Source organism: Pseudomonas sp. R15(2017) (assembly GCF_002112685.1).
GTDB lineage: Bacteria > Pseudomonadota > Gammaproteobacteria > Pseudomonadales > Pseudomonadaceae > Aquipseudomonas > Aquipseudomonas glycinae.
Genome location: NZ_NEII01000009.1, coordinates 168,939 through 226,609 on the forward strand (window position 1 = coordinate 168,939; position 57,671 = coordinate 226,609).

Genomic DNA, 57,671 nt, shown 5'->3' on the forward strand with positions numbered 1-57,671 from the left:
GCCTAGACGCGAATAGACGATTGATCCGATTAAAGAAACAGACCTCCCGGCCAAGGAAATGGTTTCACCGATTGACCAGAAAGCAGCCCCCACCAAATCGCAGGCACAAAAAAGGGCGACCGAAGTCGCCCTTTTTCATGATCAGACAGAACTCAGTTCTGTTTGGCCATTGCTTGACGCAGCAGTGCCGCCATAGTGGTGTCAGCTGCTTCGCCTTCCGGAGCTGCTTTCAGGCTCTGGATGGCTTCTTTCTCTTCAGCATCGTCTTTCGATTTGATCGACAGCTGAATTACGCGGCTCTTACGATCAACGCTGATGATCTTGGCTTCTACTTGCTGGCCTTCTTTCAGAACGTTGCGCGCGTCTTCAACGCGGTCACGGCTGATTTCGGAGGCTTTCAGAGTCGCTTCGATGTCGTCGGCCAGAACGATGATGGCGCCTTTGGCGTCAACTTCTTTCACGGTGCCAGTAACGATTGCGCCTTTGTCGTTAACCGAGACGTACTCGGAGAACGGATCGCTTTCCAGTTGCTTGATACCCAGGGAGATACGCTCACGCTCCGGGTCAACCGACAGGATAACGGTGTCCAGCTCGTCGCCCTTCTTGAAACGACGTACGGCTTCTTCGCCCACTTCGTTCCAGGAGATGTCGGACAGGTGAACCAGACCGTCGATGCCGCCGTCCAGACCAATGAAGATACCGAAATCGGTGATCGACTTGATGGTGCCGGAGATCTTGTCGCCCTTGTTGAACTGGCCAGAGAAGTCTTCCCATGGGTTCGACTTGCACTGCTTGATGCCCAGGGAGATACGACGACGCTCTTCGTCGATGTCCAGAACCATGACTTCCACTTCGTCGCCGACTTGTACGACTTTCGAAGGGTGGATGTTCTTGTTGGTCCAGTCCATTTCCGAAACGTGTACCAGACCTTCAACGCCTTCTTCCAGCTCAGCGAAGCAGCCGTAGTCGGTCAGGTTGGTTACACGAGCGGTAACACGAGTGCCTTCTGGGTAACGGGCTTTGATAGCAACCCATGGATCTTCGCCCAGCTGTTTCAGGCCCAGGGAAACACGGTTGCGTTCGCGATCGTATTTCAGAACCTTGACATCGATTTCGTCACCAACGTTGACGATCTCGGAAGGATGCTTGATGCGCTTCCAGGCCATGTCGGTGATGTGCAGCAGGCCGTCCACGCCACCCAGATCGACGAATGCGCCGTAATCGGTGAGGTTTTTGACGATACCTTTGACTTGCTGGCCTTCCTGCAGGGATTCCAGCAGAGCTTCACGCTCGGCGGAGTTCTCGGCTTCCAGGACGCTGCGACGGGAAACGACAACGTTGTTGCGCTTCTGGTCCAGCTTGATGACCTTGAATTCCAGCTCTTTGCCTTCCAGGTGCGTGGTGTCGCGCACTGGACGGACGTCAACCAGGGAACCTGGCAGGAACGCACGGATGCCGTTAACGTCGACAGTGAAGCCGCCTTTAACCTTACCGTTGATAACGCCCTTGACCACTTCCTCGGCTGCGAAGGCTGCTTCCAGAACGATCCAGCATTCAGCGCGCTTGGCTTTTTCACGGGACAGCTTGGTTTCACCGAAACCGTCTTCAACCGAGTCCAGCGCAACGTGAACTTCGTCACCGACGTTGATGTTCAGTTCGCCAGCGTCGTTGTAGAACTGCTCCAGCGGGATCAGTGCTTCGGACTTCAGGCCAGCGTGAACGGTTACCCAGCGAGCCTGGTAATCGATATCAACGATAACACCGGTGATGATGGAGCCTGCCTGAAGGTTCAGGGTCTTTAGGCTTTCTTCAAAGAGTTCCGCAAAGCTTTCGCTCATTTTAATTCCTGTTGATTAGGGCGAAAAATACGCCCATCTCCACATCCCAGACAATGTGGGTTAGTTTCATTTAAAAGAAGCGTCACAGGACTATGACTGGTCCCCTGCGGCCTTCTTGGTCACCCGGCGATATCGCGAATGGCGATCTCACTCATGATGCGTTCAAGCACCTGATCGATGGACAACTCCGTGGAATCCAGCTGTATCGCGTCGGCCGCCGGCTTGAGCGGGGCCACCGCTCGCTGGGTGTCACGCTCGTCGCGCGCACGGATCTCATCTAGCAGACTCGACAGACTAACACCCTCGACTTTGCCCTTCAACTGCAAATATCGGCGGCGTGCCCGCTCCTCGGCACTGGCGGTCAGGAAAATCTTCAGTGGCGCATCGGGAAACACCACCGTGCCCATGTCGCGACCATCGGCCACCAGACCCGGCGCTTCCTGAAATGCACGCTGACGCTGCAGCAGCGCCTCGCGCACGGCGGGCAATGCAGCCACCTGCGAAGCGCCGGAACCGACGCTTTCAGTGCGGATGACATCGCTGACTTCGTCACCTTCCAGAATGATGCGTTGCAACTGACCGTCGGTCGCCGCGATGAACTGCACATCCAGATGAGCGGCCAGTTTCTTCAGTAACTCTTCATTGGTCAGGTCCACACCATGGTTGTGCGCCGCGAACGCCAGCAGGCGATACAACGCACCGGAGTCCAGCAGGTTCCAGCCAAGACGCTTGGCCAGAATCCCGGCTACGGTGCCTTTGCCCGAGCCGCTTGGCCCGTCGATGGTGATGACCGGTGCAATGTTGTTCACGACTGAGCCTCTTGCGCCACACGAATACCGACCTGCGCGCACAGCGCCAGGAAGTTCGGGAACGATGTCGCGACGTTGGCGCAGTCATGGATGCGGATCGGTGCCGTGGCGCGCAGCGAGGCCACGCTGAAAGCCATCGCGATACGGTGATCGCCATGACCATGCACTTCGCCGCCGCCGATCTGGCCGCCGTCGATGATGATGCCGTCCGGGGTCGGTTCACACTTGACGCCCAGCGCCAGCAAACCGTCCGCCATGACCTGGATACGGTCAGACTCCTTGACCCGCAGCTCTTCGGCGCCGGTCAGCACGGTGCGCCCTTCAGCACAGGCCGCGGCCACGAACAGCACCGGGAATTCGTCGATGGCCAGTGGCACCAGCGCTTCCGGAATCTCGATACCTTTGAGTTTAGCTGCCCGTACACGAAGATCCGCTACCGGCTCGCCACCCACTTCACGCTGGTTTTCCAGAGTGATGTCGGCGCCCATCAGACGCAGGATGTCGATCACGCCGGTACGGGTCGGGTTGATGCCGACGTGTTCGAGCACCAGCTCCGAACCTTCGGCGATCGACGCAGCCACCAGGAAAAACGCCGACGACGAGATGTCGCCCGGCACTTCGATGTGGGTCGCGGTCAGCTTGCCACCGGACTCAACCGATGCCGTGGCACCGTCAACGCTCACCGGATAGCCGAAGCCGCGCAGCATGCGCTCGGTGTGGTCACGGGTCGGTGCCGGCTCGGTGACGGTGGTCCTGCCTTCGGCGTACAGGCCCGCCAGCAGCAGGCAGGATTTAACCTGGGCGCTGGCCATCGGCATGGTGTAGGTCAGGCCTTTGAGCTTGTGACCGCCACGAATGGTCATCGGTGGACGACCGTCGGCAGCGGTTTCGATCACGGCGCCCATTTCCCGCAGCGGGTTGGCGACGCGATTCATCGGACGCTTGGACAGCGACGCATCACCGGTCAGGGTGCTGTCGAAGTCCTGCGCGGCCAGCAGGCCGGACAGCAGGCGCATCGAAGTACCGGAGTTGCCCAGATAGATCGGGCCCGGCGCAGGCTTCAGGCCGTGCAGGCCGACACCATGGATGGTCACGCGGCCGTGATGCGGGCCTTCGATGACCACGCCCATATCACGGAACGCCTGCAAGGTCGCCAGGGCGTCTTCGCCCTCGAGGAAGCCTTCGACTTCGGTGACGCCTTCAGCCAGAGAACCGAGCATGATCGAACGGTGGGAAATCGATTTGTCACCCGGTACGCGAATCCGACCGGACAGGCGGCCACCAGGTTGAGCCAGGAAAATCAGATCGTTGGAATTCATAGCGTCCACATAGGCCCTGCGGGCCAGGATTTTACTGAAATGCTCGCGGGCAACCCGGGCGCGCGTGAAGACGCCCAACAATTGGTGCCCATCCCCTGCATCGACCGCGTCGCGCAAAGCGTCGAGGTCGCTGCGAAATGTATCGAGTGTGCGCAGGACAGCCTCGCGGTTGGCGAGAAAGATGTCATGCCACATGACCGGGTCGCTTCCGGCGATTCTTGTGAAATCACGGAAACCGCCCGCAGCGTAACGGAAGATCTCAAGGTTTTCATTGCGCTTGGCCAGCGAATCGACCAGACCGAAGGCCAGCAGGTGCGGCAGATGACTGGTCGCGGCCAGCACTTCATCGTGACGCTCGACCTGCATGTGCTCGACGTCGGCGCCCAGCTCGCGCCACAAGCGATCAACCACGGCCAGGGCGGCCGGATCGGTCTGCTCCAGCGGGGTCAGAATCACTTTATGACGACGGAACAGCTCCGAATTGGAGGCTTCCACCCCGCTCTGCTCGGAGCCGGCAATCGGATGCCCAGGCACGAAACGCGCCGGCATGCCGCCGAACGCTTCGGTCGCCGCACGCACCACATTACCCTTGGCACTGCCGACATCCGTCAGGATCGCCTGCCCCAGGTCCATGCCGGCCAGACGGGCCAGGACTTTTTCCATGGCCAGGATCGGCACCGCCAACTGGATCACGTCCGCGCCCTGGCAAGCCGCCACCAGGTCGTCTTCGCAACGATCCACCACGCCCAACTCGACCGCCAGCTTGCGCGATTGCGGATCGAGATCAACCCCGACCACCTCGCGGCACACACCGCTTTCACGCAAGCCTTTGGCAAACGAACCACCGATCAACCCCAGACCGACCACCACCAGGCGCCCGATCATAGGTGCAGCAGATTGCAGCGCAGTGACATCACCCACGAGCCAGAACCTTGCGCAGCGCTTCGAGGAAGCGGCTGTTTTCCGCCGGCAGACCGATGGTCACCCGCAGATGGTTCGGCATGCCGTAGTTGGCCACCGGACGCACGATCACGCCTTCGCGCAGCAGGCCCTGGAACACCGGAGCCGCCACCTGACCAAGGTCGACGCAGATAAAGTTGCCCTTGGACGGAATCCAGCTCAGACCCAACTCGCGAAAACCCGCTTCCAGCTGTTGCATGCCGGACTCGTTGAGCTGACGGCTCTGCGCCAGATATTCCTCGTCCTTCAGCGCCGCACACGCCGCGGCCAAGGCCAGGCTGTTGACGTTGAACGGCTGGCGTACGCGGTTCAGCACGTCCGCCACCACTGGCGTGGACAAGCCGTAGCCAACACGCAGCGACGCCAGACCATAAGCCTTGGAGAAGGTGCGCGAAACCAGCAGGTTCGGATAAGCCGCGAGGAAATCCAGGCCATCCGGTAGATCGCTGCCTTCGGCGTATTCGATGTAGGCCTCGTCCAGCACCACCAGCACGTGCTCCGGCACATCCTGAAGGAACTCGTCCAGCGCTTCGGCGCCGAACCAGGTGCCGGTCGGGTTGTTCGGGTTGGCGATGAACACGACACGAGTGTTGGCGTCGATGGCGGCCAGCATCGCCGGCAGGTCATGCCCCCAATCCTTGGCCGGAACGACTTTGGCCTGCGCACCGACCGCCTGGGTCGCGATCGGGTAAACCGCGAACGCGTGCTCGCTGAACACCGCATTCAGGCCCGGCGCCAGATAGGCGCGCGCCACCAGCTCAAGAATGTCGTTGGAACCGTTGCCCAAAGTCACTTGGTTCAGCTCGACACGGCACTGCTCGGCCAGCAGGGATTTCAGGGCAAAGCCATTGCCGTCCGGATAACGGGTCAACTCATCCAGCGCTTCGCGGATTGCGACCAGCGCTTTCGGGCTGGCGCCCAGCGGGTTTTCGTTGCTCGCCAGTTTGACGATACTTGCCGGATCCAGGTCCAGCTCGCGGGCCAGTTCGTCCACGGGCTTGCCCGGCACGTATGGCGAAAGTTGCTGCACGCCCGGCTGTGCCAGAGCGAGGAAGTTGCCACTCATTGCTACCACCCCTTAAAGAACTGCTTTCGGGTAGGAACCCAGCACCTTGAGTGCTACTGCTTCCTGACTGATCTTTTCCAGTACACCTTTGATCAGCGGATCACGGTGATGACCGACGAAGTCGATGAAGAACACGTAGGTCCATTTGCCGCTGCGCGACGGACGGGTTTCGATCCGGGTCAGGTCGATCCCGTTGTCATGGAACGGTACCAGCAGCTCGTGGAGCGCGCCGGGCTTGTTGCTCATGGACACGATGATCGAAGTCTTGTCGTCGCCGGTCGGCGGCACTTCCTGGTTACCGATCATCAGGAAGCGCGTGGAGTTGTCCGGGCGATCCTCGATCTTCTCGGCCAGACGGGTCAGGCCATAGAGCCCGGCCGCCATGTCACCGGCGATCGCCGCCGAGTTCCATTCGCCCTTGACCCGCTTGGCCGCCTCGGCGTTGCTGGAAACCGCCACGCGCTCGACATTCGGATAATGGGCGTCCAGCCATTTGCGGCACTGGGCCAGCGACTGGGCGTGGGAATAGATACGGCTGATGCTGTCGGTCTTGGTGTTTTCACCGACCAGCAGGTGGTGGTGAATGCGCAGCTCGACTTCGCCGCAGATCACCATGTCGTGCTCGAGGAAGCTGTCGAGGGTGTGGTTGACCGCGCCTTCAGTGGAGTTTTCCACCGGCACCACGCCAAAATTCACCGCACCGGCTGCCACTTCACGGAACACTTCGTCGATCGCCGCCATCGGCTTGCTGATCACCGCGTGACCGAAGTGCTTCATGGCCGCCGCCTGGGTGAAGGTGCCTTCCGGACCGAGATAAGCCACTTTCAGCGGGTTCTCGAGGGCCAGACACGAAGACATGATTTCGCGGAACAAGCGCGCCATCTCTTCGTTGCCCAGCGGCCCCTTGTTGCGCTCCATCACGCGCTTGAGGACCTGCGCCTCACGCTCGGGACGGTAGAACACCGGCTGCTCGCCTTCGGCCAGACTGGCCATCTTGACCCGGGCAACTTCTTCGGCGCAGCGCGCGCGATCGCTGATCAGCTGGAGAATCTTCTCATCCAGGTTATCAATGCGAACGCGCAGCGCCTTGAGCTCCTGCTCGGACATCAGGAATGCTCCTTCTCGAATTCAGCCATGTAGCCGACCAGCGCTTCGACGGCGTCCAGACCCAGGGCGTTGTAGATCGATGCACGCATGCCGCCGACCGAACGATGACCCTTGAGGTTGAGCAGGCCACGGGCGTCGGCGCCGGCCAGGAACGCCTTGTCCAGACGCTCGTCAGCCAGACGGAACGGCACGTTCATCCACGAGCGGGCGTTGGTGCTGATCGGATTGGTATAGAAGTCGCTGTTGTCGATGAAGCCGTACAGGCGATCTTTCTTCGCCTTGTTGCGCTGCTCCATCGCGGCAACGCCGCCCTGCTCCTTCAGCCACTCGAAGACGAGACCCGAGAGGTACCAGGAATAGGTGGCCGGGGTGTTGTACATCGAACCGTTATCGGCCGAAATCTTGTAGTCAAGCATGGTCGGGCACGAACTGCGAGCACGACCGAGCAGGTCTTCACGGACGATCACCACCACCAGACCGCTCGGGCCGATGTTCTTCTGCGCGCCGGCGTAGATCAGGCCGTACTGCGACACATCGATCGGGCGCGAGAGGATATCGGAGGACATGTCGACCACCAGCGGAACGTCACCGGCCTCGGGAACCCAGTCAAACTGCAGGCCGCCGATGGTTTCGTTGGACGCATAGTGCAGATAGGCCGCACCCGGGGTCAAATTCCACTCATTCTGGCCAGGGATGGCCAGGTAGTCATAAGGCTTGGCGCTGGCAGCAACGTTGATGTTGCCGAAGCGACGCGCTTCCTCGATGGCTTTCTTCGACCAGATGCCGGTTTCGACATAGTCGGCAGTGCCGTTCTCGGGCAGCAGGTTCAGCGGAATCTCGGCGAACTGTTGGCTCGCACCGCCCTGCAGGAACAGCACTTTGTAATTGGAGGGGATGGACAGCAGGTCGCGCAGGTCTTGTTCGGCCTTCTCGGCGATGGCCACGTAGTCATCACTGCGATGGCTCATTTCCATGACCGACAGACCCTTGCCGTGCCAGTCGAGCATCTCGGACTGGGCACGCAACAGGACAGCTTCAGGCAGCGCAGCGGGACCTGCGCAGAAGTTAAAGGCTCGTTTGCTCACATCCACTCTCGCTTTGCAATCACGGTAGCGGACAGAGCAAACACTCTGCCCTGCTACGATTTGGTTAGTCTTGCGACTCTTCTTCGCCTGCGGCGTCCGCCTGCAGGTTGTCGACCGCATCGTCCGGTTCGGCGCCGATCACGCCATCTTCCAGTTCGACACCTTCTTCACCTTCAAGCGCTTCACCCTCGACTTCCGACGGCTCCTGAACCCGCTCCAGACCGACCAGGGTTTCATCCTTGGCCAGTTTGATCAGGGTCACGCCCTGGGTGTTACGACCCAGGCTGGAGACTTCGTCGACACGGGTACGCACCAGCGTGCCCTGGTCGGAAATCAGCATGATCTCCTCGCCGTCGAGCACCTGAACCGCACCGACCAGACGGCCGTTACGCTCGTTGCTGACCATGGCGATCACGCCCTGGCCGCCACGCTTGTACTCAGGGAACTCGGTGATCGCGGTGCGCTTGCCATAACCACGCTCGGAAGCGGTGAGGATCTGGCTGCCTTCTTCCGGGATCAGCATCGAAATCAGCTTCTGCCCTTCCGGCAGACGCATGCCGCGCACACCACGGGCGGTACGGCCCATGGCACGAACGTCGGATTCCTTGAAGCGGGTCACCTTGCCGCCGTCGGAGAACAGCATCACTTCACGCTCGCCATCGGTAATCGCTGCGGAGATCAACACGTCGCCTTCGTCCAGCTCCAGCGCGATCAGACCGACGCTGCGCTGACGACTGAAGGATTCCAGCGGAGTCTTCTTCACGGTGCCGTTGGCGGTGGCCATGAAGATGTAGTGACCTTCGGTGTATTCCTCGACCGGCAGCATGGTGGTGATGTATTCACCGTCATCCAGCGGCAGCAGGTTGACCAGCGGACGACCACGGGCGGCGCGGGACGCTTCCGGAATTTCGTAGGTTTTCAGCCAGTACACCTTGCCCTTGCTGGAGAACAGCAGCAGCGTAGTGTGGCTGTTGGCGACCAGCAGGTGAGCGATGTAGTCCTCATCCTTCACGCCGGTAGCCGATTTGCCTTTACCGCCACGACGCTGGGCCTGGTACGCAGCCAGCGGCTGGGTCTTGGCATAGCCACCGTGGGAGATGGTCACAACGCGCTCTTCTTCCGGGATCATGTCGCCCAGGGTCAGGTCGAGACGGGCATCGAGGATTTCGGTGCGGCGCACGTCGCCGTATTCGGCGCGGATCACTTCCAGCTCTTCGCGGATCACTTCCATCAGGCGCACGGCGCTGTTGAGGATGCGGATCAGCTCGCCGATCTGGTTGAGGATCTCTTGATACTCGGCCAGCAGCTTTTCGTGTTCCAGACCGGTCAGGCGGTGCAGACGCAGCTCCAGAATGGCTTGCGCCTGCTCTGGCGACAGGAAGTACTTGCCGTCGCGCAGACCGTATTGCGGATCGAGGTTTTCCGGACGGCACGAATCGGCACCGGCACGCTCCACCATCGCCACCACGGCAGTGGATTCCCACGGCGTGCTGACCAGCGCTTCCTTGGCTTCCGACGGGGTCGGCGAAGCCTTGATCAGGGCGATCACCGGGTCGATGTTCGACAGGGCAACGGCCTGACCTTCGAGGATGTGACCACGCTCGCGCGCCTTGCGCAGTTCGAACACGGTACGGCGGGTCACCACTTCGCGACGGTGACGGACGAAGGCTTCCAGCAGGTCCTTGAGGTTCAGGATCCGCGGACGGCCGTCGATCAGCGCAACGATGTTGATGCCGAATACCGATTGCAGCTGGGTCTGGGCATAGAGGTTGTTGAGGATCACCTCAGGCACTTCGCCGCGACGCAGTTCGATCACCACGCGCATACCGTCCTTGTCGGACTCGTCGCGCAGCTCGGTGATGCCTTCGAGTTTCTTCTCTTTTACCAGCTCGGCGATCTTCTCGATCAGACGCGCCTTGTTCAGCTGGTAAGGGAGTTCGGTGATAACGATCTGCTGACGGCCACCGACCTTGTCGATGTCTTCGATGATCGAGCGGGCGCGCATGTAAATGCGGCCACGGCCGGTGCGGTAGGCTTCGATGATGCCGGCGCGACCGTTGATGATCGCGGCAGTCGGGAAGTCCGGACCGGGAATGTATTGCATCAGCTCATCGACGGTCAGCTCGGGATTGTCGATGAGGGCCAGGCAACCGTCGATGACTTCACCGAGGTTGTGCGGCGGAATGTTGGTCGCCATGCCCACGGCGATACCGCTGGAACCGTTGACCAGCAGGTTCGGTACGCGGGTCGGCATGACCGCCGGGATCAGTTCGGTGCCGTCGTAGTTCGGCACCCAGTCCACGGTTTCCTTGTGCAGGTCCGCCAGCAGCTCGTGCGCCAGCTTGGTCATGCGCACTTCGGTGTATCGCATGGCCGCGGCGTTGTCGCCGTCCACCGAACCGAAGTTGCCCTGGCCGTCGACCAGCAGGTAACGCAGGGAGAAAGGCTGCGCCATGCGGACGATGGTGTCGTACACCGCGGTATCACCGTGCGGGTGATACTTACCGATCACGTCACCGACGACACGGGCAGATTTCTTGTACGGCTTGTTGAAGTCGTTGCCCAGCTCGCTCATCGCGAACAGCACGCGACGGTGCACGGGCTTCAAGCCATCGCGCGCATCCGGCAGTGCACGGCCGACGATCACGCTCATCGCGTAGTCGAGGTAGGACTGTTTCAGCTCGTCTTCGATATTGACCGGGAGGATTTCTTTGGCCAGTTCGCCCATGAGAAGCCTGATTCCTTTTTCTGGTGAAACTTCGCCATATCCATAGGGGACGCACGAAGCTCGTCGATGCAGGCCGAGTGCCATGCGCCGACTTACGACAAATCGACAAGTTGACCCTGGATTTGCGCAGTGAAGACAACCCCGTGGGACTGCCTCGGAAAACGCCGGATGTTATCACAAGAGCCGCCACGCACCTATCCCCCAGATGCGCATGGAGCATAGTTAGTTGACCGATGACAGGCTTAACGGGGACGAGAGAGGCTCAGAGCTTCCCTGAATGCGAATTTGAGGTCAGGTTTGGGGATGTTTATTGACAATAATGGCCTCATCGCTGGCAAGTCGAGTCGTCGCACCGCAGCTCCCACAAGATCGGCGGCGTGCACAAAACCTGTGGGAGCTGGCTTGCCAGCGATAGCGTCCGAACAGACGCCAGCGTCAATCAATGCAGGCGCTTGCGGCACATCAACTGGGCCATTTTCGCGGTGTCCGGGCGCTCGACGATGCCTTTCTCGGTGACGATTGCATCGATCAGGTCCGCCGGCGTTACGTCAAATACCGGATTGAACGCCTCGACATCCGCCCCGACACGCTTGCCGCCAACCTCCAGCAACTCGGCGCCGTCGCGCTCTTCGATAGGGATGTCATCCCCGCTGGCCAGATTCATGTCGATGGTCGAACTCGGCGCTACCACCATGAAGCGCACGCCGTGGTGCATGGCGTTGACCGCCAGTTGATAGGTGCCGATCTTGTTCGCCACGTCGCCGTTGGCGGTGATCCGGTCGGCGCCGACGATCACCCAGGTCACGCCTTTGGTCTTCATGATGTGCGCAGCGGCGGAGTCGGCGTTCAGGGTCACCGGAATGCCTTCGTTGGCCAGCTCCCACGCGGTCAGCCGCGAGCCTTGCAGCCACGGCCGGGTTTCGTCGGCGTAGACACGCTCGACCATGCCCTCGATGAACGCTGCGCGAATCACTCCGAGCGCCGTGCCAAAACCGCCAGTGGCCAGGGCGCCGGTGTTGCAGTGCGTCAGAATCGCCTGGGCATTGCCCTGATGCTTGCGGATCAGGTCGACGCCAAGTTGAGCCATGGTCAGGTTGGCTTCGCGATCACTTTCATGAATGGCGATGGCTTCGGCTTCCAGCGCCGCCAACGGATCGGCGTTTTCCTTCAAGCGATCCAGGCGGTCGTGCATGCGGTTCAACGCCCAGAACAGGTTGACCGCTGTCGGACGAGAGTCGGCCAGCAGCATGAAATCCTCTTCCAGCGCCGCGTACCAGTCGCCACCTTCGGCAATCCGGGCACGGGCCGCCAGCACGATGCCGTATGCGGCACTGATACCGATGGCTGGCGCACCGCGCACCACCATCGAGCGGATTGCCTCGGCCACGCCGGCGGCGCTGGTGTAGGCGATCCAGTTTTCCTCGAACGGCAAAACGCGCTGATCCAGCAGGTGGAGCGCGCCATCACGCCAATCGATGGCCTTTACTTTCTCCGCAGCCAACAGTCGATCGCGCATCCCTCACCCCGCACTCATGAACAAAAGCCGGCGATTATAGCGATCCCCCCGCGAAGACGCTCGGGTATACTTCGCCATCCTTTACAAAAGCACTGGAACCGACCCTCGATGCCGAAACCTGCCATTGTGCTCGACTTATTATTGCTGCCAACCTGGCTGGTACCCGTCGAACCTGCAGGCGTTGTGCTCAAGGAGCATGGCCTGGGCATCCGCGACGGGCGCATCGTGTTTATCGGCCCGCGTGCCGAAGCGCTGAAGTGTAACGCTGCCGAAGTCCGCGAACTGCCGGACGTTCTGCTCAGCCCCGGCCTGATCAACGCCCACGGCCATGCTGCCATGACCCTGTTCCGTGGCCTGGCCGACGATCTGCCGCTGATGACATGGCTGGAAAACCACATCTGGCCGGCCGAGGGCAAATGGGTCGATGAAGATTTTGTGCGTGACGGCACCGACCTGGCCATCGCCGAGCAGATAAAAGGTGGCATCACCTGTTTCTCGGACATGTACTTCTTCCCGAAGGTTGCGAGCGAGCGCGTGCACAACAGTGGAATCCGTGCGCAGATCGCGATTCCGATCCTCGATTTCCCGATTCCGGGTGCCGCCAGCGCCGATGAAGCCATTCGTCAGGGCGTCGAACTGTTCGGCGACCTGAAGCATCACGAACGCATCAAGATCACCTTCGGCCCTCATGCACCCTACACCGTGGGCGACGAGAACCTGGAAAAAATCCGCGTGATCGCCGAAGAACTTGACGCCTCGATCCACATGCACGTTCACGAAACCGCTTTCGAAGTACAGCAAGCGGTCGAACAGCGCGGCGAACGCCCGCTGGCACGTCTCGGTCGCCTCGGCCTGCTCGGCCCGCGTTTCCAGGCGGTGCACATGACCCAGATCAGCGATGACGACCTGGCGTTGCTGGTAGAAAGCAACACCAGCGTGATCCACTGCCCGGAGTCGAACCTGAAACTGGCCAGCGGCTTCTGCCCGGTGGAGCGCCTGTGGCAGGCCGGGGTCAACGTCGCGGTCGGCACCGATGGCGCCGCGAGCAACAATGACCTGGATCTGCTGGGCGAAACCCGCACCGCCGCCCTGCTGGCCAAAGCCGTCGCCGGCTCGGCCACCGCGCTGGACGCCCATCGGGCCTTGCGCATGGCCACGCTGAACGGCGCGCGTGCCTTGGGAATCGAAGCCGAGACCGGCTCGCTGGAGCTCGGCAAGGCCGCAGACATCGTCGCCTTCGACCTGTCCGGCCTGGCGCAACAACCAGTCTATGACCCGGTCTCGCAGCTTATATACGCCACCGGTCGCGACTGCGTGAAACACCTGTGGGTTGCCGGCAAGCAGTTGCTTGACGACCGGCGTCTGACCCGACTTGACGAACAACTGCTCGGCGAAACCGCCCGGGCCTGGGGCCGACGCATCAGCGGCCACACCGAATCGTAAACACCCTGGGTCAAACTCCAGGGCTACAGCCTTTTTCAAGTTTTAGAGGATTGAATCATGAGCAACGTCGACCACGCCGAAATCGCCAAATTCGAAGCCCTGGCCCATCGTTGGTGGGATCGCGAAAGCGAGTTCAAACCGCTGCACGACATCAACCCGCTGCGGGTCAACTGGATTGACGAGCGCGTCAACCTGGCCGGCAAAAAGGTCCTCGACGTCGGTTGCGGCGGCGGCATTCTCAGCGAAGCCATGGCCCAGCGCGGCGCGACCGTGACCGGCATCGACATGGGCGAAGCACCGTTGGCGGTCGCGCAACTGCATCAGCTGGAATCCGGGGTGAATGTCGAGTACCGCCAGATCACCGCCGAAGCCCTGGCTGAAGAAATGCCCGAGCAGTTCGACGTTGTCACCTGCCTGGAAATGCTCGAGCACGTGCCGGATCCGTCCTCGGTGATCCGCGCCTGTTTCCGCATGGTCAAGCCCGGCGGCCAGGTGTTCTTCTCCACCATCAACCGCAACCCGAAAGCGTACCTGTTCGCCATCGTCGGCGCCGAATACATCATGAAGCTGCTGCCGCGCGGCACCCACGACTTCAAGAAATTCATCCGTCCGTCCGAGCTGGGTGCCTGGAGCCGCATGGCCGGCCTGACCGTCAAGGACATCATCGGTCTGACCTACAACCCGCTGACCAAGCACTACAAGCTGGCAGCGGACGTTGACGTCAACTACATGATCCAGACCCTGCGCGAGGAGTAAGCCGATGGCCATCAGAGCAGTCCTTTTCGACATGGACGGCACTCTGCTCGACACCGCGCCGGACTTTATCGCCATCTGCCAGGCGATGCGCGCGGATCGTGGCTTGCCGCCGATGAACGAAAAACACATCCGCGATGAAATCTCCGGCGGCGCCAAGGCCATGGTCGCGGTGACGTTCTCGATGGATCCGGAGTCGCCGGGCTTCGAGGAGTTGCGTCTGGAGTTCCTCGAGCGCTATCTGGTGGGTTGCGCCGTGCACAGCAAGCTGTTCGACGGCATGGGCGAATTACTGGCCGACATCGAGAAAGCCAATCTGGTCTGGGGTGTAGTCACCAACAAGCCGCTGCGTTTCGCCGAGCCGATCATGCAGCAACTGGGACTGGCCGAGCGCTCTGCGCTGCTGATCTGCCCGGATCACGTGAAGAACAGCAAGCCGGATCCCGAGATGCTGATCCTTGCCTGCAAGATACTTGATCTGGATCCGTCGAGTGTTCTGTTTATCGGCGATGATCTGCGCGATATCGAATCCGGCCGTGACGCCGGCACCAGGACCGCTGCCGTGACCTATGGCTACATTCACCCCGACGACAACCCTCGTCATTGGGGCGCGGACGTGGTGGTGGATCATCCGCTGGAGTTGCGCAAGGTGCTGGATAACGCTCTGTGCAGTTGCTGAGTGGTGCTGCAAAGCGACCATCGCTGCATTCCCGCGCAAGACGCGGGAACGATCAGAAGTTAATGGATTAGAGGTTTCTTATGTTTGATTATTCCGCTCGCCCCGAATTGCTCAAGGATCGGGTCATTCTGGTCACCGGTGCCGGTCGCGGCATCGGCGCGGCTGCCGCCAAGACCTACGCCGCCCACGGTGCGACCGTGCTGCTGCTGGGCAAGACCGAAGCCAACCTGACCCAGGTCTACGACGAAATCGAAGCCGCCGGGCATCCGCAGCCGGCAGTGATCCCGTTCAACCTCGAAACCGCCCTGCCCCATCAATACGATGAGCTGGCGGCAATGATCGAGACCGAGTTCGGCCATCTTGACGGCCTGCTGCACAACGCCTCGATCATTGGCCCGCGTACGCCGATCGAGCAGTTGTCCGGTGAAAACTTCATGCGTGTCATGCAGGTCAACGTCAACGCGATGTTCATGCTCACCAGCACCCTGCTGCCGCTGCTGAAACTGTCGCAGGATGCCTCGGTGGTCTTCACCTCCAGCAGTGTCGGCCGCAAGGGCCGTGCTTACTGGGGCGCCTATGGCGTATCGAAGTTCGCTACCGAAGGTCTGATGCAAACCCTGGCCGACGAAGTCGACGGCGTGGCGCCGGTGCGCTCCAACAGCATCAACCCCGGGGGAACCCGCACCAGCATGCGTGCCCAGGCGTATCCGGGTGAAAACCCGCTGAACAATCCGACGCCGGAAGAGATCATGCCGGTCTACCTCTACCTGATGGGCCCGGACAGCACCGGTATCAATGGTCAGGCCTTCAACGCCCAGTAATGCCATACGTCGCATTTGTTGCCGTGGCGGAATACCGTCGCGGCATGCAATTGCCGCTTTGAGCGCAGCAAATTCAGTCAAATAACCACCGCCCCTTCTCCCGCTAAAATCCCAAGCCATTGATTAAGAACGGTTTTAATAAAATATGAACCGTATGGCATGACTTTCGCTCTACATTTCCTCAAAGCACGCCGAGTGAAGGCAGTCGGGCAAGGCCTGATTCGATAGCTGACTAATCGTCATCGGGCAGACTAAACTTACGCCAAATGTCCTACGGGACTGATGGATCAGTATGACGCGCAGCCCATAGCCGCTCTCACCCAGCCTGTAAGACAGACTTACTGCTTAGGGGCTCACGCCATATGAAATCACCCTCCCAGACCACTGCAATTGACTTCGACAGTGCCAAATTGCAACGCCTGGGCTTTGGTCAGCAGCCGCCTCTCCTGGCGCGACCTGTCAGCCTGGCGCAACTGCGCCAGCAAATGAGCCTGCAACTGCAAACCAGCCTTGAACCTCAACGCATCCTCGGTCTGTTTTTCCGCGAAGTTCAGCGTCTGGTGCCGCTGGACGCCTTGACCTACGTGCACAACGGCAGCGACCTGCGCCTGGAGTTCGGTGCCCGCGGCCACCACTCGGCCAGCTACCGCCTCAGCCACGAAGGCGAGCACATGGGTGAGCTGGTGTTCCGCCGCAACCAGCGCTTCAGCGAACAGGAACTGGGCAATCTCGAATCGCTGCTGTCCGCCCTGCTGTACCCGATGCGCAATGCCCTGCTCTACCGCGCCGCCACGCAAAGCGCCCTGCGTGATCCATTGACCGGTGCCGGCAACCGTATTGCCATGGAGCAGACACTGCAACGTGAAATCGAGATGTCCCGCCGGCACCTGCAACCGTTGTCGTTGCTGATGCTGGACATCGACCATTTCAAACAGGTCAACGACCTCCATGGTCACAGCGCCGGCGACGACGTGCTCAAAGCCGTGGCGGCATCGATCAAGGGCCAGTTGCGCAATGTCGATATGGTGTTCCGTTATGGCGGGGAAGAGTTTCTGATTCTGCTGTCCAACACCGGGCGTGATGCGGCCGCCATGGTCGGTGAGCGCCTGCGTCAGGCAGCCCAGGCCCAGGATTACTATGCCAATAATCGATTGATCGAACTGACCGTGAGTCTCGGCTGCTCGACCCTGTTGCCGGGCGAATCCGCCGAAAGCCTGCTGCGCCGTGCCGACAGCGCGCTGTATGTGGCCAAGCGCGAGGGTCGCAATCGCCTGACCATGGCGGGCTAGATATTCGCTGCCAACAAAAAACGGGAGCCAGGGCTCCCGTTTTTTATTGATGTCGCCGAAACTAGCTCTCGACCAGTGCCCGACGCTCACGCCCGACCATCACCCGCTCCGACAGTTCGAGCTGCATGCAGCGCTCGAGGAACAGGTACATGTAGTCATAACTCTTGCAGATCGCCTGTCGCAGCTCCGCCTGCAGGGCTTTGCTCGGGTTCATCCCGGCGAGGGTGCAGATGATCTCCAGCGCTTCCCACGGATGGGCATCGTCGTACTGGGCGTGCATCTTCAGCCACTTCATGGCCCGCTTGCGATCCTCTTCAGGAAAAGCGGCGGCATAGACACCCGTCGAACACACCAGCGCCGACCACTCCCCGGTCGCGCCTTCGATGGCGTAGTTGGTGGCCGCGATGGCCACAATCAGTGAATCCGCCGAACTGGTGTGCCAGCACCAGTGGCTCAGGGCGTGCAATTCCGGCGGCACTTGCTGCGCCTGCAGATCTTCCAGGCTCACCCCATGGGCCCGGCTCCAATGCAGCCAATAATCGGCGTGGTTGAGTTCGACGCGAATATTGCGCATCAACCAGCGCCGCGCCATGTCTTCACCCGGATGACGGGCGAATTTGGTCTTGGTGAGATTCTGCGCCATGTACAACGCGAATTGCTCAACGACGGGCCAGCCCCCGATCAGGTACTGGCGCATGGTTCTGGCGCTGAGCTTGTTATCACGCATACGCAGATAAAGTTCATGTTCGACAACCCGGCGTTTGCTCTCGCTGCAATCCTGGATCAGTTGTTGCGCCCAGGCGGGATAACTTGCAGCTTCCATGAGTGGTCCGGTTCGGTTGAATGTGTCGATCACTGTTCGGCTCCTTTTGATTTGTGATTGTAAGGATCGGCAAGAGATTTCAACGGAACGTGCCAGGCGCCTTGAATAACAACGGCTGCGGTCTGGCGGGCCGACTTTGCAAACTGTCACAGGTAAACAACTGCGGACGCTCCACTACATAACCCTGAGCGTAATCCACGCCGATTTCAAGCAATGCCTGCTCGATCTGCGCTGTTTCGACAAACTCGGCAATTGTCTGCTTACCCATGACATGCCCGATGTGATTGATCACTTCGACCATTGCACGGTTAATCGGGTCGTCCAGCATATCCTTTACGAAACTCCCGTCGATCTTCAGGAAGTCTACAGGCAAATGTTTCAGATAAGCGAATGAAGACATTCCGGCGCAAAAGTCATCCAGCGAAAAATAACATCCCAAGCCTTTGAGTTCATTAATAAATCTGATTGCGCTCCCGAGATTTGCAATGGCACTGGTTTCTGTAATTTCAAAACAAATCATTTCAGGCGGTATGCCGTAGTTATCAAACTGTTCCCGCAGAAAGTGCAAGAACGCGTCATCTCCGATAGTAATGCCTGAAAGATTAATCGCACACATTGCCAGAGGGCCTTCGCACTTATCGTTAATACATTGAGCAATAACCTTAAATACATTCTGAACAACCCATCGATCCAGCGAGGTCATCAAACCGTAACGTTCCGCCGCCGGTATGAAACTGTCCGGCAGAATCATCCGGCCCGCTTCGTCATGCAGACGCAGCAGAATTTCGATATGTCCGCGAGTGCCACCGGCAACCGAACCCAGCGGGGCGATTTCCTGGGCGTAGAGGCAGAAGCGGTTTTCTTCCAGGGCCATGTGCAGGCGTTGCACCCAGGCCATCTCGCCAAAGCGCAGGGACAATTCCGAGTCGTCGGCATGGTAGACCTGCACCCGGTTGCGACCCTTTTCCTTGGCCATGTAGCAAGCCATATCGGCGGCCCGCAACGAGGCCTCGAGAGTGGTCGGGTTCTGTGCGACGTGCACCAGACCAATGCTGACGGTGGTCAGGAATGGCCGCCCCTTCCAGACAAAATGCAGATTTTGCACGGTCTGACGCAGCCCCTCGGCGATCTTCTCCGCCGCCTCCGGTGCGCAGTTCTCCAGCAGGATGCCGAACTCGTCGCCGCCCAGCCGCGCCAGGGTGTCGCCTTCGCGCAGACCCGATTGCAGCAACGCGCAGATATGCCGCAGCAACTCATCGCCGGCCGCATGCCCGCAGGTGTCATTGACCAGTTTGAATTGATCCAGATCGAGGAACATCAGCGCATGCCGCCCGGCCTGGCGCGTCAGGTTGTGCAGCGCCTGTTCGAGCCGGTATTCGAACTCGCGACGGTTGGCCAGCCCGGTCAGTGCATCGTGGGTGGCCTGCCATGACAGATTGGCGATGTATTGCCGCTCCTGGGTCATGTCATGCAGCACCAGCACCGCCCCACTGACCTTGCCGGCATTGCGGATCGGCGCACCGACCAAGGTCACCGACACCGTGCTGCCGTCCAGTCGCTGGATCAGCTTCGAGTGTTCGCTGCCGCCGGTCAGCTGGCCACTGAGAATGTGCTCGATCAGGGTCAGCCCTTCCGTCTGGGCGTTGTCATCCAGCAAATTGAACAACGCCGCCAGCGGCAGACCGGACGCCTGCTCGGCCTTCCAGTGGGTCAACGCTTCGGCGGCCGGATTCATGTAGTCGATCGCCCCGCTCACGTCGGTGGTGATCACACCGTCGCCAATCGAATGCAGGGTGACATGCGCGCGATCTTTTTCCAGTTGCAACGCTTCGGCGAAAGCATGACGCTGCTTGAGCAGTTTGCGGGTGCGCAGCAGCGCCAGCACGATCAGGCCCAGTGCGGTGGCCAGGTTGGTAAACAGCAGCAGGCGCAGAATCATCCGCGAGCCTTCACCCAGGGCATCGCTGAACGCCTTGGCGGCCGGGGTCACGCCGTCGTTGATCGCAAAGATCCGGTCCTTCCAGCGGCGGATATCGGCCTCGGTGGCGGCATTGGCGGTGATGCGCTGATGCATCTCCTGCGCCACGCCGTCGAGCTCTACCAGATAGGCATCGCCCAGGGTCCAGCGGTCGATGGCAATTTCCAGATAACTGAAGTGACGGAAATTCAGGTACAGCCAGATCAGGCTGGAGACATCGTCCGGGTGGTTGCCGCCCTTGAGAATGCCCTCGCGTGCCGCCTGCAGGTCGGGCGGTTGCTTGTCCAGTGCCAGACGCAATTGATGACCGCCCTGAGGCACGGCAATGGCGTTCTGGTACTTGAGGTAGATCGCATCATCACGGCTGTCGGCGTACAGGTTGAGGTAATAGATGGCGTCTTTCTGGCCCTTGGACCACAGGCTCTCGCCCGCCACATAACCGCGAACGGCCGACAGGACATAAAGACTCACGCCCCCCAGCAACGCCTGAAACAACACGACGGCGATGAATGGCCAGACGATGCCCAACAACCGAGGCGTTCCGAGAGTCCGCTTTTGCTTCATGGTATTCCTTGCATGAGCACTGCCTGATCGTCCTGCGAACATCCCCCCAAGACTAGGAGGCCTTCCCGGTTCCGGCAAGCGACGGATCCGCCTCAGTTCAGGACAGAAGCCGGATAGACATATATACGGCCACACTCGCAGGCGGGACCGATTAACTGGGCACTCCAGGCATTCTCCCTTTTTGGCGGGAATGCTTTCACAAGGAGTGTGACATGACCTCGACGTCTCCAGCTTCAATCGATCCATCGGCAATTGCAGAATCGAGCGCTCGCAAGACGCTGGGTCTGGATGCCGGCCCGGATATCGAATCCCTGGTTCCCCGACCGACCGCCCGGGACCGGAAAAGGTTCAAGGCCGCGCAGCTTGCGACACCAGCCCCTGCGCCCTCCATGACCCTTGAACAGTACACGGCGAAACGCATCAATGAACGAATGATCGAAACGGTCAAATCCTTTCTGATCGGCAAGCCCTCGCTGATTCGTCATTTGAGTGGCGATATCCTGCGCCTCGCGGCCCCGGAAGCGCTGCGCGCAACACCTTCGGTTTTCCTCCAGCGAATACTCAATACCCCGGAATCACTGGATCTGACAGAACGGCTACTGAAAAAGCTCAAATGGTACGGCGCTTCCCCAGGCGAACAGACGCCGGCGTCGGTGCGTTATCAATTGATCTGCAAAGCCATCTGCCTCTATCTGCACACCCCCTCAGCTGACGAGCCGCAAGCGCTCGCCGGTTTTCACTGGCAAGACCCGGCCCACTGGGGCAAGAGCTACCAGACCTTGCGCCACGAATTCGAACAGCATTTGCTGCGCAGCGGCCGGGTTGCCAACACCAAAGAGGCGATCCTTCTGGCTCGGGTATTCCAGACCCGCCTTTCGAAAGACTTCAGCGTGCACGATGTACCACCGGAGCTTCGTTACAAGACCTCCGTGGTCTGGGTGAACTTCATGCACGGCGTACTGCTGGCCGAGGAAACCGGTCTGGATCAATCAGCGCCCTTGTCCTTCCAGCAACTGGTTGATCTGCCGCTGCAACGCAGCGCCGGCGCATCGGCCGAACAACTCGAGGCGATTGCACGACTGCGTATGGCTCCTGCCCTGGAATGGGCCGTCTGCACGGGCGCCATTGCGCAGCGAACGACAACCGCTTACGACCAGGAAGATATCAACCGCGCACTGTCGACTCTGGAAGAACACACCGAGCGCCTGAACAACGCCGTGAAGACACTGGACTTGCGTCCACCTGAGCGACTGCAGATGGCCAGGCAGGTCATGACGAACGTTTTCAGAGGCGTCACGTTCGCACGGGACGGGCGCAAATTGTTGTCGGCGGATCCGAGTCACAGCCATTCCAGGGCACCACTGGATCTGAACAAGCAGCAGGGCCAGGACTTTCTCGACGTCTATGCAGACGGTCAGCTTGATGGCAGCAAGCGATGGATCGTCTCCATGCCCGATGGTACAACGCGTTCGACCACCGCACTGAGGCTCGATGGACAGCGAGTGCTCCATGCCGAGCGGGAAAACTGGCGCGGCGGTTATGACCGGGTCGAAGACGGCGTCTACAGTTGGGCCGGCAATTTCTTGCCTGACATCAACGCCCGGTTCGAAACTGCGTTCAACGACTACCTGACAACCATCAGACAGGCTTATCAATCGCTGATTGCCAGCTTGCTGAGATCACTGCCAGCGGCAGATCGCCGGGCGCTGGCTCAAGGTGAAGTCCAGGTGCTGAGCCTGCGGCAGAAAACCGCGCCGAACGAGAAGTCGGAGCAGATCCGGGCAAGGAAGGGATTCGTTCTGAAAGTGATTTACAACACAGACATCACTTACTACGAGCTCATCCCGAGCGCGGGCGTCGTTCGTCAGCGAACCGGTTTGAGGTTTTCCACAATCGATGGCGTTCGAACAGAGTTTCCACTGCACGCCTCGATCCCGGGACAAAGCTATTCGCCCGAGCGCAATTTGAGCACTTCCCTCCTGCTCGACTGGTCCGCCCACTTCCACGGCAGAGTGCCGGCAGAGCGGGCATCGTGTCCGGGATACCTCGATATCATGGGGTTCATGCCGGCAGCGGTATCATCCGGCCCGACGGATGCCGAGGGTGAAGCCCTCCTGACGACATCCCGACTGAATGAACTGGCGGGTTATATCGCAACGAACTTTCTCTATGTAGATGAACAGCAACTGCACATACAGGCCCGCGGCATGACGTCCTTCGACGCCGCTCGGGCGAAAACCGAGAAGCGCCTGGAAACGTTCGTGTCCATCGTCAAGGGATTCGTGCCTTTCTGGGGCAGCATCGATGATCTTCTGTCGGACAGCACCTCAGGCAAAATCATGGGCGGGGTCGGACTCCTGTTTGATCTCGCATCGTTCCTTTGCCCTATCGGCAAATTCATCTCGGGCTCGGTGCGCCTGCTTCGTGCCACTGTCGGCAGCAGTCGCATGGCTATCAAAGCGAGCCTGCCGTCCTTCTCGACGCTGACTCGCAAGCTTCTGACCCATTCACTGGCAAATCTCAACCCGCTCGATGGCATTCCCACACTGCTTAAAAGTCTGGGAAGCGGTGCCGGCAGAGGACTGCTGTTCATCGGTCGGGCGAGTATCGGCGGGATCAGAAAACTCACGGGACATGCTGACCGCTACCGACTGGTTCATAACCTGCCCCAGGCCATCGATCCGGGGAACTGGAAGCCGCTGGCCAATACTGACGAGCTGGCAACGGTCAACGGCATCGATGACGTCATTGTGCGTCACACAAATGCGTTGGATCTGGAACAACTGCATCTGGTCGACCCGTTGACATCCCTGCCCTATGGCCCGCGCCTGCGCAACAACAGCCGGGATCTCATCCAGGGCAGATCCACTTTCAGGAAGCTGCCGCCCACCGAATCCCACGCTCTGGCCGAAGTCCCGGAACACGCCCACGTTCGTGAAATGCTGGAGGTCGATGGCCGAACCACACTGTTGATTGATGACATCCCCTATCGTCTGGATGGCGATCAATTGCGTCGGGCCGATCTGATTGATGATCTGTCGATGTTCAAAGCGATGCCCTGTCGGGTACGGCGCGCTGGTAACAATGTCTGCAAAACACGCTTTGTCACCGGTGATCCCGCGCCGACCCCGGGTACCGGCAGTTTCGACGAAAGCAAAGGCTGGGCCCCCTGGTTCGGAGACAGCATCTACACGCCCGCTGTTGATGGGCGAGCGAAGCTTCTCAAACACCTGAAAAGAAGAAACCAGCTCGACGCAACGATGGAGTTTCAGAAAGGGATATACGGCAGAATCAACGTAAAAACGCCCTACGGAACCCGAGGTGAATTCGACACCTTCCAGGCCGGCGCCACCATTGTTCCGGCTCTGGACGGATCGAAGCACTATATATTTACCCGGCTGGATGCCGGTGCCTTCTACGTCGCCGAACTTTCCAAGGGGCAAAACATTTCCGGCCCCCTGAAACTGCGCCAGGCCAAAACTCTGCCCGCCGATTTGCGAAAAGAACTGATGACCGTCTATACCGGCTCACTCAATGCCAACAACATGGCGAGAATCCACGGTGTGCCGGCAGTAGAGCGCGCACTGAAAACTATGGACCAGATTGCCATTCCGATTGGTGGCCACCGGTATCCACCCAATACGCTCAAGCTGCTCAAGGTCGACACCAGTCCCGGTGAGGCGGTGCTGTTCGACCACTCCACGCGGATGATTGTCAGCCAACGCCCGACCGGAACAGCGTCCTGGTCTCGCAGCAGCACCGCACCAGAGCCCCTACGCCAAAGGGCTGCGAACATATTCGACACACTGTTTGTTGAGAAAACCATCAAGGTCGAGTCAGGCGCCGACTTGCGGATCAATCAAACGATGGAAAAACTCCAGAATCTGCTCCCGCGTCGCCTGCAAACCGAGAACGCGAGAAACATCGCTTACGCCGACATCGTAACCTCGACCGGCAAGCGTGAGGTTTACGTCAGTGTCTCCGGCGCAAAGGGACACACAGGGGAACTGCCACTGTTCAAACCTCCATTCGCCCCGGACAAGGTCATCGTCGGCGATACGACTTACTTCAACATCGACTTCGGCCAGACATTTGCCAGAACTTCTTTGAACGTCTCCCCACGGGGAAAAATATTGGCTATTCCCCATTCGATCAAGGATGTACACAACTACAAACCGGAGATGACCAGTCGACCGACCTCGCTGGACAGTGAATCCAAACTGATCAGTGTGCTTCGGCAAAAGTACCCGGACAACAAAATGATCACATCGGTGGATGTGGCGACCACCATGCCACCATGCACCAGCTGTTCAGTGGTCATGAAGGAGTTCGGCCACAACGGTGGTGCGGATGCACTGAAGGTCTTGTGGAGCTGACCTACAACCGCTGCAAATGCCCATAAAGCTTGGCGTACAAACCACCATCGGCAATCAGTTGCTGATGGTCGCCATCTTCGGCCACTTGCCCGCCGTCGAACACCAGCACCCGGTCTGCCTGTTTCACCGCCGACAAGCGGTGGGCGATGATCAGCGTTGTGCGGCCATGGAGGAAGCGCGCCATGGCCTGGTGCAGGTTGTATTCGGTCGCGGCATCGAGGGCTGACGTCGCTTCGTCGAGGATCACCACTTTGGGTTCGGCGAGGATCATCCGGGCGATAGCCAGCCGTTGCCGCTGCCCCCCGGACAGACGCACGCCGGAGCGGCCGACGATGCTGTCGAGGCCGTCCGGCAAGGCGCGGATGGTGGGTTCGAGCTGGGCGATTTCCAGTGCCTGCCAGCAGGCTTCATCGCTGCGGGTACGGCCCATGGTCAGGTTGGCGCGCACGGTGTCGTTGAACAGCGCCGGATGTTGCAACACCACAGCGACGTTTTCCCGAACCGTTTCCAGGCCGATTTCCTGCTGGCTCGAGCCGCCGAAACGGATCGTCCCCGCCAGTGGCGTGTACAGGCCCAGCAGCAATTGCACGAGGGTACTTTTGCCGCCACCGCTGGCGCCGACAATCGCCACTTTTTCACCGGGGGCGATGGACAGGTTCAACTGATCCAGCACCAGTTCGTCGCCGTAACCGAAGCTCAGACCCTGCACTTGAATCCCGACCGTATCGCGGCCCTTGAACGGGTCGACGCCGCCGGGGTATTGCGGCTCGTCGGCGCGGGCCAGCAGTTCATTGATCCGCGACAGCGCACCGCCCGCCGCGTAATAGGCATATTGCAGGTTCAGCAGTTGTTCGACCGGACCGATCATGAACCACAGGTAGCTGAACACCGCGAGCATCTGGCCAATCGACAGGTCAGAGAACAACACCGTCAACATGGCCGCCGCGCGAAAGATATCGATGCCGAACTGAAACAACAGGCCGCTGGCGCGGTTCGAAGCGTCGGTCTTCCACTGCGAGTTGACCGCGTAGTTGCGCACTTCCTGAGCCCGCAGGCCAAGGCGCCCCAGGAAGAAGCCCTGACGGTTGCCGGCACGCACTTCCTGGATCGCATCGAGGGTTTCGCTCAGCGCCTGGGTGAAACGCGAGGTGCTGTCGTTCTCCAGTTTCTTCAGGTGTTTGACCCGTTTGCCCAACTGCACCGTGGCGTAAATCACCAAGGGGTTGAACAGCAGGATCAGCAGCGCCAGTTTCCAGTGCATCCACATCAGGATGCTGGCAGTGCCGACCAGCGTCAGCATCGCCACCAGAAAACGACTGAGGGTTTCTCCGACAAACTTGTCGAGGGTGTCGAGGTCGGTGACCAGGTGCGTGGTGACTGTGCCACTGCCCAGGCTTTCGTATTCGCCGAGGGAGATCCGTTTCAGACGCTCGATCAGCCGCACGCGGATGCGGTACACGATGTCCTTGGCCAGTCGCGCAAACAATCGCGCCTGCAACACGCCAAAACACAGGGCGCTGCAACGCAGGGTCAGCGTCACCACCAGCATCAGGCCGATGTAGCCCGCCGCCTGCTGCCACATCGAGGGCAGCAGGTGGTTCATGACTTTCAGCGCGGCATCGCCATGGCCGAGCAGGACTTCGTCCACCAGCAACGGCAACAGCAACGGAATCGGAACGCTGCACAGCGTCGCCAGTACGGCCACGCCGTTGGCGATCCACAGGGATTTTTTGTGATGAAGTGCCAGTCGCCGGACTTCAGCCCAGCTCAGCCGGTCGACACGCTTGACGGCTGGCGTGTCATCGGCCGGGTCAGACACAGGCCGCGCGCTCCAGCCATCGACCGAGCAGCGGTGACAGTTCACTGAGCGGCTGGTAGCCGTTGGTCAGCAACGCCAGTTGGCCGTTGCGTTCGGCGAGCAGGGTCGGGAATCCGGCGATGCCCAGATCCTGGACCCAAGTAAAATCGGCCTGGGTCGCCTTGTGTTGATCGGCATGATCGAACAGGGCAGCAAATTCGATGCGCGGGACGCCGGCCTTCTCTGCCAGCTCCACCAGAACGCTGGCCTGGGTGACATCGCGACCTTCAGCGTAAAACGCGTGCTGGATCAACCCGACCAGTTTCCACGCGCAATCCGGCGCCAGGCTGCGCGCCGTAACGATGGCCCGGCAGGCCGGCTCGGTATCGTAGACAAAACCGTCGGGCAACGCGCCTTCGAACTTGAACGGCTGGCCGGTGGCCTCGGTGACCGCCTGCCAGTGTTCGAGAATGTAGCGCCGGGTGGTTGGCTCCAGCGCCGAACCGCTGCCGGTGCGCAACCCGCCGACCACCAGGTGCAATTCCACCCCGGCGGCCTGCGCCTGCTCCACCAATGCCTTGGCCACCGGGGCAAATCCCCAGCACCACGAACACATCGGATCCATCACATAGAGCAGGCGTGCAGACATGATTAAGCCTCGGTGGATGCTTGCTTATAGTTGTAGCCGATCGGGTGCGGCATGTTGCGCGCTTTTGCCAGTTCGATCTGCTTCTGGCGGTCGATGGCGCTGCGGCGGGTCTTCTCGCTCAGGGAGTTCCAGCAGTGCGGGCAGCTGATGCCGGCCACGTAATGCTCGGAGGCGCGATCTTCAACGCTGACCGGGGTACGGCAGGCATGGCATTGATCGTAGTCGCCTTCGCTCAGGTCATGGCGCACGGTCACGCGGTTGTCGAACACAAAGCAGTCGCCCTGCCATTTGGTTTCCTCCTGCGGTACTTCTTCGAGGTACTTCAGGATGCCGCCCTTGAGGTGATAAACCTCTTCGAAGCCTTCGCCGAGCATGTAGCTCGAGGCTTTTTCGCAGCGAATGCCGCCGGTGCAGAACATCGCGACCTTCTTGTGCACGGCCGGATCGAAGTGTTCTTTGATGTAGTCGGGGAATTCGCGAAAACTGGTGGTTTTCGGATCAATGGCGCCTTCGAAGGTGCCGATCGAGACTTCGTAATCGTTGCGGGTGTCGATCAGCAGCACTTCCGGATCGCTGATCAGTGCGTTCCAGTCCTTCGGCTCGACGTAGGTGCCGACCTTCTTGTTCGGGTCGACGCCTTCGACGCCCAGAGTCACGATCTCTTTCTTGAGCTTGACCTTGGTGCGATAGAACGGCTGCTCGTCGCAGTACGATTCCTTGTGATCGATATCGACCATGCGCGGATCATTACGCAGCCAGGCCAGCAGGCCGTCGATGCCTTCACGGCTGCCGGACACCGTGCCGTTGATGCCTTCTTCGGCGATCAACAAGGTGCCTTTGATGCCGTTATCGACCATTGCTTGCAGCAGGGGCTCGCGCAGGTTGACGTAATCTTCGAGGGTGACGAACTTGTACAGTGCCGCCACGACAATCGGTTGTGTCATGGGTATTTCTCCAGGTGGCTACCCTCGTAAAGGGTGAACCGGATGCGAAAAAAACGCGCCGGGTGAGCGGCGCGTTGCGGATTCTAGCAAAAAACCTCAGTTCATTGCTGCAAGGCTCAATGCTTGCTGCCGCCGGCACAGGTCGGCGACGCCGGAGCGACGCCTGTCTCTGCCCATTCCTGCGGGGTGTAGGTGTGCAGTGCCAACGCATGGAACTCGCCCATCAGCTCGCCGAGCGTGCCGTAGACTTTCTGGTGGCGCTTGACCCGGTTCAGGCCTTCGAACTGCGCACTGACCACCACTGCCTTGAAGTGGGTCTGCAACCCGCGACTGTGCATGTGGCTTTCGTCCAGCACTTGCAGATGCTCAGGCTGAAGCAGCGCCAGCGTCGATTCGATGCGTTGTTGCATGGTCATCACGAACTCCGCTTACTTCTTCTTGGCCGGAGCTGCGCCTTTCGGTGCCAGCTCGTTGGTCATGTCGTCCAGCAACTTGTTGACCACCGGTACGGCGCTTTCCAGTTTGGCCTGGGTCATCTGGGCCGACTGCTGGGTCAGTTGCGGCATTTTTTCCAGGACTTTCTTGCCCAGTGGCGACTGGTAGAACGCGACCAGATCTTTCAGTTCCTGTTCGCTGAAGTTGCTGGTGTAGAGCTTGACCATGTCCGGTTTGAGCTTGTTCCAGCCGATGGCCTGGTCCAGAGCGGCGTTGGCCTTGGCCTGGTAGGTATCCAGCACGGCTTTCTTGGATTCCGGCGCCTTGGTCTGTTCAAAACGCTGGGCGAACATCTGCTGCACCTGCATGTACACCGGAGTGCCCAGCTTGTCAGCGTGCGCCAGGGTCAGGAAAGTTTCGGCACTGGCGTTGTGGCTGGCGGTATCGGCAAGCACCTGGCCGCTGGCGCAGACCAGGGCAACCGCGGTGCAGATGGCACGAAGACGAGTCATCGAGTTTCCTTTTCAGCTAGGCGAGGTAAAACCCCAAGGGCGACCATTCTGCGCCTGAATAACGCTGCGGCTCAACCCCCGGCCCTTGCCGCGCTTGATTGGCGGGGATTTGCCGGTCAACAATCGACCGGATGGAACCACCCGGGCCGACACCGGCCTAAACTGCGCAAACAGACCAACAGGAGTGTGCACGATGAGCCGTATCGAAACCGACAGCCTGGGCCAGATCGAGGTCCCGGACGACGCTTACTGGGGCGCTCAGACGCAACGCTCGCTGATCAACTTCGCCATCGGTCAGGAACGCATGCCATTGCCGGTACTGCACGCGCTGGCCCTGATCAAGAAAGCCGCGGCCCGGGTCAACGACCGCAACGGCGACCTGCCCGCCGACATTGCCCGCCTGATCGAACAGGCCGCCGACGAAGTGCTCGACGGCCAGCATGACGACCAGTTCCCTCTGGTGGTCTGGCAGACCGGCAGCGGCACCCAAAGCAACATGAACGTCAACGAAGTGATTGCCGGGCGCGCCAACGAACTGGCCGGCAACCCGCGCGGTGGCAAGACGCCGGTGCACCCCAACGATCACGTCAACCGCTCGCAGAGCTCCAACGACTGCTTCCCCACCGCCATGAGCATCGCCACCGCGCAAGCGGTGCAGACCCAACTGCTGCCAGCCATCGCCGAGCTGTCGGGCGGACTGGCCGAACTTTCGGCGCGGCACATGAAGCTGGTGAAGACCGGCCGCACCCACATGATGGACGCCACGCCGATCACCTTTGGTCAGGAGCTCTCCGGATTCATAGCGCAGCTGGATTACGCCGAACGGGCGATTCGCGCGGCGTTGCCGGCGGTCTGCGAACTGGCGCAGGGCGGCACCGCCGTCGGCACCGGGCTCAACTCGCCCCACGGTTTCGGCGAAGCGATTGCCGCCGAGCTGGCGGCGTTGTCCGGCCTGCCGTTCGTCACCGCGCCGAACAAGTTTGCCGCCCTTGCCGGTCATGAACCATTGACCACCCTTTCCGGCGCCCTGAAAACCCTCGCCGTGGCGCTGATGAAAATTGCAAACGATCTGCGCCTGCTGGGCTCCGGCCCACGAGCCGGGTTCGCCGAAGTGCGCCTGCCGGCCAACGAACCGGGCAGCTCGATCATGCCCGGCAAGGTCAACCCGACCCAGTGCGAGGCGTTGTCGATGCTGGCCTGTCAGGTGCTGGGCAACGATGTGGCGATCGGTTTCGCCGCCAGCCAGGGTCACCTGCAACTGAACGTGTTCAAACCGGTGATCATCCACAACCTGCTGCAATCGATCCGCCTGCTGGCTGATGGCTGCAGCAACTTCCAGCAGCATTGCATCGCTGGTCTTGAGCCGGATGCCGAGGTCATGGCGAAACACCTGGAACGCGGCCTGATGCTGGTGACGGCGCTCAACCCGCACATAGGCTATGACAAGTCGGCGGAAATCGCTAAGAAAGCCTACAGCGAAGGCAAGACCCTGCGCGAAGCGGCGCTGGAGCTGGGTTATCTGACCGATGAGGAGTTCGATGCCTGGGTGCGGCCGGAGAACATGATCGAGGCCGGCGCCAAGGGCTGAGATTTTCAGCGTCTGTAAGTCAGTCTTCGCGAGCAAGCCCGCTCCCACTTTTAACCGCATTCCTCACATGGGATTGCGGTCAAGTGTGGGAGCGGGCTTGCTCGCGAAGAACGATGACTCGGTTAACCTGCTGCCATGCGCATCCGCCGGGCCTTGAGCCCGGCAATCAACGAAGGCCCGAGCGCCACCAGCGCCGAACCCAGCACCACCAGCACCGCCCCGCCATACCCCAGCAGATTGATTTGCTCGGCATGCACATATTCAGGCCACACTCTGGCCGCCACGGCCACCGCACCGAACGTCACCAACGGCGTGATCGCCAGCGTCGCACTGACCCGCGAAGCCTCCCAGTGCGCCAGCGCTTCGGCAAACGCGCCGTAGGCGATCAGGGTGTTCATGCAGCACGCCAGCAGCAGCCAGCCCTGCAACGGGCTCAGCGACAGCGCTTCGAGCGGACGCACCCAAGGCGTCAGCAACAGGGCGCAGAACAGGTAGATCACCATCATCACCTGCAGCGAATTCCACACCGTCAGCAATTGCTTCTGGCCCAGTGCGTAAAAGGTCCAGACGGTCGACGCCAGCAGCACCAGCAATACGCCAGCGGTGTAGTCAGACAACGACGTGAGCAATTCCGCCAGACGCTGATTGAAGAACAACGCAAAACCGATCAGCAGCACTGCCAGGCCAATGCCCTGACCAATACTGAAGCGTTCCTTGAACACGAACAGGCTGGCGATCAGCAGCATGATCGGCCCCATCTGCACCACCAGTTGCGCGGTGCCGGGGCTGAGCCGGTTCAGGCCCATCAGGTAAAGCACGTAGTTGCCCACCAGCCCGAGCACCGCCATCAGCACCAGCCAGCCGCCCTTCGGCCCGAGCACCTTGCGACTCGGCAAGCGTTTGGTCGCCGCCAGATAAACGAACAGACAGCCGCCGGACACCAGCAAACGAAACCAGGTCACCGTGACCGGATCCATCACCACCAGCACCTGTTTGAGCTTGATCGGCAGGATTCCCCACAGAAACGCCGTCAATAACGCCAGGAACATGCCGTACACCCAACGACCCGATGAAACGTGCATGAGAACCCCAAGCGCCAGAGACAGGAGCGCTCATTCTAGGCGCACAGACCCTGCGCGACACAGGGACAGTTGCGCTCCGGCCGCAAATGAAACTGTGCAGGTCGCAGCAGAAAATTGACGATGGGCCGTTGATCGGCCGGCCGGGCAAGGTAAGTGGTTCAGGCATAAGCTCATTGGATCCAGCCCGGGACAACACTCATCAAGGAGACCCCGACATGTTAGGCATGCGCGCCCAGGACACCGCCCCAGCCACGCACTTTCGCAGCGACCGCGTGTGCCGGGTCAACGGCGAACTGTATTTCAGCACCCGGGAAAACACCCTCGAAGGGCCGTTCGACAGCCACGAGAAAGCCGAGCAGGAGATCCGCGCGTACATCGCGCGGATGCAATTGATGGATGCCAGCAGGTAAGCCGCGCTGAATCCCATCGCGGGCAAGCCCGCTCCCACAGGCTCGGGGTTGGTCACTGAATTGTGAGCACACTCAAACACTGTGGGAGCGGGCTTGCCCGCGATTACGATTTGCCGGTCAACGTATCATTCAAGGCCTAGCGTACGGCCTCAAACAACCCGGTCGCGCCCATCCCCCCGCCCACACACATGGTCACGATTCCGTAGCGCAGATTGCGCCGCTGCAACTCGCGCACCAGATGCCCGACCTGCCGTGACCCGGTCATGCCGAACGGGTGACCGATGGAAATCGAGCCGCCGTTGACGTTGTACTTCTCGTTGTCGATTTCCAGCCGGTCACGGGCGTACAGGCACTGCGAGGCGAACGCTTCGTTCAATTCCCACAGATCGATGTCTGCTACCTGCAAGCCCTTGGCCTTGAGCAGCTTCGGCACCGAGAACACCGGGCCGATGCCCATTTCGTCCGGCTCGCACCCGGCCACGGTAAACCCACGGAAAAATGCTTTCGGCTTGAGCCCCAGTTGCAGGGCTTTTTCCAGGCTCATCACCAGCGTCATCGAGGCGCCGTCGGACAACTGGGACGAGTTGCCGGCGGTCACCGACCCGTCCTCGGCGAACACCGGTTTCAACCCGGCGAGACTTTCATAGGTGGTGTCCGGGCGATTGCAGTCGTCGCGATCGACGATGCCGTCGAGGATCTGCACCTCACCGCTGTTCTTGTCTTCAACGCGGTACTTCACCGCCATCGGCACGATTTCATCGTTGAACAGACCGGCTGCCTGCGCCTGGGCGGTGCGGATCTGACTTTGCAGCGAGTAACGATCCTGCGCCTCGCGGCTGACGCCATAACGGCGCGCCACCACTTCGGCAGTCTGGCCCATGGTGTAGTAGATGCCCGGCGTCTGCTGCTTGAGCAACGGGTTGATCAGGTGATCGGTGTTGACGCTTTTCAGGGTCAGGCTGATCGACTCGACGCCGCCGGCGACGATGATGTCGCTGCAACCCGACGCGATCTGGTTGGCGGCAATCGCAATTGCCTGCAAACCCGACGAACAGAAACGATTGAGAGTCATGCCGGCGGTGCCGGTGCCCAGTTGCGAGAGCACCGCCACGTTGCGGCCGATGTTGTAGCCCTGAGCGCCTTCGTTAGAGCCGGCGCCGACGATGCAATCCTCGACGCTGGCCGGGTCGATGTCGTTGCGCGAGAGCAACGCATTGACGCAATGGGCCGCCATGTCATCGGGACGGGTCTGGTTGAACTTGCCGCGAAAGGACTTGGCCAGGCCGGTCCGTACGCTGTCGACGATCACCACTTCACGCATGGCATACCTCATTGTTGCAGTCGGTTGAGAGTGGACCGAGCATAAGTCCACCCAATCGCCGACCGCGACAATCATTCACCTCGCGTATGCGGGCCCATCGGTTCAGTCCTTGTGCTTCTTGGCTCGCTTGTCGGATTTTTCGAAAGCCTCTTCCAGGGCACGATTGATCGTGCGCAACACCTTGACCCGGGCCCAGCGCTTGTCATTGGCCTCGACCAGCGTCCACGGGGCAATTTCGGTGCTGGTGCGATCGACCATGTCGCCCACGGCGGCGCGATAAGCGTCCCACTTGTCACGGTTGCGCCAGTCGTCTTCAGTGATCTTGAAGCGCTTGAACGGGATTTCTTCACGCTCCTGAAAACGCTCCATCTGCGTGTCCTTGTCGATCGCCAGCCAGAACTTGACCACGATCACTCCGGCGTCAGCCAGTTGCTCTTCGAAATCGTTGATTTCGCCGTAGGCGCGCATCCAGTCCGCCGTGCTGCAAAAGCCCTCGACCCGCTCCACCAGCACCCGTCCGTACCAGGAACGATCAAACACGGTGAACTTGCCCCGCGCCGGAATGTGCCGCCAGAACCGCCACAGATAAGGCTGCGCCCGCTCTTCTTCGGTCGGCGCGGCAATCGGCACGATGTTGTACTGACGCGGATCGAGTGCCGCCGCCACCCGACGAATCGAACCGCCCTTGCCCGCCGCATCGTTACCTTCGAACACCGCCACCAGTGCATGCCGACGCATGCGTTTGTCACGCATCAAACCCGACAGCCGCGCCTGTTCGGTGATCAGTTGTTCTTCGTAGTCTTTCTTCTCAAGACGCTGGGTCAGGTCGAGGCTGTCGAGCAGGTTCAACTGGTCGACGGAAGTCCCCAGCGGTGCAGCGTTGACCTCATGGGGATGCACATCGGGACGCTTCAGCGCATTTTGCAGACCTTCGAGCAGGATCTTGCCGACTGTCAGGCTGCGGTAATACGGGTCGACACCCTCGATGACATGCCACGGCGCGTAATCGCGACTGGTGCGGCGCAACACGCGCTCGCCGTATTTGACGAACTTGTCGTAGGTCTGCGATTGCTGCCAGTCCAGTGGACTGATGCGCCAGCTGTGCAGCGGATCGTCGGCCAGCGCCTTGAGCCGCGCCTTCATCTGCTTCTTGGACAGGTGGAACCAGAACTTGAAGATCAGCGCACCTTCATCACAGAACATCTTTTCCATGCGCTCGGCGCCGGCAATCGCCTGATCCAGACGCGGGTCCTTGAACAAGCCGTGCACCCGGCCCTGCAGCATCTGGCTGTACCAGTTGCCGAAGAAAATCCCCATCCGCCCCTTGGCCGGCAGCATCCGCCAGTAACGCCAGGCCGGTGGTCGCGCCAGCTCTTCATCGGTCTGCTGGTCGAAGGTGCGTACTTCGATCAGGCGCGGGTCCATCCACTCGTTGAGCAACTTCACCGTCTCGCCCTTGCCGGCGCCTTCGATGCCGTTGATCAAAATGATCACCGGGAAACGCTTTTGCTGCTGCAACTCGAACTGGGCTTCAAGCAAGGCTTCACGCAGGGCGGGCACGGCGGCTTCGTAGGTGTCTTTGTCGATGGCGTGACCGATTTCAGCGGATTCGAACATGGGACGGCTCCTTCCAGGATTCAGCAAGACTAGCGGATTGGGCTCTGACGCGGCACAGAAATTCCCGCCGGCGGCGGATTGTCCTTGAGTCATCTGCGGCAAGGTTTGCCATGGATCAAGCGCCGCCCGCGTGTTCGGATAGAATGGCCGCCTTGCCGTTGCCGAGCCTGCCATGAAACCTGTAATGCCCCACGCCCAACTCGACTGGGATGACCAGGGACGCCCGCGTTCGCGAGTGTTCGACGATGTGTATTTTTCCGACCAGTCGGGGCTGGATGAAACCCGCTACGTGTTCCTTGAACAGAACCGTCTGGCCGAGCGTTTTGCCGCGTTGTCGGCGGGTGGGCGACTGGTGATCGGTGAAACCGGCTTCGGCACCGGGCTGAATTTTCTCTGCGCCTGGCAGTTGTTCGAACAGCACGCGGTGGCCGGTGCGCGACTGCATTTTGTCAGCGTCGAAAAATTTCCGTTGAGCCCTGCCGACCTGCAACGGGCGCTGGCGTTGTGGCCCGACCTGAAGCGATTCTCCGATCAGTTGCTCAAGCATTACGTGGCAATCCATCATGGCTTTCAGCGCATTGTTCTGGATAACGGTCGCGTAACCCTGACCCTGTTGATCGGTGACGCGCTGGAGCAGTTGCCACAACTGGACGGCCAGATCGACGCCTGGTTTCTCGACGGTTTCGCGCCAGCGAAAAACCCCGAGATGTGGACCGCCGAACTGTTCGCCGAACTGGCCCGGCTGGCGGCACCCGGCTCGACCATCAGCACGTTTACCAGCACCGGTTGGGTGCGACGCCTGCTCAACGCCGCCGGCTTCAAGATGAAACGCACGCCGGGCATCGGCCACAAATGGGAAATCCTGCGCGGCGAATTTCTCGGCTGGCCCGAGGGTGTTGCGCCACCTGCGGCGGCAAAACCGTGGTTCGCCCGCCCGACACCGTTGACAGGTGACCGTCGAGCCCTGGTGATCGGCGCCGGTCTGGCCGGTTGCGCCACGGCGGCCAGCCTCGCGGCGCGGGGCTGGCAGGTCAGTCTGCTGGAACGGCATGACGCGGTTGCACAGGAAGCGTCGGGCAATCCGCAGGGCGTGCTGTATCTGAAACTGTCCGCCCATGGCACGGCACTTTCGCAGTTGATCGTCAGCGGTTTCGGCTACACAAGGCGCGTGCTGGAAACCTTGCAGCGTGGCACCGACTGGGATGATTGCGGGGTGCTGCAACTGGCGTTCAATGAGAAGGAGCGCGAGCGTCAGGCACAACTGGCAGCCGCGTTTCCCGAAGACCTGCTGCAATGGCTCGATCAACCCGAGGCACAGGCCCGCGCCGGAATCGGTCTGGCCCATGGCGGCTTGTATTACCCCGAGGGTGGCTGGGTACATCCGCCGGCGTTGTGTCAGGCGCAATCGGCACAGCCGGGCGTCACACTGCTCCCCCATCAGGAAGCCGTCGAGCTGCGCAAAGTGGGCGATCAATGGCAAGCCTTCGACGGTAAACGATTGATTGCAACAGCGCCCGTCGTGGTGCTGGCCGGTGCCGCCGAAATCAAGCGTTTTGCCCAGAGCGGCGAGCTGCCCCTCAAGCGCATTCGCGGGCAGATCACCCGCCTGGCGCAGACTGCGCAAAGCCAGGCGCTGGCCACTGTCGTGTGTGCCGAAGGTTATGTCGCACCGGCACGGTGGGGCGAGCACACCCTCGGCGCCAGTTTCGACTTCAACAGCGACGACCTGACCCCGACCACCGCCGAACACCTGGGCAATCTGGCGATGCTCGAAGAGATCTCCACCGATCTGGTCGCGCGCCTGCACGTCAGCGAGCTCGACGCCGAAAGTCTTCAGGGCCGGGCAGCCTTCCGTTGCACCAGCCCCGATTACCTGCCGATGGTCGGCCCGCTCGCCGACCGCGAAGCGTTTACCCGGATCTACGCCGCATTGAGCAAGGATGCACGGCAGGTGCCGGGCATGCCTTGTCCCTGGCTCGACGGACTGTACGTCAACAGCGGTCATGGCTCCCGAGGTCTGATCACCGCACCATTGTCCGGTGAACTGCTTGCGGCCTGGCTGGACAACGAACCGCTGCCCCTGCCCAGAAGTGTCGCAGAGGCGTGTCATCCGAACCGGTTTGCCTTGCGGCGACTGATCCGGGGCAAATGAGCGGATCATCGGGAGAATGATCAACCAGCGGGCAACACGCAGAGGTTGCCCTCCAGCAGCCGCAACACCTGGTCGGTCAGTTGCTCGAGCAAGGCGCTTTCCGTTCGCTCCTGTCGGGCGGCACACAGGTGCATCTCACTCAGGTAGTCGGCCGAGCTGAGTGTTTCAGCCTTCTCGAATAACGCCAGTGCTTCCTGTTGGTGAGGTGCGCGCGCATCGTCGAACTGCCGGGTAAAACTGCTTTTCACGTATTCACTCCAGAAGTGCTGGCGAACCAGAAACGCCAACCACTCGGAAGACAGCTCCGCGGTCTGGATTCGATTGATCGCCGCCACCAGATCCGCTCCTGTCACCTGCGCAAGCGAGGCATAACGCATGTGCGAAGGTTGCCCGGGCAGTTCAAGTGCCTGCGCCAGACCGGAGCGGTAAGCCAGCGTCACTTCCAGAGGATCAGCGGCCCCATGTGCCTGCGTATGTTCGGCTGCGATCCGGTCAATCTGCTCAAGCCGGAACAACCCTCGCGCCAGCTTCACGAGCGCCGCCGCAGAAGACCGTTGCCCCCTTGAGGCACGGGTCACATGGTGCACTTGCACCGCCACTTCCAGGTGGCTGAAGTTCAACGCCGCATTGTCCGTGCAATTGATCGGATTGGCCGCCAGATCGAAAATCTGCTCCCTCAGTTCGGTATCGGCCTGTGTCGCATCCAGCACCGTCCAGACCCGCCGGGTCATATCCTCGCGTACGCTGGCGGATTCGGCGGAATTGCCCAGTTCCGCCAGCAGACTGAACAGTCCTTCGGCCCTCGTATCATCCTTGATCGCGTTCCACGTTTGCAGATGCCGGGAGCCCTCCTCCCCTCCCGTTTCAGTCAGCCAGATCGAGCGGGCCTGGTTTTCGTCCAGGCGCGCGAGATCGTTATCCAGGTAGCCCATGCCGACTCCGAAGGTCCTCCGGTAGTCATCGAGGTGAATTCTGCTGGCAGCGGAAATCGGGTTGTGACGCAGATTGATGGTTTCACTGAAACGGCGGGGCGTTTCAAAAAGCCAGGCAGGCAGATCGCGTATTTCATTGTCACGCAGGTCCACCCAATCCAGGTTGGGTAGAAACTGCAGGCCTTCGGGCAGTTCTGTGGTGCGGGTATTGCGCAAGGAGAGGTGAGTCAACTCGAACAGACGACTGACATCCACTGTCGCCCCCAGGGGGTTGCCACTCAGATTCAGGCTTTGCAGGGAGTACAACTTCGCCAGTTTCACCAGCGAATGCTCGGTCAATTGAATCCTGTTGTTGGCCAGGCTCAGTCGTTTGAGGTTGGGCATATGCGAAATGACCTCGGGCAACAAGGTCAGTTGATTACGGTCCAGTTCCAGCGATTCGACTTGCCTGAAGGCCTTGAGAAAGTAAGCGGCGTCGTTGTCCAGCTGCATGTCCCGCAGCGACAATTGCCTGACATGATCGAAATTCAGGCCGGTCGGCAAGGTCGGAAACTTGCCGAATTGCATGCCGTCGAGTTTCAGACCGTAGACGGGACGCTGAAAGTCATCGGGCAGGAAAACCAGACGTCGAAAACAGTCTTCGATTTCGAACGCCACGACCTGTCGACACTCGTGTACCTCATTCAGATCGCCGCCCAAGGCCTTCATGGCCGTTTCATCCTCGCTCCAGATGTCCAGAACTTCCTGCAGCCGGCGCAGATCCTCCTGCAACTGCCGAACCCGGATCGCCCTGGTCATTGGGTCGCTGCCCGCCTGGTCAAGAAACTCATCGGCTTGTACGTCAGTCATCAAGGGATAGAGCTTCTTCACTTTGCGCAGCAAACGTTGCGAATGCCTTGCCGGCCCGACGGGCGAATTGGCGAGCGTACACGCAGGCTCGGAAATGGCCGGTGGCATCCGACCGCCTGCCAACACCCGGGCACAGCCTTCACGCTCATCCAGAGCGCTTGCCAACAGTTTATGGCGCAGGCGCCAGCCATCTTCCGGCTTCGGCTGCGCAAATCCGATGGCCTTGCGCTGCCGCATTGGAAGGCCTTTGAGGATCGCGTGATAGACGTCCTCCGGTCCGGGCACCACTTTGCCGAGCGACTTCCTGTCGCTGCCGAACACTTCGTAACCATTGTCGAGTCGGACCAGCGTGCATGAATTCGAAGTCAAAAGCGGTTTCTCGCCTGACGTCTCCAGTACCTCACCGTTGAGTGTGTTGGCCCGCAGTTCAAGGTAGAACTCGGTATTCCAGCCAGCGAGCCGGGGTAACAGGCGCAGCGCCAGTTTCCTGGTATCGGCACTGGCGATGTCAGCCAGGTAAAAGCCGGCCAGCGCCCGATCCACACGGACATCGCTCAAGGCCTGACGGGCCCTCTGTGCCAGGCCCATGGGCACTCGCCCGGTGCTGCGCAGGTGCATCCGCTCGACAGTCGGCGTGCGCCTGAGCAATTCTCGCGCATACCGTACCGGCAGCCCGGGAAAAGCGCTGTGCAGCTTGACCGACTCACCGGCGAGACCACGATCGAACTGCCGGTACAGGTGGTCGAAAACCGAGCGACGATCAGCCTTGACCGCCGCCCCGATCACTTGCGCCAGCTTGACGCTTGCATCAGCCGGGGCAATGTTCGCACCCACCAATGCTTCGGCTTCCCTGGGGTAGATGCCGTCCAGAACGGTTTGCAGCAACTCGCCTTTTTCCAGTTGCTCATGGCTCACGACAATGCTCAGAGTGTCATCGTCAATTGACACAGGAGGATAGGTCGCGGTGAGACGGCCTTTTTCGTCCACGACCTTGATGTAGCGATCGGTCGGCCAGTTGGCGAGTTCGGGCAACGCGTGCAATTGCTCCTGAACATGACGGGCATCGGTTGCCTCGCCCCGTTCCATGGCGGAAACGAAATCACGCAATCTGCGTTCGATGCCAAAGCGCTCGATCATGTCGCGCAAACGCGGGGGCCAAGACAGATTGTCGTCACTCAGACGATGCAACTCATCGAATCGAGTGTCGGTCAACCGCCGGATCATCTCCAGGCGACTGTCCTCGAACCTGCCCAGGCTCGGGTCGATGCGCCTGAGGGTGTAGGCACCGCTCCACTGCTCGCTTTCCTCCCAGGCATGGCGCCAGCCTCCATGTCGATGGGGCTTGAGTGGCGGAGCGTAAGCATCGGGACGGACAGGATGCCGGATACTCCAGGTATCGGAAGCCGGATCATGCACCACCTCATAGAAGCGTTGGTCGACACGGGCAAAAAACCTGTCGTCGCCCCGGTACAAGTCCATGACTTCAGAATCGGGGGCAGCCCCCACCGGTAAGGATTGTTCATATGCTTGCAGGTCCGGCTTCCACAACCGTGACTGCCCCTTCCCATCGAGAATTGCAGTGAATGGCTGGAAGAAATCAGGATGTTTTCGAATTGTTCTGATCGCCAGGGATTTCAAGCCTTTGATGCCGGCCCCCACGACGGCCATCAGGACAAGGTTCTCGGCGACGCTCAGCAGGTGTGAAAACGCTTCCTGACGATCTCCCCGGCTCCAGTCATCGACGCCTTCATATACCTGCGCGAGCATCTGTCCGATGGCAACGCCCATCATCAACTCTCCCAGCACCGGTACGACAAAACCCGCTACGTTAGCCACCGTCATGCCGGCGTCCAGGTAATGCAGCAGGCGTGTCCTGCGCGCCTCCTCGTCGACATCTTCAGTCGGTACAGCGAGCACACGGGCATCGAGTTGCAGCTTGCCGACATGACTCTTGAGCATGAACTCGAACAGCGGACCAGGCATCTCCAATTGCCTGACGTGCCCCAGGCTGCCGGTATCCGCGAAAGTCTTGAAAAAGTCGAGCCTGTCGCCTTCGCCGATGCAATGCGTGAAATAGCTTCTGTAGCTGCCCACCCTCAGCCTGAACTCAAGATACGCCATGAACGCCGTGAAACGGGCGTACTCGTAAAGGGGTTGATCCGGCTCTCCCGGCATGTACACCAGGCACCATTGATCCGGGTTCAGCTCGACCGAAGACTCAGAGAACACCACCACACCCCAGATACAACTGCCGAGCAATTCGATCCCTTGCATGATCAGCGCACGCCCCTTGAACTGAAGGCTTCTGGCAGTGGCGACGCCACCGGCATCAATCAAGCGCTGTATCGTCTGCACCCCCTCCCGAGAGACGTGTTCCCTCAACATCGCCAGATGCAGGTCCAGTTGCAGCAGTTGTTTTTTCATTGCGGTGATGTCGAGAACCACGGGACCGGTGGCCGCCAGGTTTCCATCCACTTCCTTGACACCGAACACCTGCAGGAAGTGTTGTTGATACCGCTGTCCCAGGTTCAGCTCTCGACAAAAGGCGGCGAACGATGTGGGCGTCAGGCCCGGAACCCCGGCAGGCGCGCTGGAGATCCGTATCACACTGCCCTCGGGGAAATAATCGGGTTGCGCCTCGTCCTCCGTGAAGTTCTGCATCGCGGCCTCGAGCAGCGTGGGCGTGGCGAACGGAATGATCGCCGGACCGCCCCCCGGCGGGACCACGGGCTCGCATCCACAGTAATTGCCGGGCAATTGCAGATGATCTTTCTCGACATTGAACACTGCGTGCCATCGGGCGCTCAGCGCGCGGTTCAACACATCAATGCAAAAACTGTTCAGCGGTTGCAGCCGGTCAAGATGCGTCTCGACTTTCCACTGAATGGCCTGCAGATCACGCGCAGCCTTATCCAGCGCGGCCAGTGTGTCGGCACCGGTTTTGAGCAGCGCGGAAGGCAGGTTTTTCTGCAAGGCCTGGGCCGTGTCCAGATCGCCGGTGGCCTCCAGCAAAATGCTCAGTGTCTGTTCTTCCGTGAGGGTGGCCGGTGTCCCCGATAGCGGTGGAGTGGTCATGGGCAATATTCCTTTATTGCTATTGAGTACCCCCACCCTAGCGATCCCGAGGGCGAATAAAAAACACGAAAACCTGCATGTTCGAGGCGGAAAACCAGCAGCAATCCGTATGTTTTGAATACATATCTACCACCCGCAACCTCAACCCAGATGTTAACGGCCCACCGGTCAGATCGATGTACTTATAACTGATCGTTCTAAAACTCCCACATCCGAGCCGGGTCAGTTTCTGGGTACCGGCCATTTCGGCGCGGTACAGCGACACCTTCCCCAACGGAAAAACCGGTAAGGACTTTATGTGCGGATTAGCTGGCGAGTTACGTTTTGATCAACAACCTGCAGACCTTGCAGCCATTGAGCGAATCACCCATCACCTGGCCCCTCGCGGCCCTGATGCGTGGGGCTTCCATGCCCAAGGGCCGATTGCCCTGGGCCATCGACGCCTGAAAATCATGGACCTGTCGGACGGTTCGGCGCAGCCGATGATCGACAGCCAACTGGGGCTGTCCCTGGCCTTCAATGGCGCGATCTACAACTTCCCGGAACTGCGCGCCGAACTCGAAGCGCTCGGTTATGCGTTTTACTCCGGCGGCGACACCGAAGTGCTGCTCAAGGGTTATCACGCCTGGGGCGAAGCGCTGCTGCCGAAACTCAACGGCATGTTTGCCTTCGCCATCTGGGAGCGTGATGCCCAGCGTCTGTTCATTGCCCGCGACCGTCTCGGCGTGAAGCCGCTGTACCTGTCGCGCACCGGCCAGCGCCTGCGTTTTGCCTCGGCCCTGCCGGCACTGCTCAAGGGCGGTGACATCAACCCGATCCTCGATCCGGTGGCGCTCAACCATTACCTGAATTTCCACGCCGTGGTACCTGCGCCGCGCACCTTGCTGGCGGGCATCGAAAAGCTGCCACCCGCGAGCTGGATGCGCATTGAAGCGGACGGCACCACCGAGCAGAAAACCTGGTGGACCCTGCCCTACGGCCCACACGCCGACGAGAAAAACCTGACCCTGGAAGACTGGCGTGACCGCGTACTCGACAGCACCCGCGAAGCCGTAGCCATCCGCCAACGGGCGGCGGTGGATGTTGGTGTGCTGCTTTCCGGCGGTGTCGATTCGAGCATGCTCGTCGGCCTGCTGCGCGAAGTCGGCGTGGAGAATCTGTCGACCTTCTCCATCGGTTTCCAGGATGCCGGGGGCGAGCGCGGCGACGAATTCCAGTACTCCGATCTGATCGCCAAGCACTACGGCACCCAGCACCATCAACTGCGCATCGACGAAAAAGAGATCATCGAACAACTGCCCGCCGCTTTCCGCGCCATGAGCGAGCCGATGGTCAGCCACGACTGCATCGCCTTCTATCTGCTGTCCCGAGAAGTGGCCAAGCACTGCAAGGTTGTGCAGAGCGGTCAGGGTGCCGACGAGTTGTTCGCCGGTTATCACTGGTATCCGCAAGTCGACGGCGCGGCCGATCCGTACGCAGCTTATCGCGAGGCGTTTTTCGACCGCAGCTACGACGATTACGCCGCGACGGTGCAGCCGAAATGGCTGACCGCCAATGACGCCGCCGGTGACTTCGTGAAGGAACATTTCGCACAGCCCGGCGCCGATGCGGCAGTCGACAAGGCCCTGCGTCTGGACAGCACGGTGATGCTGGTGGATGACCCGGTCAAACGTGTCGACAACATGACCATGGCCTGGGGACTGGAGGCGCGCACGCCGTTTCTCGACTATCGGTTGGTGGAGTTGTCGGCGCGCATTCCGGGCCAGTTCAAACTGCCGGACGGCGGCAAGCAGGTGTTGAAAGAAGCTGCGCGACTGGTCATCCCGAGCGAAGTGATCGACCGCAAAAAAGGTTACTTCCCGGTGCCGGGCCTCAAGCATTTACAGGGCGAGACCCTGAGCTGGGTCCGCGAACTGCTGCTGGATCCGAGTCAGGATCGCGGCCTGTTCAACCCGGCCATGCTCGACCAATTGCTGACCGATCCACAAGGCCAGTTGACCCCGCTGCGCGGCTCCAAGCTGTGGCAACTGGCGGCCCTGAACCTGTGGCTCAGCGAACAAGGAATCTGATTGATGAAACCTCACGCCACGGCTTACAGCCAGCGACTGCTGCGCGGCCAGACGCCGTCCTACGAACGCTTGCAGGCGCGTCTGGCCGAAGATGGCAGCGAGCCGGCTGCCGAGCCGATTGCAGTGCACTGCGGCTGGGGCCGGCTGCTGATCGGCCATACCTTCCCCGATCCGGCCAGCCTTGCCCGGGAACTGCTTAACGAGCAGCCGGGCGAGCGCGATATAGCCTTGTACGTCGCCGCGCCGCAGCAGATTCTCGGGCTGGAACCGACCCAACTGTTTCTCGACCCGTCCGACACCCTGCGTTTGTGGTTCAGCGATTATCGCCAGGCCACCCGCGTGTTTCGTGGCTTTCGCATTCGCCGCGCACAAAGTGACGCGGACTGGCAGGGGATCAATCAGCTGTATCAGGCGCGCGGCATGTTGCCGATCGACGCCACCCTGCTCACCCCGCACCATCAGGGCGGCCCGGTGTACTGGCTGGCGGAAGACGATGACAGCGGCGCGGTGATCGGCAGCGTCATGGGGCTCAATCACCAGAAAGCCTACAACGACCCGGAAAACGGCAGCAGCCTGTGGTGCCTGGCGGTCGATCCGCAGTGTTCACGTCCCGGCGTCGGCGAAGTGTTGGTACGGCATCTGATCGAGCACTTTATGAGCCGGGGTCTGAGCTATCTCGATCTGTCGGTACTGCACGATAACCGCCAGGCGAAAAACCTCTACGCCAAACTCGGCTTTCGCAACCTGCCGACGTTCGCCATCAAGCGTAAGAACGGCATCAATCAGCCGCTGTTTCTCGGCCCTGGCCCGGAGGCGCAGTTCAACCCTTACGCGCGAATCATCGTCGAGGAAGCGCATCGGCGCGGCATCGACGTGCAAGTGGATGACGCCGACGCCGGTCTGTTCACGCTCAGTCATGGCGGGCGACGGGTGCGTTGCCGCGAATCCCTGAGCGACCTGACCAGCGCTATCAGCATGAACCTGTGCCAGGACAAGAGCCTGACTCATAAGGTTTTGAAAGCCGCCGGGTTGAAGGTGCCGTCGCAGCAATTGGCAGGTAATGCGGACGACAATCTGGCGTTCCTTGATGAACACCAGCGTGTGGTGGTCAAACCGCTGGACGGCGAACAGGGTCAAGGCGTGGCGGTGGATCTGCAGACCATTGAGGACGTGCAGCAGGCCATCGAAGCGGCCAGGCAGTTCGACACTCGCGTGTTGCTGGAAAGCTTTCACGAAGGCTTCGACCTGCGGATTCTGGTGATCGGTTTCGAGGTGGTTGCAGCGGCGATCCGCCGCCCCGCGGAAGTGGTCGGCGACGGCCATCATTCCATCGGCGCACTGATTGAAGCACAGAGCCGGCGACGGCAAGCGGCTACCAGCGGCGAGAGCAAAATCCCGCTGGACCACGAAACCCAACGCACCTTGCACGCCGCCGGTTACGACTACAGCAGCATCCTGCCGGCGGGTGAGCATCTGTTCGTGCGGCGCACGGCGAACCTGCACACCGGCGGCACGCTGGAAGACGTCACGGCGATCCTGCACCCGACTCTGGCCGAGGCTGCCGTGCGTGCGGCCCGGGCGCTGGAAATCCCGATGGTCGGCCTCGACCTGATGGTGCCGGCGGCGGATCAACCGGCGTACGTGTTCATCGAAGCCAACGAGCGAGCGGGTCTCGCCAACCATGAGCCGCAACCGACGGCGGAACGGTTTGTCGATCTGTTGTTTCCGCACAGTCAGCCGGCCGTTTGATCTCTCTTCAGCGTCATTCCCGCGTTCAACGCGCGAATGACGCCCCGCAACAGGAGTTTCCATGACCACCCAAATTCCCGAACCGGATCTGAACTACCTGCAGAAAGTCCTGCTGGAAATGCTCGCCATTCCCAGCCCGACCGGGTTCACCGACACCATCGTGCGTTACGTCGCCGAGCGTCTGGAAGAACTCGGCATTCCCTTCGAGATGACCCGTCGCGGCACAATCCGCGCCACCCTTAAAGGCAAGAAAAACAGCCCCGACCGTGCGGTCTCGGCGCACCTGGACACCATCGGTGCTGCCGTGCGCGCGGTGAAAGACAACGGGCGCCTGACCCTCGCACCGGTCGGCTGCTGGTCGAGCCGGTTCGCCGAGGGCAGCCGCGTCAGCCTGTTCACCGACAACGGCGTGATTCGCGGCAGTGTGTTGCCGTTGATGGCGTCCGGGCATGCCTTCAATACCGCTGTGGATGAGATGCCGATCAGCTGGGATCACGTCGAGCTGCGACTGGACGCCTACTGCGCGACCCGCGCCGATTGTGATTCGCTGGGCATCAGCGTCGGCGATGTCGTGGCTTTCGACCCCCTGCCGGAGTTCACCGAAAGCGGCCACATCAGCGCCCGCCATCTGGACGACAAGGCCGGTGTCGCGGCACTGCTGGCAGCGTTGAAAGCCATCGTCGACAGTGGTCAGGAGCTGATGATCGACTGCCATCCGCTGTTCACCATCACCGAGGAAACGGGCAGCGGCGCGGCGGCGGCCCTCCCGTGGGACGTCAGCGAATTCGTCGGCATCGACATTGCTCCGGTCGCGCCGGGCCAGCATTCCAGCGAACATGCGGTGAGCGTGGCGATGCAGGATTCCGGCGGGCCTTACGACTATCATCTGTCGCGACACCTGTTGCGCCTGGCCGGTGAGCACGAACTGCCGGTGCGCCGAGATCTGTTCCGCTATTACTTCAGCGATGCCCATTCGGCGGTCACCGCCGGTCACGACATCCGCACCGCCCTGCTCGCCTTCGGCTGCGACGCGACTCACGGCTACGAGCGCACGCACATCGACAGCCTCGCGGCGCTCAGTCGCTTGCTGGGGGCGTACATTCTGAGTCCGCCGGTGTTCGCCAGCGACGCACAACCGGCCACCGGGTCACTGGATCGCTTCAGTCATCAGATCGAACACGAAACGCAGATGGAGAGCGACACCCGCGTGCCATCGGTGGACAGCTTGGTGGGGCAACGCGCGGACAGTTGAGTCTGGCCCTCGGCGATCATTCGCCGTAGCATCCCGACATTGATTTAGCCGAGGTGCCCATGCTGATTCCCCACGACGCGCTCGAAGTCGACACCCTCACCCGCCTGATCGAGGATTTCGTCACCCGCGACGGTACCGATAACGGTGACGATACGCCGCTGGAAACTCGCGTACTGCGGGTTCGCCAGGCATTGACCAAAGGTCAGGCGCTGATTGTCTTCGATCCCGAAAGCGAGCAATGCCAGTTGATGCTCAAGCACGACGTGCCCAAGCACCTGTTCGACTGAAAACGGTCAGCGGCCCTTGCCGCTGGCCTGTTTGCGCTGGATCCGTTCGTAGACCTCGGCGCGGTGCACGCCGACCTGCTCCGGCGCTTCGACGCCGAACCGCACGCTGGAGCCGTTGACCGCCAGAACGCGCAGAGTGATGTTGTCGCCGATGGAAATCAGTTCACCGACAACACGGCTGAGTACAAGCATGGGGGTTGTCCTTCAAGGTTTGCGAGCCTTGAAGATGCGCGGGTTTCGACCGCCCTACAATGCGCTGTGGGCAATTCAGTCATTCCCTACACAGCAAGGCGCGCAAGCCTTCAGACATTTCCTTCAAGCCAGCCATTCAAGTCGCGGTGAATCGTGGACCGAACAGGATCACACTCGCCCCGATCACACACAGCGCCACACCGATCCAGTCCGAACCCAACGGGCGGATGCGTTCGACCACCGCCAGCCAGCCAATCGAAGCAATGATGTAGATGCCGCCGTAAGCGGCGTAGGCGCGACCGGCGTAGGTCGCTTCGACACGTGTCAACAGCAGCGCGAACAGGGTCAGGCTGAGCAGTGCCGGAATCACCCACAAGGCGCTCTTGCCCTGGCGCAACCACATCCAGAACGCGAAACAGCCAGCGATTTCGAACAGCGCGGCGAGGAAAAACCACAGGTAATTGAGCATGCAAGACATCTCGTCAGGGTGACTGTTGCGGCCACCCTAACGATGCGGCGAACCCCGGGCAAGTTCAGCCATTGTTCTGTTTGGCCTTGGCGCGCATCTTTTCGGCCATTGCGGTCATTTCGTTGTACAGCAGCTGCGGATTCTTCTGTTTGAGCGCCCAGGCCATGCGCCCTTGTTCGTGGGGCAGGATCATGAACTCGCCGGCCGCGACCTGCTTGTAGATGTAGTCGGCAATATCGCTGGCGGTGATCGGCGAACTTTCCAGCAACTTGCCGACCTGGGTTTTCATCGCCGGCGTCGGGCCCCGGAAAGAATCCAGCAGGTTGGTCTGGAAGAACGACGGGCAAACCACATGAACCCCGACTTCCTGCTGGGCCAGTTCGATCAACAGGCTTTCCGACAGCGCCACCACTCCGGCCTTGGCCACGTTGTAGTTGCTCATCGCCGGGCCCTGCATCAGCGCAGCCATCGAGGCGATGTTGATGATCTTGCCCTTGCTCTGCTCCAGCAACGGCAAGAACGCCTTGCAGCCCTTGACCACGCCCATCAGATTGATCGCGATCTGCCAGTCCCAGTCTTCCAGCGACAACTCGCTGAAGAAACCGCCCGAGGCCACACCGGCGTTGTTAACGATGATGTCGATGCCGCCAAGTTTCTCTTCGCAGGCCTGGGCAAACGCGGTGAGCTGGCTGTAATCGCGCACGTCACAGCGCTGGATGAAGCCATCGCCACCGGCTTCGCGAACGAGTTTGAGGGTCTCTTGCAAACCGGGCTCGCTGACATCAGACAAGGCCAGTTGCCAGCCTTCACGCGCCCAGCGCAGCGCGATTTCGCGACCCAGGCCTGAGCCCGCGCCAGTGATCATCATGCGATTTTGCATAGCAGACAGCCTTGTTGTTCCGGGGAAGATGCGCGGAGTGTAGCGAAGGATACCGGGCGACCCACGCTCCATCAGATTGCTGAATGGCGAGAGCAAACCGCAGCAACAAACGAAATAAGTGCGCGAGCCAAATAACTTAAAAAAACATTGAATTTTCTTTTACGCGCACCGGTCGGAATTTGTAAGCCGGCTGGATTTAGTTCAACTTTCAGCTGCCCTTGAACATCAAGACTTCTCAGACACTATCAACAAGGAATTCGACATGGGCACAATTCTTATCATTATCCTGATCCTGTTGCTGATCGGTGGTCTGCCGGTCTTTCCGCACTCCAGAAGTTGGGGTTACGGCCCTTCGGGCATTATCGGTGTAGTGCTGGTAGTCCTGTTGGTGCTGCTGTTACTCGGTCGGATATGACTGTTTGACCGACAAAAAAAAGAGGCCCTTGCAAGGGCCTCTTTTTTATTGTGCCGACTGATCAGTCCGGCTTGCCGTTAACCACACCGGCGGTGTTGTCGATCAGGCTCTTGGTCGCTGTTTGCAGGAACGCTTCAAGCTTGAGTTTCAGCTCGGCAGTGCGCGGTGCATCCGGCACCACTTCGGCGTGCGGGTTCGCGCCCAGCTCGTATTGATAGATCTTCGGCGCCATTTCCTTGTCTTTCGGCAGTACCAGGATCTGGTCGGCAGTGACGATGGCGGTGGTCTGCTCGCTGCCCGACGGCTTGATCACACCGAAACCAGTGTCACCCTGCGGCAGATTCAGCAGATCGCGGCCCCAGCACTGATGGCGCACTTCGCCACCGAGGCGACCCATGATGGTCGGCACGATGTCGACCTGAGTGCCGACGGTGTGGTCACGGGTACCGAATTTTTCCTGGATGCCCGGTGCGATCATCAGCATCGGTACGTTGAAGCGGCCCAGATCCATTTCGGTGATCTGACGCTCGTTGCCGAAACCGTGGTCGCCGACGATGACGAACAGGGTTTCCTTGAAGTACGGCTCTTTACGGGCCTTCTCGAAGAACTGACCCAGCGCCCAGTCCGCATAACGCATGGCGGTCAGGTGCTCGTTGAGCGGGCCACGGTCGGTGACACGCTCGACCGGCAACGGCGTCGGCAAGGCGTACGGCGTGTGGTTGGACAAGGTCTGCAGCAGCGCATAAAACGGCTTGCCGTTTTCCCGCGCCTTGAGCTCCACCAGACCACGGTCGAACATGTCCTGGTCGGACACGCCCCAGGTCGGATCAGAGAACACCGGGTTGACGAAATCGTTGCGGCCAACGAAGTTGGTCATGCCCTGGTTGCTGAAGAAACCGGACTGGTTGTCCCAGGCAAAGTCACCGTTGTAGACGTACACGTCGTCATAGTCACGCGCACTGAGCAACTGCGGCAGGCCGGACAGTTTGTGGCTGCCTTCCGGGGTCTGCATCAGGTATTCGAAACCCGGCAGGTTCGGGAAGCACGCCATGGTGGCAAACATCCCCTGGTGGGTGTGGGTGCCGTTGGAGAAGAAACGGTCGAACAGCAGGCCTTCTTTCGACAGCTTGTCGAGGTACGGCGTGATGTTGCCCGGCGCGCCCAGTGCGCCCACCGAGTGACCGGCCATGCTTTCCATCAGGATCACGACGACGTTCTTGATCGGCAGGGTCTTGTCGGCAGGCGGTGTGTATTCGCGACGCACGGCGGCGATATCGGTATCCACCAGTTTGTCGTCCGGCATCACCAGCATGTCGCGGACCACTTTCTGTGCCTGATCCTGCGGCAGCGTGGCTTTCCAGATGTTGTCGCGATCCTCGCCCATGCGGTCCTTGGCCGCCGCGATCAGCGACAGCGTGCCGTTGAGGCCGAGCTGGTTGGCGAAGTTCGATTCAGTGGTGTACACGTCACCCCAACGCAGCGGCGGGCCTTGGCGCAGAGTGCCGCGAGCGGCCACCACGCAGATCAGCAGGCACACCACGAATACCGCCAGACGCGCATACCACGGTGCCACCTGACGGGTGCCGACATTGCCACCGCTGAACGGGCCACGCGGCCGAGTCAGACGGTCGGCGCCCTTGAACGCCAGGGTCAGGATCAGCGTGCCCACGGCCCACGCCAGCAGGTAACGCACCACCGGGAAACCGTACCAGAGCATGCTCATCACGGTTTTCGGGTCTTCCTTCACGTACTGGAACACCAGACCGTTGAGGCGCTGGTGGAATTCGCGGTAGAAGTCCATCTCCATCAGGCCGAGGAACAGCGCGATGCTCGAAGCGATGGTCAGCCACAGACGGAAGAACCCGCGCGCCGCCATGGCCCGGGCACTGAACAGCGCCAGCACCAGCGGAATGCAGACATACACCACCAGACGCACATCGAAACGCAGGCCGTTGGCGAAGGCTTCGAGGAAAGTCGAGGCCGGGGTGTCGAGGATCATCTCGCGGTTGTAGACCAGCAGCGCGAGGCGCAGCACGGAAAACATCACCATCATGACCAGCGCGCACAGAAGCGTGTAGGCCAGATGCGATTTGACGGTCGGTTGCAGCAGGCGACTGGAAGATCGCTGCTGACTCAGGGCGTCCGGGTTTGCCATGTCGTTTTAGGACCCATTGGAAGTTGAAGTTGCAAAAAATACGGCTGCGCCCTGCCCTCTGTTGGCCATTCCAGGCCCCGGGGCTTGCGCGGAGCGCAAATGTTGCACGATCACCGACGGCATTGCCATTGATTAGTGCCCGCCGCCGGACGCTTTCATTCAAGGCATGGCGCATCGATACAGGTGCGAACAGTGCGGGCGAATTGTCTTGAAGCGTTTGTGAAAATTTCGTTCAACGCATATCCGGAAACACAATAAACCTGGAAAACAAAACGCCCCGAGTTCTTCGGGGCGTTTACAGATGAACGCGACAGTTACTTCTCGGCGCGTTCTCTCAAGGCTTTCAGGGTATTGAACGGTGCGTCGACCACAAACTTGTTGGCGATCATCGACGGCACGCTGCCACCTGGCTCGGTGTGTACCTGATAGGTCACTTCAACCTGATCGCCTTTTGGCACGAACTTCCAGAAGCCTTTGACCTGCGCAACCCGCACAAAGCCTTTTTCTTCAGGAAGGTACTTCGGCACACCTTCGAGATTACGGGTCAGGCTGCCATCGGCGCCTTCAACGGTGGTGACATGCAGGATGGAATCGCGCGGGGTCACTGGCCATGGGGTGTTGAACTGAGTGTACGTCCAGCTCTGGTCACCTTCGTGCTTGAGCAGTTTCTGGGTCTTGCACTCGTGAATCCAGGCGCAGGCACCGGAGACGTCTTCCTGCAGGGCGCGCAGTTTGGCGATGGTGGTCTTCATCACGGTCACGCCCTGATAAGACTTGTAGTCCGAACCCGGCACTTCGCTCAGGGAGACTTTGATGCCGTCTTCGTTCTTGGCGACTTTCCAGTCTTCAGCCTGGGCGGCCGAGGTGGCCAGCACGGCAGTCAAACCACACAACACAGCGATACGATGCAGCGAACCCATAGTCTTATTCCTTATTGTTGAAGTTCCGTTCGTTTGACACATCACGCCGCCGTCATCTGCTCCCACCAGCCGAGCAGTCTGATCGCATCTTCCTGGCTGCTGCCGCAGACTTCCGGATCGGCCTTGAATCCTGAACAGACCGCCGGACGCTCCGGTCGGCCGAAAATGTTGCACAGGTTATCGACCGACAACTGAACGCAGCGTTCACCGGCAGGTTTGCCATCGGGCATGCCTGGAATCGGCGAACTGATGGAAGGGGCAATACAGCAGGCGCCACAGCCTTCACGGCATTTCATGACGACGCGTTCCTCGCAGCGGGCAATGTGTTAAAGGGACGCGGGACAGGGTAACCGCTTAAACGGCTGTTTTAAATTCCCTGAGCCGGGGTTTTTACGCAGAAACGAAAATGACTGACCAGTCTCCGACAAAGCGTCTGGTCTGCGGGTCACCGACGGGGACGATTTATTGCTTGAACTCGAAATCCAGCGCCGCGCCTTCGACTTCCCGGCGCTCTTCATTGCGCAGTTGCAGCTGCATTTCGTTGCTGAGCAAGCGTCCATTGAGCTGGAACCCGCTGTTCTTGTCACCGAACATCTGCGGCAGGATCGCTTCGCGCTTGGGCAGCGTCACGGAGCCGGGGGGTTTCAATTCCTGAACCATGTCTTTGGGCAGACTCAAGTCGAGCTTCGCAGACGGCAATGGCGTCTTGGCCACTTCTTTCGCCGACTTTGACTTGGTAGCGACCGGTGCGCGCTTCTTGACCGGAGCAGCCTTTTTCTGCTGTGTGGTTTTCGCTGGAGCGATTTTTTTGGTCGTCGCCGGTTTTTTCGCGTTGGCAGTGGCCGGCGCCTTTTCCTGCGCTGCAGCCGCCAAAACACCGGGTACATGACCCATCAACAGCAGGCATAGCACAACCCAGGCGGCAGAAAATTTCGCTTTCATGAACCCAACGAAGCTGACGGCAGAGGGCCATATGCTCGCCTGTTGGACGCCACATGACAAGCTCCGCCATTGTTTCAGAATCCGCCGACCATCTCCTGGCAGAGCTGTGTCGCCAATATGCCGAGGGTCATCAGCGCCCGTTCCGCCTCGCGATTCCACGGGATGCCGCAGTTCAACCGGATGCAGTGGTTGAACTGCTCGGTGTTGCTGAAGATCAGACCCGGCGCAATGCTGATGCCCTGTTGCAGCGCCCGCACGTGCAATTCCTGGGTGTTGACCCGCCCCGGCAGGCTGACCCACAGAATGAATCCGCCGGTGGGCCGGGTCATCTGCGTGCCTTCGGGAAAATACTGCTGAACCGCCAGCTGGAATGCGCTGAGATTTTTTCGGTATTCCTGGCGGATGTACCTTAAATGCCGGTCATAGCCGCCGTTTTCCAGGTACGCCGCGATGGCCATTTGGGTGACGCTGCACGCCGAATGAGTGCTGAAGGTCTGCAAGCGCTGGATTTCCTGCTGGTACTTGCCGGCGATCATCCAGCCGATGCGCACACCGGGCGATAAGGTCTTGGAAAAGCTCGAGCAATAAATCACCCGGTCTAGCCGGTCGTAAGCCTTGAGCGACTTGGTGCGCCCCTGCTCGAACATCAACTCGCCGTAGATGTCGTCTTCGACGATCTGGATATCGAAATCCGAGGCCAGTCGCAGCAGCTGTTTCTGCCGCTCTTCGGGCATGGTGCCGCCGAGTGGATTGCTCAGGCGGGTGGTCAGTACCAGCGCCTTGATCGACCATTGATTGGCCGCCAGTTGCAGGGCTTCGAGGCTCATGCCGGTGGCGGGGTCGCTGGGAATCTCGATGACCTTCAGGCCCAGCAGGTCGGCCAGTTGCAACAGGCCGTAATAGGTCGGTGATTCGGCGGCGATCAGGTCGCCGGGGCGGGTCAGCACTCGCAATGACATCTGCAATGCGTCGACGCAGCCGTGGGTGATCACCACTTCCGAAGGGTCAACGACCACGCCTGCATCGCGCATGCGGATCGCCACCTGCCGGCGCAGCGGCTCGAAACCGGGGCTGAACATGTAGCTGAACGCCCGAGGGCTGTGAAACCGGGTGACCTTGGCCAACTGCTGATGCAGGGCGCGCACCGGCAAGTAATCGACACTCGGCACCGCCGCCCCCAGCGGGAACACGCCTTCACGACGGGATTCGACCAGCACTTGCTGAATGATGCTGCTGCGGGTGACCAGGCCTGGCCGTTCGACCCGGGCGATGTCCGGCGTGGGCGCCGTCAGTGCGGGAGTCTGGTGGACATAGTAACCGGACTGCGGCCGCGCACGGATCAGGCCCTGATCCTCGAGATTGGCGTAAGCCTGCAACACCGTGGCATGGCTGACGTTGAGCTGCGAACTCATCTTGCGCACCGAAGGTACGCGCTCGCCCGGTTGATAGACGCCACGGCGGATATCTTCGGCCAGCTGTTGAGCAATACGTTGGTAGAGCAAGAGATTGGTCATGACGCAGCACTCGATTTCACGGGCGTTTTATTCTTGTGTGAAACAATACCGGAACAGTTTGGAAGTGTACTGGGACAGTTGCCATATTAGTCAACCATACAGTGCTGTGTCGGTTAAATCTGTACTGCTTTGTGAGGTAATCGACAGACGTAAAAAAGCCCGGCGCTGCCTGACAGCCCGGGCTTTCCAGTAACGCCCCCCTCAGCGGGCGGCGCCGAGCTGGCCTTTTTCGTCGGAGAACACGATTTCCACCCGACGGTTCTGCGCACGTCCACGCTCGGAAGCGTTCGCGTCCACCGGGTATTCATCGCCGTAGCCTTCGACCTGAATGCGTTTTTCGTCGATGCCCAGGTCCGTCAACACGTCGGCCACCGACTGTGCGCGGTCGCGGGAAAGCTTGAGGTTTTCCTGCTTGCCGCCGGTGCTGTCGGTGTAGCCCTCGATGCGCACGATGCGTTTCGGGTTCAGTTGCAGAAACTGCACGATCTTCAGCACCACGCGGTTGGCCGAGTTTTTCAGTTCAGCTTCGCCGGTATCGAACAGCACGTCACCGAGGGTCATCACCAGACCACGATCGGTCTGGGTGGTGGCCAGCGCAACGATCTGCTCTTCCAGCCATTTGCCCTGCTGTTGCACGCTCAACAGTTTGGACTCGCGCAGGGCCAGTTGCAGGCGCTGGCGTTCAAGTTCCAGCTTCGCCACACGTTCTTCGTTGAGCACCTGATTGGTGTGCTCACGGGCGATTTCGCTGTAGCGCTGACTCAGGTAGGCGTAATGCACCACGTCCGAGCCGCTGCCCCAGTACGTCGACAGACGATCGGCGCGGGCCAGGGACTCACCGGCGCGGATCACATCTTTCGGCGCGATACGCAGCACGTTGGAATCTTCCTTGACCTTCTGGAAGTCGCTGCTGGCCTGCTGCAATGCGGTTTCGCTGTGCTGACCGGCGCAGCCGTACAGGCTGGCGCAACCGGCGAGGATCAGAGCGCCGAGAGTTTTGGACTTCAGGCTCATTGGGCATTCCCCAGTTGCTTGCGCAGTCGGACGATGCGGGTGTTGAGCACGTTCACTTGCTCCTCGCTCTTCTGGGTCAGGACTTTGGCCTCCGCCAGGCGTGCGTCGAGTTCGGCCTGTTCGAAGCGCATCCGCGCATTCTTGTAAGACTCACCCGCCATGCTGCCTTTGGCCCGGTTGAACTTGTCCTCGGCCAGTTTCATTTCCGGCACGTCTTCGGCGGTGGCGCCGACGGCCTTGGCTTGCTCAAGGGCCTGCTCGGTCAGACGCATTTGTTCGTTGGGTGCCGGATCGCTGGCGCAACCGGCCAGGGCCAAGACGGCCATAGCCGCGAAAAGAAGTCGATTACTCACTAAGAATCCCTACTGTTTTGGGGCGCTGACAGGTGGTTGCGGCGGCTGTTGCTGCTGCGCCTTCCAGCGCTCGATGTTGCGTTGCAGCGCGGCTTCCGTCAGGCCGGACGCGGGCAATTCTGTCATCTTTTTGGCCAGCTGTCCGCGCAACCACGGATCGTTGCAGGCCGAGTTGTGCGAAACCGCGAGGAACAGACCGGGGCGGTCGATGGGTTGTTCAAAGGCCAGCAGATCATTGGCCATGCCCAATGCCTGCGCGGCCGCCATGCCCGAGTAGCGACCGGCGAGTACATATTCCACCTCGCCCAGCAGAAGTTTCTGAAACGCCTGGGTCAGGTTTGCCGTACGGGTCAGGGTCAATTGCTGCTCGGCAAAAGTGCCAAATGCCGGGGTCATTCGAGACTTTTCCGACAAACCGCCGGTATGCCCGTGCAGGTCCCTGGCTTCGCTATAAACGAGGGTCGAGCCCTTGCGCGTCCACACCAGATAATCGTTTTCCAGCAACGGCGGGTGAATGTAGTCAAGGTTTTCCAGCTCATTGAGGTTCATTGGCGCGTCGGCCAGCATGTCCATGCGCCCGCTGCGCACTTCGTCGAGGGCCTGGGAACGCTTGCCGGCATATAACAGATCGACTTTGAGCCCCAGCTCCTTGGCCACCTGTCGCAACAGGTCGGCACTGGCACCGATCAGTTGCTTGGGGTTCTGCGGATCCTGCCAAAGGTACGGCGGCGCATCCGGGCTGCCGGTGACGACCAGCCGCTCGCATTTGCCCGACGCCACCGACAGGCCCGGCAACAATGCCAGCCCCAGCAACCACGAGCAGCCCAACCGACGATGCAGATCCATGGCGAAACGCTCCCACTCAAATCCGAGACAAAAAAAAGCCCGACCAAAAGGTCGGGCTCTTTATAAGTGAAGCAGCCGGATTAGACCAGCTTCTCC

Annotated in this window: 45 protein-coding genes (1 of these 45 only partly in view); 14 read left to right on the forward strand and 31 right to left on the reverse strand. The window is 60.4% G+C overall.

Annotation, left to right across the window (positions count from 1 at the left end):
* Window positions 1-152 precede the first annotated feature (152 nt).
* The 8 genes from rpsA to mtnA form a co-directional block, all read right to left on the reverse strand.
* Window positions 153-1,838: a 30S ribosomal protein S1 gene (gene rpsA, locus CAF77_RS19435; protein WP_039770554.1), complete on the reverse strand. Its 1,686-nt coding sequence runs from the start codon at window positions 1,836-1,838 to the stop codon at window positions 153-155.
* Between the two features lie 119 nt (window positions 1,839-1,957).
* Window positions 1,958-2,647 carry a (d)CMP kinase gene (gene cmk / locus CAF77_RS19440; RefSeq protein WP_007973641.1) on the reverse strand — a complete coding sequence of 230 codons (690 nt, stop codon included), beginning with the start codon at window positions 2,645-2,647 and terminating at the stop codon, window positions 1,958-1,960.
* Window positions 2,644-4,851 carry a bifunctional prephenate dehydrogenase/3-phosphoshikimate 1-carboxyvinyltransferase gene (locus CAF77_RS19445; protein ID WP_064384155.1) on the reverse strand — a complete coding sequence of 736 codons (2,208 nt, stop codon included), beginning with the start codon at window positions 4,849-4,851 and terminating at the stop codon, window positions 2,644-2,646. Before CAF77_RS19445 ends, cmk begins: the two co-directional genes overlap by 4 nt.
* A gap of 28 nt (window positions 4,852-4,879) precedes the next feature.
* On the reverse strand, window positions 4,880-5,992 hold the full coding sequence (gene hisC / locus CAF77_RS19450) for a histidinol-phosphate transaminase (RefSeq protein ID WP_064383393.1): 1,113 nt from the start codon (window positions 5,990-5,992) through the stop codon (window positions 4,880-4,882).
* A gap of 12 nt (window positions 5,993-6,004) precedes the next feature.
* Entirely contained in the window at window positions 6,005-7,099 is a 1,095-nt protein-coding gene (gene pheA, locus CAF77_RS19455; protein ID WP_007950913.1) for a prephenate dehydratase, read from the reverse strand.
* Window positions 7,099-8,184 carry a 3-phosphoserine/phosphohydroxythreonine transaminase gene (gene serC / locus CAF77_RS19460; protein WP_064383394.1) on the reverse strand — a complete coding sequence of 362 codons (1,086 nt, stop codon included), beginning with the start codon at window positions 8,182-8,184 and terminating at the stop codon, window positions 7,099-7,101. Before serC ends, pheA begins: the two co-directional genes overlap by 1 nt.
* A gap of 64 nt (window positions 8,185-8,248) precedes the next feature.
* Complete coding sequence (gyrA, locus tag CAF77_RS19465; RefSeq protein WP_064383396.1) at window positions 8,249-10,912, reverse strand: DNA gyrase subunit A; 2,664 nt, start codon at window positions 10,910-10,912, stop codon at window positions 8,249-8,251.
* 439 nt (window positions 10,913-11,351) lie between these two features.
* Window positions 11,352-12,428, reverse strand: coding sequence for an S-methyl-5-thioribose-1-phosphate isomerase (gene mtnA / locus CAF77_RS19470; RefSeq protein ID WP_011335374.1), 1,077 nt, complete (start codon window positions 12,426-12,428; stop codon window positions 11,352-11,354).
* 108 nt (window positions 12,429-12,536) lie between these two features.
* Between mtnA and CAF77_RS19475 the strand changes: the two genes are divergently transcribed.
* The 5 genes from CAF77_RS19475 to CAF77_RS19495 all read left to right on the forward strand — a co-directional run bounded on the left by CAF77_RS19475 (window position 12,537) and on the right by CAF77_RS19495 (window position 17,413).
* The gene (locus CAF77_RS19475; protein WP_064383399.1) at window positions 12,537-13,871 is read left to right on the forward strand and encodes a TRZ/ATZ family hydrolase; all 1,335 of its coding nucleotides are present in this window, start codon (window positions 12,537-12,539) and stop codon (window positions 13,869-13,871) included.
* Window positions 13,872-13,928: 57 nt separating this feature from the next.
* The gene (gene ubiG, locus CAF77_RS19480) at window positions 13,929-14,627 is read left to right on the forward strand and encodes a bifunctional 2-polyprenyl-6-hydroxyphenol methylase/3-demethylubiquinol 3-O-methyltransferase UbiG (RefSeq protein ID WP_007950906.1); all 699 of its coding nucleotides are present in this window, start codon (window positions 13,929-13,931) and stop codon (window positions 14,625-14,627) included.
* Window positions 14,628-14,631: 4 nt separating this feature from the next.
* Complete coding sequence (mupP, locus tag CAF77_RS19485) at window positions 14,632-15,303, forward strand: N-acetylmuramic acid 6-phosphate phosphatase MupP (RefSeq protein WP_064383400.1); 672 nt, start codon at window positions 14,632-14,634, stop codon at window positions 15,301-15,303.
* A gap of 80 nt (window positions 15,304-15,383) precedes the next feature.
* The gene (locus CAF77_RS19490) at window positions 15,384-16,124 is read left to right on the forward strand and encodes a YciK family oxidoreductase (protein ID WP_025113079.1); all 741 of its coding nucleotides are present in this window, start codon (window positions 15,384-15,386) and stop codon (window positions 16,122-16,124) included.
* Window positions 16,125-16,486: 362 nt separating this feature from the next.
* Window positions 16,487-17,413, forward strand: a complete 927-nt coding sequence (locus CAF77_RS19495) for a GGDEF domain-containing protein (protein ID WP_085655148.1) — start codon at window positions 16,487-16,489, stop codon at window positions 17,411-17,413.
* Window positions 17,414-17,474: 61 nt separating this feature from the next.
* On the opposite strand, the gene CAF77_RS19500 is transcribed toward CAF77_RS19495, so the two are convergent.
* Window positions 17,475-18,269, reverse strand: a complete 795-nt coding sequence (locus tag CAF77_RS19500; RefSeq protein ID WP_064383403.1) for a TenA family transcriptional regulator — start codon at window positions 18,267-18,269, stop codon at window positions 17,475-17,477.
* 46 nt (window positions 18,270-18,315) lie between these two features.
* On the reverse strand, window positions 18,316-20,778 hold the full coding sequence (locus CAF77_RS19505) for an EAL domain-containing protein (protein ID WP_064383405.1): 2,463 nt from the start codon (window positions 20,776-20,778) through the stop codon (window positions 18,316-18,318).
* A gap of 212 nt (window positions 20,779-20,990) precedes the next feature.
* Here CAF77_RS19505 and CAF77_RS19510 point away from each other — a divergent pair, with 212 nt between their 5' ends.
* A complete protein-coding gene (locus tag CAF77_RS19510; RefSeq protein WP_064383407.1) occupies window positions 20,991-25,154 on the forward strand; it encodes a hypothetical protein in 4,164 nt (1,387 codons plus the stop codon).
* 1 nt (window position 25,155) lies between these two features.
* Here CAF77_RS19510 and CAF77_RS19515 read toward each other — a convergent pair whose 3' ends face one another.
* The 5 genes from CAF77_RS19515 to CAF77_RS19535 form a co-directional block, all read right to left on the reverse strand.
* Complete coding sequence (locus CAF77_RS19515; protein WP_011335382.1) at window positions 25,156-26,973, reverse strand: ABC transporter ATP-binding protein; 1,818 nt, start codon at window positions 26,971-26,973, stop codon at window positions 25,156-25,158.
* The gene (locus CAF77_RS19520; RefSeq protein WP_170928299.1) at window positions 26,966-27,568 is read right to left on the reverse strand and encodes a DsbA family protein; all 603 of its coding nucleotides are present in this window, start codon (window positions 27,566-27,568) and stop codon (window positions 26,966-26,968) included. Before CAF77_RS19520 ends, CAF77_RS19515 begins: the two co-directional genes overlap by 8 nt.
* 35 nt (window positions 27,569-27,603) lie before the next feature.
* Window positions 27,604-28,545 carry a rhodanese-related sulfurtransferase gene (locus tag CAF77_RS19525; protein ID WP_064383409.1) on the reverse strand — a complete coding sequence of 314 codons (942 nt, stop codon included), beginning with the start codon at window positions 28,543-28,545 and terminating at the stop codon, window positions 27,604-27,606.
* Between the two features lie 116 nt (window positions 28,546-28,661).
* Window positions 28,662-28,961 carry a BolA family transcriptional regulator gene (locus tag CAF77_RS19530; RefSeq protein ID WP_007950896.1) on the reverse strand — a complete coding sequence of 100 codons (300 nt, stop codon included), beginning with the start codon at window positions 28,959-28,961 and terminating at the stop codon, window positions 28,662-28,664.
* 12 nt (window positions 28,962-28,973) lie between these two features.
* On the reverse strand, window positions 28,974-29,492 hold the full coding sequence (locus tag CAF77_RS19535; protein ID WP_011335385.1) for a DUF2059 domain-containing protein: 519 nt from the start codon (window positions 29,490-29,492) through the stop codon (window positions 28,974-28,976).
* 193 nt (window positions 29,493-29,685) lie between these two features.
* Here CAF77_RS19535 and CAF77_RS19540 point away from each other — a divergent pair, with 193 nt between their 5' ends.
* Window positions 29,686-31,080 carry a class II fumarate hydratase gene (locus CAF77_RS19540; RefSeq protein WP_064383411.1) on the forward strand — a complete coding sequence of 465 codons (1,395 nt, stop codon included), beginning with the start codon at window positions 29,686-29,688 and terminating at the stop codon, window positions 31,078-31,080.
* Window positions 31,081-31,202: 122 nt separating this feature from the next.
* Here the strand turns inward: CAF77_RS19540 and CAF77_RS19545 are convergent, their stop codons facing one another.
* Window positions 31,203-32,162, reverse strand: coding sequence for a DMT family transporter (locus CAF77_RS19545; RefSeq protein ID WP_064383413.1), 960 nt, complete (start codon window positions 32,160-32,162; stop codon window positions 31,203-31,205).
* A gap of 215 nt (window positions 32,163-32,377) precedes the next feature.
* On the opposite strand from CAF77_RS19545, the gene CAF77_RS19550 reads away from it, so the two are divergent.
* Window positions 32,378-32,572 carry a DUF6316 family protein gene (locus tag CAF77_RS19550; protein WP_064383415.1) on the forward strand — a complete coding sequence of 65 codons (195 nt, stop codon included), beginning with the start codon at window positions 32,378-32,380 and terminating at the stop codon, window positions 32,570-32,572.
* Between the two features lie 136 nt (window positions 32,573-32,708).
* Here the strand turns inward: CAF77_RS19550 and CAF77_RS19555 are convergent, their stop codons facing one another.
* Window positions 32,709-33,893, reverse strand: coding sequence for a thiolase family protein (locus CAF77_RS19555; protein ID WP_064383416.1), 1,185 nt, complete (start codon window positions 33,891-33,893; stop codon window positions 32,709-32,711).
* 102 nt (window positions 33,894-33,995) lie between these two features.
* Window positions 33,996-35,510: a polyphosphate:AMP phosphotransferase gene (gene pap / locus CAF77_RS19560; RefSeq protein ID WP_064383418.1), complete on the reverse strand. Its 1,515-nt coding sequence runs from the start codon at window positions 35,508-35,510 to the stop codon at window positions 33,996-33,998.
* Window positions 35,511-35,682: 172 nt separating this feature from the next.
* Here pap and mnmC point away from each other — a divergent pair, with 172 nt between their 5' ends.
* On the forward strand, window positions 35,683-37,662 hold the full coding sequence (gene mnmC, locus CAF77_RS19565; protein ID WP_064383419.1) for a bifunctional tRNA (5-methylaminomethyl-2-thiouridine)(34)-methyltransferase MnmD/FAD-dependent 5-carboxymethylaminomethyl-2-thiouridine(34) oxidoreductase MnmC: 1,980 nt from the start codon (window positions 35,683-35,685) through the stop codon (window positions 37,660-37,662).
* Between the two features lie 20 nt (window positions 37,663-37,682).
* Here mnmC and CAF77_RS19570 read toward each other — a convergent pair whose 3' ends face one another.
* Window positions 37,683-42,518, reverse strand: a complete 4,836-nt coding sequence (locus CAF77_RS19570) for an NEL-type E3 ubiquitin ligase domain-containing protein (protein WP_064383421.1) — start codon at window positions 42,516-42,518, stop codon at window positions 37,683-37,685.
* A 296-nt stretch (window positions 42,519-42,814) separates the two neighbouring features.
* On the opposite strand from CAF77_RS19570, the gene CAF77_RS19575 reads away from it, so the two are divergent.
* The 4 genes from CAF77_RS19575 (at window position 42,815) to CAF77_RS19590 (ending at window position 47,875) form a co-directional block, all read left to right on the forward strand.
* Window positions 42,815-44,587, forward strand: coding sequence for an N-acetylglutaminylglutamine amidotransferase (locus tag CAF77_RS19575; protein WP_064383423.1), 1,773 nt, complete (start codon window positions 42,815-42,817; stop codon window positions 44,585-44,587).
* A gap of 3 nt (window positions 44,588-44,590) precedes the next feature.
* A complete protein-coding gene (ngg, locus tag CAF77_RS19580; protein WP_064383425.1) occupies window positions 44,591-46,336 on the forward strand; it encodes an N-acetylglutaminylglutamine synthetase in 1,746 nt (581 codons plus the stop codon).
* Between the two features lie 61 nt (window positions 46,337-46,397).
* Entirely contained in the window at window positions 46,398-47,588 is a 1,191-nt protein-coding gene (locus CAF77_RS19585; protein ID WP_064383427.1) for an osmoprotectant NAGGN system M42 family peptidase, read from the forward strand.
* A 59-nt stretch (window positions 47,589-47,647) separates the two neighbouring features.
* On the forward strand, window positions 47,648-47,875 hold the full coding sequence (locus tag CAF77_RS19590) for a YheU family protein (protein ID WP_003172962.1): 228 nt from the start codon (window positions 47,648-47,650) through the stop codon (window positions 47,873-47,875).
* 6 nt (window positions 47,876-47,881) lie between these two features.
* On the opposite strand, the gene csrA is transcribed toward CAF77_RS19590, so the two are convergent.
* From csrA to CAF77_RS19605, 3 genes are all read right to left on the reverse strand, one after another.
* Window positions 47,882-48,067, reverse strand: a complete 186-nt coding sequence (csrA, locus tag CAF77_RS19595) for a carbon storage regulator CsrA (protein ID WP_007950875.1) — start codon at window positions 48,065-48,067, stop codon at window positions 47,882-47,884.
* 136 nt (window positions 48,068-48,203) lie between these two features.
* Window positions 48,204-48,536 carry a YnfA family protein gene (locus tag CAF77_RS19600; protein ID WP_064383429.1) on the reverse strand — a complete coding sequence of 111 codons (333 nt, stop codon included), beginning with the start codon at window positions 48,534-48,536 and terminating at the stop codon, window positions 48,204-48,206.
* Between the two features lie 64 nt (window positions 48,537-48,600).
* A complete protein-coding gene (locus CAF77_RS19605; protein ID WP_064383431.1) occupies window positions 48,601-49,416 on the reverse strand; it encodes an SDR family oxidoreductase in 816 nt (271 codons plus the stop codon).
* Between the two features lie 262 nt (window positions 49,417-49,678).
* On the opposite strand from CAF77_RS19605, the gene CAF77_RS19610 reads away from it, so the two are divergent.
* Complete coding sequence (locus tag CAF77_RS19610) at window positions 49,679-49,831, forward strand: DUF3309 family protein (RefSeq protein WP_003226960.1); 153 nt, start codon at window positions 49,679-49,681, stop codon at window positions 49,829-49,831.
* Window positions 49,832-49,892: 61 nt separating this feature from the next.
* Here CAF77_RS19610 and CAF77_RS19615 read toward each other — a convergent pair whose 3' ends face one another.
* The 9 genes from CAF77_RS19615 to CAF77_RS19655 form a co-directional block, all read right to left on the reverse strand.
* Window positions 49,893-51,986: an LTA synthase family protein gene (locus CAF77_RS19615; protein ID WP_085655149.1), complete on the reverse strand. Its 2,094-nt coding sequence runs from the start codon at window positions 51,984-51,986 to the stop codon at window positions 49,893-49,895.
* 314 nt (window positions 51,987-52,300) lie between these two features.
* Window positions 52,301-52,906 carry an START domain-containing protein gene (locus CAF77_RS19620; protein WP_085655150.1) on the reverse strand — a complete coding sequence of 202 codons (606 nt, stop codon included), beginning with the start codon at window positions 52,904-52,906 and terminating at the stop codon, window positions 52,301-52,303.
* A gap of 41 nt (window positions 52,907-52,947) precedes the next feature.
* A complete protein-coding gene (locus tag CAF77_RS19625) occupies window positions 52,948-53,202 on the reverse strand; it encodes a YkgJ family cysteine cluster protein (protein ID WP_007950870.1) in 255 nt (84 codons plus the stop codon).
* A gap of 166 nt (window positions 53,203-53,368) precedes the next feature.
* Window positions 53,369-53,848 carry a hypothetical protein gene (locus tag CAF77_RS19630; protein WP_064383436.1) on the reverse strand — a complete coding sequence of 160 codons (480 nt, stop codon included), beginning with the start codon at window positions 53,846-53,848 and terminating at the stop codon, window positions 53,369-53,371.
* 74 nt (window positions 53,849-53,922) lie between these two features.
* Window positions 53,923-55,362, reverse strand: a complete 1,440-nt coding sequence (locus CAF77_RS19635; protein ID WP_085655151.1) for a PLP-dependent aminotransferase family protein — start codon at window positions 55,360-55,362, stop codon at window positions 53,923-53,925.
* Window positions 55,363-55,563: 201 nt separating this feature from the next.
* Window positions 55,564-56,376, reverse strand: a complete 813-nt coding sequence (locus tag CAF77_RS19640; RefSeq protein WP_064383437.1) for an OmpA family protein — start codon at window positions 56,374-56,376, stop codon at window positions 55,564-55,566.
* Window positions 56,373-56,729 (reverse strand): DUF4398 domain-containing protein, encoded by a 357-nt coding sequence (locus tag CAF77_RS19645; protein WP_170928976.1) that lies wholly within the window; start codon window positions 56,727-56,729, stop codon window positions 56,373-56,375. Before CAF77_RS19645 ends, CAF77_RS19640 begins: the two co-directional genes overlap by 4 nt.
* Before the next feature lie 9 nt (window positions 56,730-56,738).
* Entirely contained in the window at window positions 56,739-57,575 is an 837-nt protein-coding gene (locus CAF77_RS19650) for an ABC transporter substrate-binding protein (protein WP_085655152.1), read from the reverse strand.
* A gap of 80 nt (window positions 57,576-57,655) precedes the next feature.
* Window positions 57,656-57,671, reverse strand: partial view of an electron transfer flavoprotein subunit alpha/FixB family protein gene (locus tag CAF77_RS19655; protein WP_011335403.1) — the 3' end only. Its footprint extends 914 nt past the window's final position; 16 of the gene's 930 nt are visible here — the last part of the coding sequence; its start codon lies off the right edge, out of view — the gene reads right to left on this strand; the stop codon is at window positions 57,656-57,658.

Excerpts from the sequence above, each read along its gene's own strand:
- rpsA (WP_039770554.1), bottom strand. The coding sequence starts at position 1,838 with ATGAGCGAAAGCTTTGCGGAACTCTTTGAAGAAAGCCTAAAGACCCTG.
- CAF77_RS19445 (WP_064384155.1), bottom strand. The coding sequence starts at position 4,851 with ATGATCGGGCGCCTGGTGGTGGTCGGTCTGGGGTTGATCGGTGGTTCG.
- hisC (WP_064383393.1), bottom strand. The coding sequence starts at position 5,992 with ATGAGTGGCAACTTCCTCGCTCTGGCACAGCCGGGCGTGCAGCAACTT.
- pheA (WP_007950913.1), bottom strand. The coding sequence starts at position 7,099 with ATGTCCGAGCAGGAGCTCAAGGCGCTGCGCGTTCGCATTGATAACCTG.
- gyrA (WP_064383396.1), bottom strand. The coding sequence starts at position 10,912 with ATGGGCGAACTGGCCAAAGAAATCCTCCCGGTCAATATCGAAGACGAG.
- mtnA (WP_011335374.1), bottom strand. The coding sequence starts at position 12,428 with ATGCGCGATCGACTGTTGGCTGCGGAGAAAGTAAAGGCCATCGATTGG.
- CAF77_RS19475 (WP_064383399.1), top strand. The coding sequence starts at position 12,537 with ATGCCGAAACCTGCCATTGTGCTCGACTTATTATTGCTGCCAACCTGG.
- ubiG (WP_007950906.1), top strand. The coding sequence starts at position 13,929 with ATGAGCAACGTCGACCACGCCGAAATCGCCAAATTCGAAGCCCTGGCC.
- mupP (WP_064383400.1), top strand. The coding sequence starts at position 14,632 with ATGGCCATCAGAGCAGTCCTTTTCGACATGGACGGCACTCTGCTCGAC.
- CAF77_RS19490 (WP_025113079.1), top strand. The coding sequence starts at position 15,384 with ATGTTTGATTATTCCGCTCGCCCCGAATTGCTCAAGGATCGGGTCATT.
- CAF77_RS19495 (WP_085655148.1), top strand. The coding sequence starts at position 16,487 with ATGAAATCACCCTCCCAGACCACTGCAATTGACTTCGACAGTGCCAAA.
- CAF77_RS19505 (WP_064383405.1), bottom strand. The coding sequence starts at position 20,778 with ATGAAGCAAAAGCGGACTCTCGGAACGCCTCGGTTGTTGGGCATCGTC.
- CAF77_RS19510 (WP_064383407.1), top strand. The coding sequence starts at position 20,991 with ATGACCTCGACGTCTCCAGCTTCAATCGATCCATCGGCAATTGCAGAA.
- CAF77_RS19520 (WP_170928299.1), bottom strand. The coding sequence starts at position 27,568 with ATGTGTTCGTGGTGCTGGGGATTTGCCCCGGTGGCCAAGGCATTGGTG.
- CAF77_RS19525 (WP_064383409.1), bottom strand. The coding sequence starts at position 28,545 with ATGACACAACCGATTGTCGTGGCGGCACTGTACAAGTTCGTCACCCTC.
- CAF77_RS19530 (WP_007950896.1), bottom strand. The coding sequence starts at position 28,961 with ATGACCATGCAACAACGCATCGAATCGACGCTGGCGCTGCTTCAGCCT.
- CAF77_RS19535 (WP_011335385.1), bottom strand. The coding sequence starts at position 29,492 with ATGACTCGTCTTCGTGCCATCTGCACCGCGGTTGCCCTGGTCTGCGCC.
- CAF77_RS19540 (WP_064383411.1), top strand. The coding sequence starts at position 29,686 with ATGAGCCGTATCGAAACCGACAGCCTGGGCCAGATCGAGGTCCCGGAC.
- CAF77_RS19545 (WP_064383413.1), bottom strand. The coding sequence starts at position 32,162 with ATGCACGTTTCATCGGGTCGTTGGGTGTACGGCATGTTCCTGGCGTTA.
- CAF77_RS19550 (WP_064383415.1), top strand. The coding sequence starts at position 32,378 with ATGTTAGGCATGCGCGCCCAGGACACCGCCCCAGCCACGCACTTTCGC.
- CAF77_RS19555 (WP_064383416.1), bottom strand. The coding sequence starts at position 33,893 with ATGCGTGAAGTGGTGATCGTCGACAGCGTACGGACCGGCCTGGCCAAG.
- pap (WP_064383418.1), bottom strand. The coding sequence starts at position 35,510 with ATGTTCGAATCCGCTGAAATCGGTCACGCCATCGACAAAGACACCTAC.
- mnmC (WP_064383419.1), top strand. The coding sequence starts at position 35,683 with ATGAAACCTGTAATGCCCCACGCCCAACTCGACTGGGATGACCAGGGA.
- CAF77_RS19570 (WP_064383421.1), bottom strand. The coding sequence starts at position 42,518 with ATGACCACTCCACCGCTATCGGGGACACCGGCCACCCTCACGGAAGAA.
- CAF77_RS19575 (WP_064383423.1), top strand. The coding sequence starts at position 42,815 with ATGTGCGGATTAGCTGGCGAGTTACGTTTTGATCAACAACCTGCAGAC.
- ngg (WP_064383425.1), top strand. The coding sequence starts at position 44,591 with ATGAAACCTCACGCCACGGCTTACAGCCAGCGACTGCTGCGCGGCCAG.
- CAF77_RS19585 (WP_064383427.1), top strand. The coding sequence starts at position 46,398 with ATGACCACCCAAATTCCCGAACCGGATCTGAACTACCTGCAGAAAGTC.
- CAF77_RS19590 (WP_003172962.1), top strand. The coding sequence starts at position 47,648 with ATGCTGATTCCCCACGACGCGCTCGAAGTCGACACCCTCACCCGCCTG.
- csrA (WP_007950875.1), bottom strand. The coding sequence starts at position 48,067 with ATGCTTGTACTCAGCCGTGTTGTCGGTGAACTGATTTCCATCGGCGAC.
- CAF77_RS19600 (WP_064383429.1), bottom strand. The coding sequence starts at position 48,536 with ATGCTCAATTACCTGTGGTTTTTCCTCGCCGCGCTGTTCGAAATCGCT.
- CAF77_RS19605 (WP_064383431.1), bottom strand. The coding sequence starts at position 49,416 with ATGCAAAATCGCATGATGATCACTGGCGCGGGCTCAGGCCTGGGTCGC.
- CAF77_RS19610 (WP_003226960.1), top strand. The coding sequence starts at position 49,679 with ATGGGCACAATTCTTATCATTATCCTGATCCTGTTGCTGATCGGTGGT.
- CAF77_RS19615 (WP_085655149.1), bottom strand. The coding sequence starts at position 51,986 with ATGGCAAACCCGGACGCCCTGAGTCAGCAGCGATCTTCCAGTCGCCTG.
- CAF77_RS19620 (WP_085655150.1), bottom strand. The coding sequence starts at position 52,906 with ATGGGTTCGCTGCATCGTATCGCTGTGTTGTGTGGTTTGACTGCCGTG.
- CAF77_RS19625 (WP_007950870.1), bottom strand. The coding sequence starts at position 53,202 with ATGAAATGCCGTGAAGGCTGTGGCGCCTGCTGTATTGCCCCTTCCATC.
- CAF77_RS19630 (WP_064383436.1), bottom strand. The coding sequence starts at position 53,848 with ATGAAAGCGAAATTTTCTGCCGCCTGGGTTGTGCTATGCCTGCTGTTG.
- CAF77_RS19635 (WP_085655151.1), bottom strand. The coding sequence starts at position 55,362 with ATGACCAATCTCTTGCTCTACCAACGTATTGCTCAACAGCTGGCCGAA.
- CAF77_RS19640 (WP_064383437.1), bottom strand. The coding sequence starts at position 56,376 with ATGAGCCTGAAGTCCAAAACTCTCGGCGCTCTGATCCTCGCCGGTTGC.
- CAF77_RS19650 (WP_085655152.1), bottom strand. The coding sequence starts at position 57,575 with ATGGATCTGCATCGTCGGTTGGGCTGCTCGTGGTTGCTGGGGCTGGCA.